Here is a 51,074-nt window from a genome sequence, read left to right as displayed (position 1 = left end):
TCTGTTTTAGAATTATAATCATCATTTGATAGTACAAGAACAGGTCTCTTTTTACTGGATGTCAAATCTGTAAATGGTATTGGAATTAGTAATATATCTCCTTGCTTATACATTATTCCATACCTCATCATCTATATCATTGTTCCAAAAGTCCATGCTACTTTTACTTGCCTCTTCTAACTCTTTAAACATATCTCTCTCATTTTTTATTTTTAAATATCCTATAAAATCTATTACTTCATGTATTTGATTTTCTGGAATTTCATCTATAAGTTTTAATAATATTTGTTTAGCAGTGTCCATTCTATCACTACCTTTCAAATAATGTAATATATATTTATTATACCATATTATTTATTACATATAATATAAAAATTATGACACAACTATATATTCAATTAATTTCTCTATTTCAGCAATATCAGCATTGTTTCTCAATGCATTATAGAATAAATAGTATGCTTCCCTATTATTGTCATAAAGCCACTGTAAAGATTTCTTGGGACCCAAATACCACATACCTTTAATATCAAAATAAATCTTCAATGAATCTGTAAGCAGCCAATGGTACCTGAAATTTCCCTCGATATCCCCCTTTCTTGCTCTTTGTAACATTTTTTTAAGCCAATCTTTAAGAAAATCTTTTTCTTGCAATGTTAATTGTTTGGGGCCAGTTATAAACTGCTTATTTATTTCATTAAGAAAAATAGTACATAAATCTCTTTCATCAAAAATTATTTTACCATCTTTAACATGAAGAAATTGAGTGCACTCTTCCATCATTTCCGTTTTATAAATCCAAGCATCTAATCTCCTATTATTAAATACTGTCGTATCATTTTCCTTTTTGGGGTTATCGCAAAAACATACTAAATCTATATCACTTTCTTCTGTATAATCCCCACTAACAAAGGAACCATATAATATTATTGAATGACAATTATATTCTTTTTTCAAATATTCCTTAGCAGAATCTATTAATTTTTCTTCCATAACCATTTCCTCCATAGCAGTTAATTCACATTTTCCTACTTATACACATTATACCATTTCCTTATGGTCCGTAGTAACCCCTAAATCCTAATTTATAATCAATAAGGCTTGTCCTACTTATGATACGGTTCACCGTATCGACTCTACTCGCAAAACTTATTTGGTGATAAATATATAAAAGAAAAATTAATTTAAGTAGAAAATATACCAAAAAACCAGTAGGTTTTCATCATAATAAGCCTACTGGTTTGTTTATTAACATCAATTTATATGGATTTAGAACCAACCTAGCATTTTTACTTCCTAGAAAAGCACTCACAAATATATTGGTATCAATTACAATTTTAATCTTTTTCATAAATATACCCTCTAACATCTTCAACTTCTTTAGTAATCTCTTCTGAACTAATAGAATCTTTTTCTGCACGCTCGTTAACTTTATCTAATATGTCTAATAGTTTAGTACTAATTTCCTGTTCCATTTCCTTATATATTATTCTTTTTTCTTCTAGGGTTAAATTGTCTATCAATTTCCATACTTCATTGATATTTGCCTTCAATGTACTCTATATTCTATAATCAATAAAGAATTATTTATACATATTATAGCATAAAATATTTCAATTGAAGTGTTTTTTTAAACCAGCTTTTTTATATAACGTTTTTCAGTTGTGGAATTTTTTCCTATCATACATGAAATAGTATCTCCATTATTGAAAAATCCCATTTTTTCATAAAACCTTATGGCCTGGCTATTGCCATCTAAAACCCAAAGCCCTACTTCTTTATATTTATTATTTACTGCATATTCCAAAACTTCCTCTATTAGTAAAGAACCTACCCCTAAATTCCAATATTCTGACAAAACATATATGGAAATTAATTCTAATTGACCTTCATATCCTTTATATCTTGAATTACCTACACATGTACAAGCTATTATGATGTCTTCAATGGTAGCAACCCATGCATTCATAGTATTATCTTCCAAACCTTTTGTTATCATGTTTATCCATTGTGTATCTTGAATTCCATTTAAATATTCATCTGGTAATAGCCCTTTATATGCTTTTCTCCAACTATTTGCATGGATAATACTCATTGAAGCAGCATCTCGAATATTTGCTTTTCTTGTTCTTATTTTTAGCATATAATCAACTCCTATACTAATAGAAATAATAGCCTTTGCTATATATACATATTATACCATTTAATGCTAGTTAATAGTAACCCCTAATTATTAACTTATGTCTCAACAGCTTGTCCTACTTATGATACGGTTCACCTCTCATAATCCTAAATCCTCTATATATTTGTTCCAATAATATAATCCTCATCAATTGATGAGGAAAGGTCATTTTTGAAAATGATAATTTATAATTAGCCTTATTTCGAACCTCCTGAGATAATCCTAGTGATCCTCCTATAATAAATGTAATATCATTTATACCACTTACCATTAGATCTTCCATTTTTTTCGACAATTCTTCTGAGGAAATTTCCTTGCCTTCTATTTCCAGGGAAATAATAAAGGAATTTTGGGGAATTTTAGATAATAGTTTCCTGCCTTCTTTATTTTTTATAATCTCTATGTCTTTTTTCGAAAGATTCTCTGGAGCTTTTTCATCTTCTACTTCTATTATTTCTAAATTACAATATTTTGATAATCTCTTTAAATACTCTTTAATACCCTCCTTCATATACTTTTCCTTGATCTTCCCAACTGCTATAATTTTTATATTCATTACTACCTCCTAGCCCTACGTTTTTACAGATTCACTTCCTATAACCATTCCTTGACTTTCTCTAATAAATTAAAGTTTGTGAGATCATAATGAAGAGGAGTTATAGTTACATATCCTTGTGACAAATAGAATCTATCTGTATCCTCTTCAAATTCAACATCATGTCTTCCCTCTAGTTTTAATACCTTTTCCCCATTTTCTCCATTTTTTTCAAGAATATAATAATCATATATTACCCCACCAATTTTACATACTTTAACTCCTTTTGGCTCTTCATTTCCAAGATAAGGAGTGTTAATACTCAATATAATATTATTTTTAATAAAGTCGGCCTTTGATTTTTCTAAAATATATCTTCCATATTTTGCTGCTAAATGATAATCAATTTTTCCATCTATCCATTCTGCCGATAAGGCTATGGCAGGAAGTTTATATATATTTGCTTCAATAGCTGCCGATACAGTCCCTGAATAGAGTACATCCATACCAGCATTTAAACCCATATTTATCCCTGATATGACAAAGTCTACAGGCTTTTCTATTATTTTATCTAGAGCTATTCTTACACAATCTGCTGGAGTGCCTGACACACTATAAGCATTTGATTTAACTCCTTCTAACTTAACTTCTTTTACTATTAAAGATTTAGATATCGTTATAGCTTGACTTTGAGCACTTTTTTGCTCTTCTGGTGCTACTATAATCACTTCATAGTCCTCTTCTAGGGTTTCAGCTAATATACGTATTCCATCTGAATATATCCCATCATCGTTAACTAATAATATTCTCATATTTTGCCTCCTATAAATATATGATATAGATAGTATTATACCAGAATCTCAAAAAAATAACATAAAAACCCTTATGGTTAAATAAGGGTTTTTATGTTAATATATTATGTTCAACATTCCATCTTCATTAACTGTAATTTGACCTTGTAATACTTGTTGGATAAAACTTATTGGCACGTAGGTTCTTCCTTTTATTAGTTGAGCTTTCTCCTCTAAATATACAAAAGATTTTAAGAAATAATATCTATCATGATTTACATAAGCACCTGCTGATACAGGACCTTTTTTCATACTTGCAACTTTATTTTTCCCATCCCAAGTTACTTCAAAATCTAAAGCTTTAGCTACTTCCGATAAAGGCATCATTACCCTTCCTTTTTCAGATTGGAACATAGGATTTTCTAGTTTTCGTTCTTCCTTATTTATGATTATCCTATCAAAACTGGTAATCTTGCTGTCTGCTGTAATTGGTTCAACCTCTTTTAATATATGAACTATATTTTCCTTTGGGATCTCAAATTCTGGATATCCAGAGCTTCTAGGAGCAATATCATACATTTGGAACACAATCACTAAATTTTTACTTTCGTTGATATAAAAAGATTGATCATCTTTTATAGACTTAAATCCTTCTTCGCCTTCGAAGTACATCTTTTCATTAGTAGTCATTTGTTTTTTAATTTGTCTATTTATCTCATCATTTAACACAGTTCTATAATTACTATTTTCCTTAAATAAATCCTCTAATTTCACAATATTATTTCCCTTAATATCAATATTATAATAATCTTTTCTTGACATGCCATTAGCTCCACCTACATATGAATAAGTGGTAACTACGAAGGACAATATATCTTCATCTGATTTTATTTCATAGTTGATTCTTATTTCTGGTGTCCATTCTATATTTAATTCTTTTAATTCTTCAGCTATCTTTTTGAATTCATTTAAATCTTTTTTAGCAGTACTTTTTATTTTATAGTTTAATTGTTCCTGATATATTTCATCCTTCAATCCCTTAACCACTGGTATTTTAACATCAACGTCAATATCTTCAGTATTTGATTTAATAGTTTCTGAAGTTATTTTAACTTTTTTCATACCTACTTCTGCGTTTATAGGTGGCTGTTTAATTAACCTATTTTTGTTAGTAGCTTCTATATACTGGTTATCTTTTGCAATGGAGGCATTTCCTAATATCAAGCTTCCAGCTAATCCTAGTAATATTATCTTATTTTTCATTTTTTATTCCTCCTTGAATCTTTATTGTAATATATGGAGTATATCACTTCTATAGAGCTACTTGGTTACATAAAGGTTACAACAAAGTTACAAGCTAGTTACTATCTATCCTTTAACTACTCCCAAAGGAGTTAGTTTAACCACAGGCTTTACTAAATCTTTCTGGTTTATTATTACTTCCTCTATATCTTTATATGCCATAGGCGCTTCCGATAAATCCCCTCGCCACCCTTTATGAACTATGCCTTCCATTGCCTTATCTGCCATCTCTTTCGTAATAAGTTTATTGGCCATTTTCCTAGACATTACTCTGCCAGCTCCATGGGAACAAGTATTAAAACTTTCTTCATTTCCTAACCCTTCTACTATATATGAAGGTGTACCCATAGATCCAGGTATAATCCCTAATTCTCCTAACTTAGCCTTAATAGCTCCCTTCCTGTGAACGATAACTTCTTCTCCAAAATGGGTTTCTATTGCTGCATAATTATGATGTATGTCTATCTTTTGTAAAATCTTATAAGAATCGGTTTCTTCTCTGAATATAGTATAGAATTGTTCTAATAATTGATTCCTATTTTCTTTAGCAAACTCAAGAGCATAGTTCATAGCAATAAAGTACTCTTCTCCTTCTTCTGAGTCTATATATAATCCTGCTAAATCCTGCTTTAGTGGAGATAATTTAATTTCTTTATTTATTTCATTAGCTATTTTATTATAATAATTGGCTATCTTATATCCAAAATTTCTACTTCCTGAATGAACCATCAACCATATATGCCCATCACTACCTTGTTCTATACTTATAAAGTGATTTCCTCCGCCTAAGGTACCAAGTTGATATCTAGACGCCTCTAGCTCTTCAAATACCACTTCTGACTTAGGTGGGTTGTCAAATTCTTTCCATTCTCTCGGCCTTTTATGATGTTTATATCCTAAAGGTATTGTATTATGAGCCTTGTCCACTATATTTTTAATTTGTTTTATATTAATATCTCTAATATCAGTTTTAGCCGCAATGATTCCACATCCAATATCAACTCCTACTGCATTTGGAATTATGACTCCCTTCGATGCCAATACACCACCTATAGGCATTCCAAATCCTACATGTACATCTGCCATTAATGCAATATGTGAATAAGCAAAAGGTAAATTGGAAAGATTGATAGCTTGTTCAAGGGCTTCATCTTCCACTTCATCAGCCCAAGATTTTATAGGTATTCTTCCTAGATTAAAAACTTTCATTGAAAGTCCTCCTTAAAAATATTAAACCACTAAATACTTTGGTAAATTATCACAGTAATTACAGCTATGGGGGCTCGCCCAATCAGTAAATGAAACCTTTTCCAATTCATATATATCTGGAGGTTGTTCATAGGTTTCCACAAAATCTTCTATTGCATTTTCTAAATGCTCATTACAGACCACATACATAAAATCAGCTCCACTCATTTAAAAATATAAAGAATCCCCTATAGTATATGCAAAAAACTTTAGTTTATAAAAGCCTGACAAGTTTGTCAAGCTTTTATAAATGCCTTATTTCAATTGGGTAAAAACAACTTCTAAAGAAAGTCGTTTCCCATTCCTAATAATAGCCAAATTTACTTTATCACCTTTTCTATATTTATATAAAATCTTCCCCAGTTGACTCATACTATCAATATCTTGATTATCCATCTTTACTATTATATCTCCTGGTCTAAGTCCCGATTTATCAGCTGGAGTATTGGGAGCTACTTCTAGTACCACAATCCCTTTATCCCCACTTAGTTCTACTCCCATCTGCCTTTCATATCTTTCTATTTCAATTCCAGTAATCCCTAAGTAAACTATTTTAAAATCTCCTTGTTTAACAATTTGTTCAATTATAGGTTTAACTACATTGATAGGAATAGCAAAGCCAAGGCCTTCAGCTGCTGAAGATTTTATCTTTACAGTATTAATACCAATTACTTCTCCTTTACTATTTAACAAGGGTCCCCCACTATTTCCAGGATTTATAGAAGCATCTGTTTGTATTAGATTCTCTATTACATTATATTGGTCTACCCTTATGGATCTATTTAAACCTGATATTATGCCTGATGTAACAGTTCTTTGAAAATCTAATCCCAAAGGGTTCCCTATTGCCACAGCCAGTTGTCCCACCTCTAAATAATCTGAATCCCCTAGGTCTGCAGCAGGAAGTCCACTAGATTCTACTTTTACTACTGCTAAATCTAAAGAAGCATCATACCACAGAACATTTCCTGGGAGAGTATCTCCATTTTCAAATAAAACATTTATCCTTTTAGCCCTACCATCTCCTACTACATGGGAATTAGTAAGTATATATCCATTAGAATTTACTATTACTCCTGAACCTAATCCCTCTACCTCTCTCTCCCAAATGAATTCTCTTTGAATTTGAACAGTAGTTATACCTACCACAGAACTCATAGCTTTTTTTGCTACAGCTTCAACGGCTGATATATTATCTGATGGAGTAATATTTATTCGTTCTACTAAATTGGAAGGCGCTTCTACATTATAAATATCCGGAATAGGAATTATCTTGCCATAAATATAAGTTGGTGCAATATAGATACTGACTATCCCTCCAATAAGAGCCCCAATCAATGCAACGATAAAATATGAAAAGATTCCCCTTCTTTTAGGTGGTCTTTCATAATACATATTGATTCCCCCCATTTCAATTATAAGGTGTATACATTAGTTGGCCTATCTCTATATGTTAAACCTAAGTCCATATCTCTATGTACATTAATTCCATAACTCTCCATACATTCACGTACTGTCTCATAGGCTATAGAAGGTGTATTGTTTTCTTTACTTAAATGAGCTAATAAAACTATTTCACCATTACCTCTTAATATTTCAGACAAAGTTTTACCTGCATCTAAATTAGATAAATGGCCATTAGTGCTCAATATTCTCTTCTTTAAATGCCAAGGATATTTTCCCTCTTTCAGCATTTTTACATCATGATTCGACTCCATAAGGTATAAAGAAGAATCTTTTATTGTATTCCTCATATTATCATTTACCCAACCAGTGTCAGTTATAATACTAATTTTGGTGTTTTTATGATAAATACAATAGCCTACAGGTTCAGCTGCATCATGAAACACTTTAAAAGAATGTACATCTAAATCTCCTAGTTGGAAATCCTTATCTGATTCAATAATTTTTATATTTTTCCCTTTTATTTCACCTATAGCTCTCTCCATGTTTAGCCATGTATTTTGGTTAGCATAAATAGGTATATCATATCTTCTAGAAAGTACACCTACTCCTCTTATATGATCAATATGTTCATGGGTCACTAATATACTGTCAATAGTTGTAGGGCAAACATCAATTGAAGATAATAACCCTTCTATTTTTTTGCCACTAAGACCCCCATCTATTAATATTCTTATCCTATCCGTTTCAATATACTGGCAATTTCCACTACTACCACTAGATAGGGAGCAAAACTTTATCCCCATTTTCATTCACTCCAATGCAATATGTTTTTTATAGTATATATTAATAGTATATAGTAAATACAAATAAAAAAGAAGAACCAATAGATTCTTCATTATAAGTACTCATCAATAAATATTTTATACCCATCATCAAATTGAATTCTCCATGCCGGAATAGCCCTTCCTTGTTTTGCATTAGTAGGCTCCCCTAAATAGTCATGCTTTTCAGGGTCAAAATAATAGCAAAGAGAAATATCTGTAATGGTTTTACCATATATTTCTTGCATTCCAAGTAAGGTCAATATGGCTTTAGGTGCAGTGCTAATATATATTTCTGCTTCTCCCAGTTCTTTTTCATTTAGCCATAACCTTTCAAATCTTTTTACTCCTCTACTATCTACTTGTAGATTTGTAAAAGTCCTTTCAACTAGTACATCCTCATGTATTTTTGAATACTCTAAGTAAAAGGTGCCTTCTTCTTCCTTTACAAAAGTAAGTTTCATATCAGATGTTTTAAACTTGCCTTTATTAATAAACTCTTCTGCCAATCGAATAGCTTCATCTTTATTTAGATCATTATAAAGCTTTATTTTATTTTTGTTTTCATAAATAATAAATCTATTATTCATTATTAAAAAAGATTCACCATCTTTTTTAATCTTCCCAAGCCCTTCAGCATTCTGTTCAATATTTCCCCTATTACTAAAATAATCCTTATTTAATTTTTGTATATTAACATTCTCATATTCTACTACCATAGTGTTTAGATGGGGTATATCTTTGGGTATCTGAGTAGAAACTTTTATGTTTTTATCTTCTAAAAGCTCTACAACATCCTCTATAAAATCATCTTTAAGAGTTGGTTCATTAACATGGTCTTCGCCAACTATCACATAGATCAATAATATATTTGTTATAATAAAAGCCACAATTAATATGGTTTTAGCTTTTGACCAATCCATCTCTTTTCACCATCCAAAACTAATTATTGTTTTTACTAAATATCAAATTTCCATCATATATATCAAAAGCATAAATTGTACTTTCAACCTTTAATAACCATACCCCAATTAACTGATCCTTTTCTTTATTGGTACAAGGATCTAGATATGCTAGGGAAATATCCTCAATAGAAGATAAAATTTTCTCTTTTAATCCCTCACTATCTATATTTTTTCCAGTCAACTCATTGTTCTGTATATATTCTTTTTGTAACAGTTGGTAGTTCATATTTATAATATCAAAAGCTGATAGGATTCGGTTATCTTCCAACATATTAAAAGGTTCTATATTCATATCCTTTCTTATAAACCTTTTATAATTCCTAATATACTTGTTGAAAACGTCTATTTGGATAAAATCCTCTGCTATATTCTTACCTAAAATTACAGGAATTCCCCTTATTCTATATTTAAAAGTAAGTCTATAACCAAAGTTTTCTTCAGATTCTATTTCCTCAATATTTGACAAATATAAATCCTTAGGGACTCCTATATGGTTTGATAAAAATTCAGAAGCTGTATTTAAACTAATATAGAGATTTCTTTCCTTTACAAGTCCCTCTAATGGACTAAAATATTCTAATAAACCATTTTGATTTATTTTTAATACTTTTTGATTATACACATATATAATAGAACCATTGTCTTCAACTATTTCTCTTATATAATCAATACCTTGTTTGAAAAAAATTTCTGCAATACTCCTAATTTCTTCAATATTATCTGTATTAAATTCATTTTGTACATAGACCGAAGGCATACCCTTTGACATCCTATAAGTAATATATGCATCACTATTTGCATTTAAAGTTTCTCTAATAGGATAATAAAAAGTATAGTCTTTTTCCTCTATAGACTTTAATTTTGATTTAATATTTTCCACATCCATATTTGGATCATAAACTTTTAAATGTTGATTTCCTTCACTAAATACAACATAAGGTTCTTCCCTGCCTAAATAAAAATATATACTATCCACATTAGGCATCTTTTCTGTAATGTTATTTGGTTTCATTACATCTAAAGATCGAGCTAATATATCAGTGCTAAATTTCTCCGGAAAATAAAAAACTATGGACTTGTTTTTATTATACGTCAAGTATTCCTCAGCAGATATAATTTCTGTATTAATACCTTTAGAATAAAAAATATCTGCCAAAGTAGAACGAGTGCTTGTCCATAGATTATTATTGTCATCATTATAAAAAATAGTATGATTTTTTTCATTAAAATTTAATAAATATTTATTAGGCTTTATCATATCTGTAAACAAATAATTCGCAGACAAGGCTTCCTCTTTTTCAAAAAGTGGAAATATCTCATAGGGCATTTGTATCCATAATCGTCTTGTCAAAAAAACACTAATAAATACCAAAGATAGGAGTATGAAAGTCTTTATCCTTTCTTTAAACACAGTTAATCATCTCCTTAAACCCATGGTATTTTATTTAGTAAAAGAACTATTATGATTTCTCTCTAATTGCCCTTTTTCATAACAATAAAAAACTTTCTCTACAGAAGGTACCCCTTGTACATCAAAAGTAATAATTATCTTATTAATCCCAAGTATTAATTCCACCTCTTCACCGAAACCAACATCTCCAGCTTTAATAGTCACACTTGAAACATAAGTGTAATCATCTTCCTTGGGTAATTTTGCCAATGAATAATTTTTTCCTGTTAAATCAATTGCCCCATATACATCTATAATAATATTAGTCCCTTCAGGAGCCTTACCAGATATTAGCACCACCTTTTTAGTAGTGGAAGAGGAGCTTTCTTCTGGTGTAATTACTTGATATTTAGTTGTATCCACTTTTGTAGCTTTAGGCTTTGTATTATTTATAGAAGCAGCAAACCCTGCTGTGGATATAGAAAAAATCATTATCATAACAACTAAAACGATCATTAATTTCCTATACATTATTTAACCTCCTTTACCATACAATAAGGGATATTAATATTATACATTAGTTATGTTACAAATATATTACAACCCAATTAAGATTGAATTACAGGCTAGTAGCTTTAGGGAGTACTATATCCACTTCAGTTCCTACATTATATTCTGATCTTAGAATAATATCACCACCATGGGCTTCTACTATTTGCTTAGCAATAGATAAACCTAGTCCAGTTCCTCCTAATGCTCTACTTCTTCCTTTATCTACTCGATAAAATCGTTCAAAAATCCTATGTTTATCTTCTTCTGGTATACCAATACCATTATCCTTTACAGTAACTATAATACTATTATCAAATTGTTTTGCAGATATATGAATCTTACCATTATTAGGAGTATATTTTATTGCATTTGATATTATATTTAGTATAACCTGTTCTATACCATCTTTATCCATTACAATATTTGGCATATTTTCTTCAATATTTAGCTTCAATTTTTGATTCTTTTCTTTAAAAGAAAAATCAAGTTTTAAGCAGGCATCCTTAATTAGTTTTTCCAAGGAATATTCCACCATTTTCCATTTTGTTTTATTATAATCAAGATTGGATAATTGGAGTAAATCTCTTACTATCCGTGCCATTCTATCACACTCATTATCTATTACAGATAAAAACTTTTTAGAAAGTTCTTCATCAATATCCTTATAGTCTATTAAAGTTTCAGTATAGGATTTAATAGTAGTTATAGGTGTTTTTAATTCATGAGACACATTGGCAACAAATTCCCTTCTCATATTATCTAGTTTATGCTGCTCAGTTATATCTTGAAACACTATTATTATCCCACCAATATTATTTCTTTCATTACGAAAAGGCGCATATTTAATTCTATAAACTATATTTTTTATCTCGACTATTTCGTCTCCCTCAAGACTATATAAATCTTCATAATCAATATTTTTTAAATTTAGCTTATCTATTGCAAAAACTTTTTTATGAGTAAATTCCTCATTTATTGTCTCTTCTAAATCTAGAATATCTATAGCAATAGGATTGGCATGGATAATATGTCCATTTATATCAATGGCTATAACCCCATCTGCCATATAGTTAAATATAGTATCTAGTTTGCTTTTTTCTAAGTCCATCTCCTGAATGGTATCTTTTAACTTTAATGTTAAGTAGTTAAACATACTAGCCAATTGTCCCATTTCATCATCAGATTTTACCTCTACAAATTGGTCAAAATCACCTTTTGCCATTCTTTCAGCCTTTTTAGTTACATCTCTAATAGGTTCGGTTATACTGCTTGCAATTAAAAAACCTAATACTACAGTTATAGCCAATGCTAACATAGTTGCACTAGTCAATATCTTTTTAGATTCATCAATAGTTTTATATACATCCTGTAAATCGCTAGTCATATATAAAACACCTTTAATTTGGCCTACTTCATTTAGCACTGGATATGCTAAATGTTGAAATTTAGTACTCTCATTTGAATCTCTTCTAATTATTTGATTTCTTTTCCCATTATAAGCATCTAAAATCAAAGTAGGATCTAAATATTTATAGACTAGAGCATTTTGCCCTTTAATTTTTTCATGATTGCTATGACAGGAGGCTATTATTCTAGGTATGTCTTCATTATAAATAACATAAAGGGTTTCAGAACTATCAAATCTCCATTCATTTAACATCTTCTGAATTTCATCACTATAATAATTCCAATCATCTTCTGATAGATAACTAAAAGTACTTATTATTGATTCAATCTGCTTTATCATATTATTCATTCTATTATTCAATTGTTGTTCTTCAAATCTTTGTACTATAAATACCCCAACTATTACCATAGCCATAAATACAAGCAAAAAATATACTATGATAAATTTCCATCTAATACTTGAAAACATGGGCTAGCTCCTCCTGAAATAATATCCTACTCCTCTTTTAGTCATAATATATTTATATTCTCCATCTTTATCCTCTATCTTTTCTCTAAGTCTTCTAATAGTCACATCAACAGTTCTTATATCCCCATAGTATTCATATCCCCATACTTCCTCTAACAATTGTTCTCTTGTAAATACTTGTTCTACACTTGATGCTAAAAATTTTAGTAGTTCAAATTCTCTAAGAGTTAGATCTATAACTTGTCCTCTTTTTTGGACCTCGTATTTATTTAAATCGATAAGTAAATCACCAATCTCTAGTATATCTCCATTATTTAAATCGTTATTTGAAAATTCGACTCTCCTTATATTTGCTTTAACTCTTGCTACTAGTTCTCTCATACTAAAAGGTTTTGTTATATAATCATCTGCTCCTAACTCTAAACCCAATACCTTATCTACTTCCTCCTCTTTTGCTGTAAGCATAAGGACTGGAGTTTTGAAATCCCTTCTAATTTCTTTAAGAACTTGAAATCCATCCTTTTTAGGAAGCATAATATCTAATACGATTAAATCTGGCAAAATTTTATAAACCTTCTTAATAGCTTCTTCACCATCAAAGGCTAGATCAACTACATATCCTTCTTTTTCTAAATTAAACTTTACAATATCAGCAATGGATTTCTCATCGTCTACTACTAATATTTTCTTATCCATAATTATCACTCCATTTATATAATAAACATACTAAAATCAAGTTTTCCTAAATTTAAATACTCCCCCAATGAAGTGTTCTTATAATCCCCTATGCCTAAATTATCTAATAATAAATAGAACTTGTCAAACTATATTAAAACTCATAACAATTTATATATAATTGCTATTGAAATTATTTCATAGATATTATATAATTAATTCTAACAAAGGGGAGTAGCTTTTTAAATAGTTAGTCGTCAATCCGGATTAATCCCGGCTAACTATCCTTCAAAATTTAGGTAGCAAGACCTTTGTTTAGCCGCTATTGGTTAAACAAAGGTCTTTTTATTTGCCTTATTATATTTTAACAACCTTACTCCAAATGTTCAACCTTTACCACAAACTAACAGATTAGTACTTAATTTTTATTGTAAGTGGTATACTAATGTCAAACAAAGAAAGGAATGACTCGTTATGGAATGGTATGAAAAAAACATTGAAAACTTGTTATCTGAATTAAATACCAATGATAAAACTGGTATTTCGAAAAATGAAGTTGATAACCGTTTAAAGAAATATGGCTCTAACGAATTAAAGGAAGAAGCAAAAAGAAGTCTATTGTCAAAAGTACTAGCACAATTTAATGATTTTCTTGTAATTATATTGATAATAGCTAGTATTGTATCCTTCATAGTTGGGGAAAAAACCGATTCTATAGTAATATTAGCTATAGTAATTATTAATGCACTTTTAGGCCTATACCAAGAAGGTAGAGCAGAAAAATCTTTAGAAGCGCTAAAAAAAATGGCTGCACCAAATGCTAAAGTAATAAGAGATGGATCTGCTACAGTAGTTCCAGCAAATACTTTAGTGCCTGGTGATATAGTCCTACTAGAATCAGGGGATATTATCCCTGCTGATTTAAGGTTAATAGAAACCTCTAATCTAAAAGTAGAAGAAGCTTCCCTAACAGGAGAATCTGTACCTGTAGAAAAAGATGCAAATGAAATATTTGATCATGAAGTATCCTTAGGTGATAGAAAAAACATGGCTTATATGAGTACCATTGTTACCTATGGTAGAGGTAAGGGAATCGTTGTAGGAACTGGGCATGACAGTGAAATTGGTAAAATTGCAACTATGATTCAAACTTTTGAAGATGATACCACTCCTTTACAGAAAAAGTTAAATGAATTAGGAAAGTACTTAGGAATTGCCTGTATTATAGTATGTGCATTAGTATTCGGTATTGGTGTAATACAAGGCAGAGATATACTGGATATGTTTATGGTAGCTATTAGTTTGGCAGTTGCAGCTATCCCAGAAGGTCTGCCTGCTATAGTGACTATAGTTTTAGCCCTAGGCATGAATAGAATGGTTAGAAGAAATGCAATTGTAAAGAAACTATTAGCTGTAGAAACCTTAGGTTGTACAACAGTAATATGTTCTGATAAAACTGGTACACTAACTCAAAACGAAATGACTGTTGTTAAAGTTTATACTGATAACAAAATATTAGATGTTACTGGAACTGGATATGAACCAAAAGGAGAGTTTAAATTAGATAGTTCTCTATTCTCCTTAGAAGAGTCCAATAATCTTATTAGATTACTATCCATTGGAGCACTATGTAACGATGCAATTTTAGATAAATCAGATGATGGATATAGAATATTAGGAGATCCTACTGAAGGAGCATTGGTTACTTTAGCAGGAAAAGGAAATATATTCAAAGAGGAAATAAACGAAAAGTTTCCAAGAGTTGAAGAGATTCCCTTTGACTCCGATAGAAAGATGATGTCTACAATCCATAAAAATATAATTCCTGATAAGCTAGTATCTTTTACCAAGGGGGCACCAGATATAATAATCAACAGAAGTGCCAATATATATATAGATGGTAAAATAATGCCCTTTACTGATGAATTAAAAGAAAAGGTATTAAGTATAAATAGCCAATTTTCAAGAAAAGCCCTAAGGGTTTTAGCTTTTGCTTTTAAAGAGTATGATACTCTTCCTGATGAAATTACCTCTGAATCTATTGAAAATAATATGGTTTTTGTTGGATTAGTTGGAATGATTGACCCACCAAGAGAAGAAGCCAAAGAAGCTATAAGAAGATGTAAAGAGGCAGGAATTAAGGCAGTTATGATTACTGGAGACTATAAAGAAACAGCCTTCGCTATTGCAAAAGATTTGGGTATGGCCGAACATGAAGATGAAGCTATTATGGGTAAAGAATTAGATTCCATTTCAGATAATGATTTAAAAGATTTAGTAAAAGAAAAAAGTGTTTATGCAAGGGTCTCACCAGAACATAAAGTGCGAATAGTAAATGCGCTAAAAGCAAACGGAGAAGTAGCTGCTATGACAGGAGATGGAGTAAATGATGCTTTAGCATTAAAAAGAGCTGATATTGGTGTGTCTATGGGTATTACAGGTACAGACGTTGCCAAAAATACAGCAGAAGTTATTTTAACGGATGATAATTTTGCCAGTATAGTAGCTGCTGTTGAAGAAGGTAGAATAATATATAGTAATATTAAGAAATTCGTTTTCTTCCTATTATCCTGTAATATAGGAGAAATTTTAATAGTATCTCTAAGTATATTACTAGGATTAGAAGTTCCTCTCATTCCAATTCAATTATTATGGCTAAATCTTGTAACAGATAGCTTCCCAGCTTTAGCCTTAGGTATGGAAAAGGGAGAACCTGAAATAATGAAGATTCCTCCTAGAAACCCAAATGAACCTATCCTAGATAAAGGAATGGTTAGAAGTATAATAATTCAAAGTATAGCTATTGCTCTGGGGGCTTTATTAGCATATAGATGGGGATTAAAAACTTATGGTGAGGAGAACTTAATTATTGCAAGGACTATAACCTTTACCACTTTGATTACAGCAGAACTATTAAGATCATACTCAAGTAGGTCAGAAAAACATACTATATTCGAAATAGGCGTATTCTCTAATAGGACATTAACTTATGCAACTTTGTTCTCCTTTGTTCTATTATTAATCGTAATCTATTTGCCATTTTTCCAACCAATCTTTGATACTTATCCTTTAAGCTTAACAGATTGGCAAATAGTCTTAATACATGCATTTTTACCTCTTGTAGTTGGTGAAGTATATAAATTATTTTCTAGAAAAAAGGCCATATAAGGCCTTTTTTCTTTGTGCACATTTCATAAAATCCATGCATAGAATAGAACAAGGAAGGTGGTTTTTATATGAGAAGACTAAACAATTCTAAAATTTGTCCTATATTAAGTGCTAAAATAATGTCTCAATCTAAAGAAGAACTGCCCGTAATTGTTCAATTAAAAGGAAAAGATGATGGCCTTAAAAATGGAATTATTGACCTATCTACTAAAGTTAAAGGCCCTCTACCTATAATTAATGGAGTTGCTTGCAATTTAAGTACTGAAATAATCTATAGATTAGCTTCCAGTCCTGAAATTGAATATATTAGCTTTGATTCTAAAGTATTCACCCAATTAGATATCGCTATACCTACAGTAGAAGGATCCTTTTCTTATGAAAGAGCATATAAAGGAAAAGGAGTAACTGTTGCAGTAATAGACACAGGGGTTGCTCCTCATGAAGACTTGGTAATTCCAAATAATAGGATTATAGGATTTAAAGATCTTGTGAATAACAGATCTGCTCCTTATGATGATAATGGACACGGGACTCATATAGCTGGAATAATAGCAGGAAATGGTTATTCTTCTAGAGGAAAGTATACTGGTATTGCTCCTGAATCTAATATATTGGCAATAAAAGCATTGGATAGTGAAGGCAGTGGCAATTCATCAAACATTATCGCCGCTATTTCTTATGCTATCGAAACTAAAGAGCAATATAATACTAAAGTATTAAACCTTTCCTTTGGAAGCCCTGCAAATAATAATTGCTCTAAAGATCCTTTATGTAAAGCTGTAGCTGAAGCGGAAAAAGCAGGATTAATTGTCGTAGTAGCTGCTGGAAATAGCGGTCCTAATGAAAAAACTATTCTTTCCCCAGGTATTAGCCCTAATGTAATTACTGTAGGTGCTGTCGATGATAAAAGAACCATAGATCCATCAGATGATGTTATTGCCTCCTTTTCAAGTAGAGGCCCTACAAATGATGGATTAATAAAGCCAGATATAGTCGCACCGGGAGTGAGTATTAACTCTTTGTCTAATAGTAGATTAGATGGTTATAAAGCTTTAAGTGGTACTTCTATGTCTACTCCTTTGGTATCTGGTGCTATAGCTCTTCTATTGAATATATATGGAGATTTAAAACCTTATGAAGTTAAAGAAAAGTTACTAAAATCTTGTATTGATCTTAAAGACTCTAAAGAGAAACAAGGTAATGGTATGCTAAACTTGAAATTATTGCTTAATGATGAAAAAGATAATTTATCTAATAGTGGACATGTAAAACCTCCTAATTCTGAGGAGGAACTATTTGAGATTATAATTATGATTTTAATTATATTATTTTTGCTTGATTCTAAAATATAGGGCCAATTATGGCCCTTTTAGTATCATACCTTGGTAATTTTAAGTAATTTTAATTTTTAAAAAAGCAGCTTAAGCTGCTTTTTACCTTACATAGTTAGCTGGATTTTGATTACGGCCATTTTTAAGGACTTCAAAATGAAGATGAGAACCTGTAGATCTTCCTGTATTACCAACAGTTGCTATAACTTGGCCTTTATAAACCCTATCACCTTTTTTAACTTTTATTGTATTACAATGAGCATATCTTGTGATATACCCATTGCCATGGTCTATCTCTACCAGATTTCCATAAGCTCCTTTTCTACCTGTATAAACCACTTTACCTCCATCAGCTGCTTTAATTGGTGTACCAGTTCTTGCTGCAATATCTAAGCCTCTATGCATTCTTCCATTTCTCATGCCATACCTTGAAGATATAGAACCTCTTGTTGGCATTAGAAATGCTCCTGTAGCTGCTGTTTTGGGAAGTTCTTTGGTCCCTTGCACAACCAATTCATCAACAGGCTTTTTAATGACCTCTTCATTTAATATTTCCTTTTCCACCACTACTCCATTATGTTTAATTATTTTAGCAATATACTTACTTTCACCTTCCGAACCTTCCACTTTTACCTTCTTTTCAGTTTTATACATATTATTGTCATATTCAACCTTTATTTCATAATCGGTTTTTTCTGTATATTGAACTTCTTCGATAGTTTCTACAGTTAGCAAAGATTTTGGTACTAATAATTTAATTTCATCCCCTATTTGTAACTTTTCTGGATTCTTATCTGTATTAGCTGCTATCAAATCATCTACCGACATATCATAGATTTTAGCAATAGTCCATAAACTTTCCCCTACTTCTACTACATGGGTTTTTATCTCTTCCTCTCCTGTTTGGATAAATTGCAATAATTCTTCTTTTTTACTTAGTTTGTTTAGAGGTATATCTTTTTTTTCAATCTTCACATCCTCAATAAAACTTACCTCTTTAACATTACTATCTTCGCCAATTTTATCTAGGTAAGGATTTTTTATAGTTTCAATAATATCTTCTAATTCCTGTTTAGTTTTAGCAAATCCTACTTCCTTGTTATCTACTAATAATGTATATCCACTTACTAAAAATGTCATCTTGGATTTAATATTGGATTTTAATTCTACTGATGAAGCTAACAAATTATCTTTAGCGTGAGTATCTTCAAAACTAATATCTTTGTTTAAAACAATATCTATATTATATGTATTAGATAACTCTCTTTTTATATCGTCTAATATATTTAAAGCTTGTTCTTGATCTCTGACTATACCTATTTGTTCCTCCCCAAAATAAACTACAAAAGCTCTAGTTCTTATTTCATTTATCTTATATGTTGCTAACATTAAACCTGCTATTACAACTAGCATAATCCCTACAAGAATTTTTTTAAAGCTATATTTTTCTGAAATTTTATTCTTTACAATTCTAAATCTCTCAAAAACCTTACTGCCTATCATGGGTAAAGCCTGTGCTTTAAACCCACTATGGTTTGGTTTATCCATGGTTTAAGTACCTCCTGCTTTTAGATTAGCTTTAATAAATGGGCTAACTTTCAAAACTTTGTAACCATTTTGTAATCTTTTTGTATTAATATGAACTAATTATAACATAGGAAAAATTTTTTTCAATACTATTAGCATGTCTAATTATATTTTATTCAATATTTTGTTAAATATACCTTTTCTTTTATTCCTTATAATTTCAATGGATATATCCCTTTAATTATCTAGTACTCAGTAGAAAAATATGGGTTGTTAAGATTTCTTAATAATTAACAATACTTCATATTTTTTAAATATAAAACATTCAGGTATTTATGTTCTTATTTATGGAAATACTTCTATTATGATTCTCATACTCATAATATTTGAAAGAGAGGTTAAAATGATTTCTATTTATATAGGAGGTAAATATGTTAAACTGTACTAACAATAATTATGTTAATTCTAATTCTACATTTGCCATCTTCCATATTTCAAATATGATTTCAAAATATCTATCAATTAGCATTGAAAGCGACCAAGACCTAATTATTCTATGTATTGGTACAGATAGATCAACTGGTGACTCCTTAGGCCCTTTAGTTGGACATAAATTAGCACCTCATATCCATTATTTTAATGATGTTTATTTATTTGGAACTTTAGATGAACCCGTACATGCTAAAAATTTAGAAGATATAATTGATAAAATTGAAAGCCAGTATCCTAAATCCCTAATATTAGCTGTAGATGCATCTTTAGGGAATATGGATAAAATTGGATATATAAATATTAAGAAAGGTCCTTTAAGACCTGGATTAGGCGTCAATAAAAATCTTCCTTCAATTGGTGATATAAGCATTACTGGAGTTGTCAATGTTGGCGGTATGATGGAATATATGGTATTACAAAATACGAGACTTAGTCTGGTTATGAATATGGCAGATATTATTTCCAAAAGTATTTATAGAACTCTTCTAAAATATTATAATACCAATCTTTATAAAGACACCGAATATCCCTAATCCAAGTCTATCTTTATCTCTTTTCATTTATCTCTTCACTGCCTTCTGTTTTTTGCTTAATGCTAAGGTTAAGTTCCGTTTCATACATTTGAATTAAATTATTTATGTCAATTCCTAACTCCATATCTATACTGATATAATTATCTTTAATCTTATCATCCATAAAAAATCCCTCCTAGTATTTAGATATTCTATTTCCTAGGCGGGTTTTTATTCATTCTTTATTTAATTAATTATTAACAAAAACTGATAATTTCCCTTTTTTTATAGTAAATAGGGTTTCTCTTTCTATATCCTTAACTTCACCATCTATATTCAAGTATGTTCTAGCTTCAGTTATAATCTTAACCTTTTTTGCTTTAAATATTTCTACATGTTTTTTAAATCTAGTATGGTTTCCTTTAATAATAGTAGGCAATAGTAAAAACAATTTTAGTTTAGACATTTTATTCACTACACATACATGAAAATATCCATCTTCTATAATAGCCATAGGTATTATCTTTAATCCACCACCATAATATTTCCCATTTCCAACTGCTACTAGAAAGACATTTTTATCTATTGTAGTATTATCTATTTCTAATTTAGTATTGATATCCTTAACCCTTATTAAGGTAATAAGTAATCCTATTACATAGGCTATCCCAGATTTCAACCTTTTCTTTATCTTCTCTGTATTTTTAACGACTTCTGAGTCAAAGCCTACGCTTGCAATGTTCAAGAATATATCTTCATTTACCATTCCTACGTCTACTTTTTTGTTAATTCCATTTATTATAATATTTATCGCTTCTTCTAAGTTGATGGGAATATTTAACGTTCTAGCTAAATCATTACCTGTTCCACTAGGAATTATTCCTAATATACCTTCTCCAAACTCTAATATGCCTAAAGCCACTTCATTTACTGTTCCATCTCCACCTACTGCAACGATTTTATTATAGCCTTTATTTAACCCTTCTTTAGATATATTTATGGCATCCTTTGGTTTTTCAGTTAATACAATATTATATTCTATTTCTAAATCCTTCATAAATTTATCTATAATTGGAACTAGTTTTTTTGTTCTTCCTCCACCTGCAACTGGATTAATTATAAAAAGTATCTTATCCATAGCTCCTCCTGATTTATATAGATTTTGTGTAATATTCTCCCTTAATTGCTCTATCCACAGCTTGCATTTCTTCAACTGATAGAGGATATATAGATTTACCATTCTTTATTGGTTTAGCATAACAAGTAGACTGTTCTCTTCCATAAATACTTGTTAGTACAAATCCATTTAAAAAATTATCCAAAAATGCAATTGAAAAGCTCAGTTCTGAGCCCATATCTGCAAAAGCATTGTATCTAATAAATCCTACTTTTTGAATAGCAAAGGTTAACTTTGTATCTAAATTATCCACTTTTTTATATAAACTCGAAAAGTCATTCCTTAATTCCTCTATCCCATATCCATTTTGTATTAATAATTCCTCAATATTGATACCATCTGCTCCACGAACTAATTCATTATACTCATTTTTAATTTTTGATATTCTTATTTGGGAAATTAAATATAATGCTAATAGAATAAAAAAAGCTACCAATATACCAATAATTATTTCTATATTATATATTTCAATAAATTGTCTAACCTGTTCCATTTAGCTTACTCCTTTCTTATATCTCTTTAGATATTTCTTTGATAGCTTTTATTCCTAATTCTATCTCTTCATGAGTATTAAAAGGCCCGAAACTAAATCTAACAACTCCCTGATCAAAGGTTCCTATAGTTTTATGTGCAATAGGAGCACAGTGGAGTCCCGGTCTTACTTCTATATCATAGTTCTGATCTAATATATAACTAATTTCAGAAGAATCCTCATCTCCAATATTAATTGAAACTACTGCTCCTTGCTCGTTAATATTTAGCGGACCATAGGCTTTTACATTTTTGATTTTCATTATTTCCTCAATAAAATGCTTTGTCAATTCTTCTTCATGTCTTCTAATATTGTCTATTCCTTCTTGAAAGATATATCTTACCCCAGCACCTAGTCCAACAATCCCTGGTCCATTTGGCGTTCCACTTTCATATCTATCGGGTGATATATCTGGTTGTTCTAACAAATGGGATATGCTGCCTGTCCCACCTTGGTTGAGTTCTCTAACTTCTATTCCTTCTCTAATGTACAACCCTCCTGTACCTTGAGGCCCTAAAAGTCCCTTATGTCCAGGAAAAGCTAGCATATCTATATTCATTTTTTCTACATCAATATGGTATACCCCTGCTGATTGGGCCGCATCTACAAGATAATAAATACTATTTTTCTTAGCTATATTTCCAATCTCTTCAATAGGCATAATAGTACCTGTCAGATTAGAAACATGAGTTGTTACTATAAGCTTAGTATTATTTTTAATACTTTTTTCAATATCTTTTGGATCTATTCTTCCAGCAAGGTCTCCTTTTACAACTGTAAGTTCTATCCCTTGTCTTTCCAATGCCTTAAGAGGCCTCAAAACAGAGTTATGCTCCATGGACGTGGTTATAACATGATCCCCTTTATTTAATATACCTTTAATTCCAATATTTAAACTTTCTGTACAATTAAAAGTAAATATTAAATTCATTGGATTTTTAATATTAAATAGATTTGCTAGTAATTCTCTCGTCTCAAATATTTCTCTCCCAAGTCTTAGGGCTAACTTATGACCTGAACGTCCTGGATTAGCTCCATACTCTTTCATAACTCTCATGATCGAATCATAAACTCCATCTGGTTTTGGAAAAGAAGTCGCTGCATTATCAAAATATACCAACAAGTACACCTCCATATTTTTATATCCTAATTATATCATATTCGCTATAAGGATAAATAGTAAAACAAAAAAAGAAAAGCTTCTATCAAAGCCTTATTAAAGAAGCTTTTCTTAAAACTCATAAGGGAAAGTTCTTTTTAATTATTATTTTATAAGTGAGAACTTTTCTACTTAATTATAAAAAAAGGAGCTCCTAAGAGCATCCTTTATCCTAACCTCTGATATACAGTTTCTAACAATTCTTCCTTAAGTGCAGTTCCTCTCTTTAAAAGATTGTCTATTTTTTCTTCCATTTTATTTCTAAATTCTTCGTCTTTTATACTAAGTAAATTGATTTTTACATTTAAGAGAGCTCCTTCAAGACCTGTAGCTGCCAATAATGCCCCTACTCCTACATCTGTAATTGCATTTACATTTCCATAGTTTGCAAATACTTTTTGAAGCTCTAGTACTTTAAAGCATTCTTCAGCACATCTTAAAGGCACTTCTAAAGCTATTTTGTATCCTTCTTGAATAGCCTGAGTTCTTTTTTTCTTTTCTTCCTCAGTCTCCTTAGGCAATTTAAAGGCTTCCATTACTTTATCAAATGCTTTCGTATCTTCATCAACAATTTCATTGAGCTTCTCTATACTCTTTTTTAATTCTTCAAAATTCTGATCCATTTCTTCTTTAATTTTTTCATCTAATTCTAAGTACATTTTTCTTCCAATTGTTAAATAGCCTACCATTGCTGTTAATGCAGAACCTAAACTACCTGCTAAAGCAGCCACACTTCCTCCCCCTGGAGTTGGCTCTTTAGATGCAACTTCATTAATATAGTTTTTTATACTTCCATCAATTAACACCAAATCACCGCCCTTTAATAGTATTGTTAAATGCCCTTCTATCTCATCAATTATATTATAGATTTACTTTATAATCAAGCTAATATCTACTTTACATCTTTTAAGAAATTTATCTCATAATCTCTCAATATAGCTATTACTTGAGGCGATAATATCAACAATCCAATAACGTTAGGTAATACCATTAATCCATTAAATAAATCAGCAATTTGCCATACTATATCTACACTAAGAATAGAGCCAAATATAATAAATAGTAAAACTATTATTCTATAAGGCCATATCCCTTTTGCTCCAAATAAATATTTTATATTAGATTCTCCAAAATAATACCACCCTATTATAGTTGAAAATGCAAAGAAAAATAGACCAATTGCAATAAATATTGTTCCAAAATTACCAAGACCTATATTGAAAGCTTTTTGTGTCATTTCAATTCCAGTTAAACCTAGGGTATGTGCACCAGTAGTAATATTTATTAATGCAGTTATAGTACAAATAACTAAAGTATCAAAGATTACACCAAATATAGCTACTAATCCTTGTTCTGCTGGATGTTCTACTTTAGCTACTGCATGAGCATGAGGTGTAGAGCCCATACCTGCTTCGTTTGAAAATAATCCTCTCGCAATACCATATCTGACAGCTTCTTTAACGGTAACACCTATAGCTCCTCCCACAGCAGCTTTTGCAGAAAATGCAGAAGTAACAATTAATTTTAGAGCTGGTATAATTTGAGAGTAATTTAATATTATTATAACAAGACTACCAGCAATATATAAAATTGCCATAAAAGGAACTACCAATTCTGTAAAAGATGCTATCCTACGCATTCCACCTGCAAATATTAAAGCTGCAAAAATAGCTGCTATTACTCCTCCTACCCAATTTGGTATACTAAAAGCTGAAGTTAAAGCCACTGCTATTGAATTTGATTGAACCATATTTCCAACAAAACCTAAAGCTATAATAATTGTAATTGCAAAAAATCCTGCTAAAAATTTGCTATTTAATCCTTTTCTTAGATAATAAGCAGGTCCTCCAGTAACCTCTCCATCAATTTTTTCCACATACTTCTGGGCTAAAACTGCTTCTCCAAATATAGTGCCCATACCAAAAAATGCACTAATCCACATCCAAAATATAGCTCCAGGACCACCAGATGCTATAGCAGTAGCTACACCTGCTAAGTTACCAGTTCCTACTTGAGCTGCTATAGATGTTGCTAATGCTTGAAAAGATGACATTCCATCTTTGTCTGCCTTTTCTCCTCTTTTAAATACATTTCCAAATACATGAGCATTAATGTCTTTAAACCTGCGGATTTGGATGAACTTCAATCTAAAGGTATAATAAACGCCTGTTCCTAATAGTAAAAATATTAAAACCTTATTCCATAGATTTTCGTTTATTACTTCCACTATTTTAACTAGATCCATAACTAATACCCTCCTCATTTGTTATAATTTTGTCAAACATTTTATATGATAACATATAGCTCAAATATATAAAAGATTTAATTTCTTAGGTTTTCGCTTTATTTTCTTATATTTTTTTGATTTTTTTAAATTTACTTATTATTATTTACTTTTTCTCGTTTTTAATACGAAAAATAGCATAATTACCTTATTTATATAATTTTGGCTATTCTTTCTTAAAATAGAATTAATAAATATATTATATAAGAAGATAATAATATAAATCCTGTTAGTCTACCTATTTTCTCTCTATATATACCCGATATTACAAAAATCAAAGCAACAAACAAAGCCATTGGTATATCCAATAACATTGTCTGTCTAGTAATAATTAATCCTTGCTCACTAACCAAAGTTGAAGCTCCTATAATTATTGAAACATTCAATATATTTGATCCTAGGATATTACCTAAAGATATATTTTGTTGTTCTTTAAATATTGCAAACAAAGATGTAACTAGTTCTGGCAACGATGTTCCAACAGCAAGTAAGGTTAAACTCACTATCTGCTTTGGAATCCTTAAAAAATTTGCTATCTTTACTCCACTATCTACTAATATATGAGCCCCAAAAACGATTAATAGTCCCCCAAATATAAATTTTATTAAATTTACAAGTACATCTTTTTTCCTAGTTGGTATCTTTCTTATTTTTTTATTTTTGTTATCTATTTTTTTATGCTCTAATATATTAATCATTATAAAAAAAGTAATTAACCCAATTAAAAAATATCCTTCTTTATATGTAATTATTCCCCCTTTAGATAAAATAAAAAAAATTAATAGATATAATATCATCATAATTCCTTTAATTCCAAAAAAGTTGGATTTAACTTTTATTGGCTTTATTAATGATGATAATCCCATTATAAAAGCTATATTGCATATATATGACCCAATTGCGTTGCCAACAGCCATTTCTGAGAAACCTTCGTTGCTTGCTACAGTAGATACGAAAAATTCAGGTAAAGTTGTAGCAATGCTGATAATAGTTGCTGCTATTATTCCAGAAGAAATTCCTGTTCTTTCAGCTATCCATATAGCTGATTCCACAAAAATATCTCCACCTTTTATTATTAATATCAACCCCAAAAAAAAGATTATTAATACCCATATGATCTCCATAGTATCCTCCTAAAGTATACCCTATTTTTGATTAACTACTATATTTATATATGGACAGAGCTATTAATATTCCACATGAGTTTCATAATTTACAAACTATCACAATTAATAATTAATATGAATATGATATAGTATTAAATTAAAAGGAGTGCTAACTTTGGAAGCATTAATGCTAGTATTGGCTTTATCTCTAGATGCATTCGTTGCTAGTTTTGCATATGGTGCAAATAAAATTGAAATACCCTTTACTTCAATAATTATTATAGACCTAGTTTGCGTATTTTTTTTAGCCATATCTGTGTTTTTTGGAGAGTTGGTAAAATGTTTTCTATCTGACTATGTAACATCGATTTTTGGTTTTTTAATTTTATTTTTTCTTGGTGTCTTTTATCTATTTGAAAGTATAATCAAAACTTATTTTAAAAATAAGATTACATCAAGGAGCAAAGTAAAAGTAAAGTTATTTGATATATGGTTAATAATAGATATATATGTAGATGAAATTAAAGCAGACTTTGATAATTCAAAAAGACTTAATTCTAGAGAGGCATTATATCTTGCAGTAGCTCTGTCTTTAGATTCATTAGCCATAGGATTTAGTTCCGGTCTTGGAAATATTAATATTTTATTAATAATATTTATGTCTTTTATTTTTCATATATTAACTATCTGGAGTGGTTTACTAATAGGGAAGAAATTTGCAGAAAAATCCAAAATCAATCTGTCCTGGATCACAGGAATTCTATTAATATGTCTAGCTTTTTTAAAATTAAAATAACCAACCTATTAGGTTGGTTAAAAATATATAAAACCTTCTAAAACTATTCTCCCTTGCCCTCCAACTTTAATATTATAGTCTCTATTATCTTTATCTGCAATACAGTAGATCTGACTTGGCCTTTTTAAAGATTCTCCTTGAATTGCTACTATCTGCCTTTTATTTATATAGCCTTCTTCTTTTAAAAAATAAACTAATCCCCCATTTGCAGTTCCTGTAGCAGATTCTTCATTTATTCCGACTAATGGAGCAAAATTTCTTACATATACTTTGTCTGAATTCTTCTCTGGTAAGTGAAAGGCATGTAATCCTATAGTGTTAGTCTTCTTTGATAAGTTAGCTAATCTTTTATAATCTACAATCAAATTATCTAGCAATTTCTTGTTTTTTATGGGCAACTGGATATCTGGTAGACCCGTAGAAATTATTCTAGGATTAATGAATTTTTCTCCTATACCTATGTCCTCTTTTTGTATATTCAAACAACTCAATAATAAATCAATTTCAGCAATTACACCTAAATCCTCAGGTTTAGACTGATCCATCATTATCTTTTCAACTTCTCCACCTTTGTAACTTATTTCTACTCCTAGTTTACCTACTCTAGTTTCTTGATATACTTTTTTTATACCTTCATAGACGGGCGGTATTATATTTTTAAATGCTAAAGTATAAAACGAGGCAATAGTAGCATGACCACAAAGATCAACTTCACTAACAGGAGTAAAAAACCTCACCTTATAATTATTTTCGTCTATAGGAATTATAAAAGCTGTTTCAGAAAGATTCATCTCTCTGGCAATATTTTGCATGTCTTTTTCAGATAACCCGTTTAAATCTAATACTACTCCAGCAGGATTTCCTTTAAAGGGTTTAGATGTAAAAGTATCAACTTGATACACTTTTATTTCCATTATTATACTCCTCCCAAAATGTTTCACGTGAAACAATGTAACTTTATCTTATCAGTAAGTCTAAAATCCGTTCTAAATCTTCATCGCCATAAAATTCAACTTGGATTATGCCTCCTTCTTTTTTAGGGCTCAATGTTACTTTTGTACCTAATGCTCTCATAAGCTTCTCTTCGATCTCCTTTACAAAAGGATCTTCTTTTATAGTGCTTTTTTTAGTTTTCCTTTTTTTGTTCTTATTAACTATTTTTTCAGTTTCCCGTACATTTATTTTATTATCCACAATAGACTGAACAGTTTTTAATCTTTCATTTTTATCTTTAATTGCCAATAGAGCCCTACCATGGCCTCTGGTGATTTTTCCATTGGCAATATAATCGATTATTTCTTCATCAAGATTTAATAGCCTTATCGCATTTGAAATATATGATCTGCTCTTTCCAACTGCAGTGGCTACTTCTTCCTGTGTTAAATTATGCTCCTCAATCAACCCTTTAAAGGCATATGCTTCTTCAATTGGATTTAAGTTGTCCCTTTGAAGGTTTTCAATTAATGCTAATTTCATGGCTTGCTTATCATCTACTTCTTTTACAATACATGGAATTTCTTTAAGCTTAGCAGCCTTAGCTGCTCTCCATCTTCTCTCACCAGCAATGATTTCATAAAAATTTTCCTTTTTTCTAACTACTATCGGCTGAATAACACCATATTGTTTAATAGAGTCAGTTAACTCAGCTAAAAGTTCCAAATCAAAATCCTTTCTTGGTTGCTCTTCATTAGGAATTATAGAAGATAGTTCGATGTTTTGTATATTATCCGAATCTAGTTCTCCATCTACTAAATCCCCTATTGGATCATTTGGTATTAAAGCAGCTAACCCTTTTCCTAAACCTCTTTTTTTTGTAACCATATCTAGTCCCCATTACTAAAAGCTAATATAATTCTATTCAAAATATTATAGGCTTTAGTAATGGTATCCACCTCCTTAACTTTTCTTTTTATTCTAGTAAGTATAGGAATTCTTCAGCCAACTCCGTATAGGCTTCAGCGCCTTTAGATTTTGGGTCATAATCTAAAGCAGATAAACCATAGCTTGGAGCCTCAGCGAGCCTTACATTACGAGGTATAATAGAAGTATATACCTTCCCTCTAAAATATTTTTTTACTTCATCAACAACTTGAATGGACAAATTAGTTCTACCATCAAACATACTTAGAACTACACCTTCTATTTCTAGTTCTGGATTAAGGCTTTTTTTGACAAGCATTATGGTATCCATTAATTGACTAACTCCTTCTAATGCATAGTATTCACATTGGATAGGTACTAATACACTATGGGATGCAGTTAATCCGTTAATACTCAATAAGCCTAGAGAGGGAGGACAATCAATAAATATAAAATCATAATTATCTTTAACTTCTTCTAGAGATTTTTTTAAAGATAATTCTCTTTCTCCCATACCTATTAATTCAATTTCTGCTCCTGCTAAATCTACACTAGAAGGTATAATATCTACATTCTCTGCAGAAGTTTTTTTTGCAATCTGTTTTAAACTAATATCATTGATTAATCCATCATATACGGATAACTCTAAGCTATTTTTATCTATACCTAATCCACTAGTTGCATTGCCTTGAGGGTCTACATCAACAATTAATATCTTTTTATTAGATTTACCTAAAGCAGCAGCTAAATTAATTACAGTTGTAGTCTTGCCAACTCCACCTTTTTGATTGAAAATGGTAATTATCCGCCCCATATAATCACCTCACATACACACATTTATTATTAAGACTTTTAATTAATTCTTTATTATATGATATCAGATTAGAAGAATAAAATGAAATGATTTTAAAAAATAAAATGTTTCACGTGAAACATTTTATATACATAATTATTTAAATTGAAAAAACCTTTCTGCTAAAGTATTTACACTCAGTATATCTACATTTTCAATATTTAATTATTATATTTTTAAGTATATTATATACTTCCGTTTAATTCACCTACTTATATCTGTTTATTAAAGATTATTCTATCACTACGACGTAAAATATAAAGAATGCGTTATATTGACATCAAAAAATAATACTAATTTGACTTTGGAATTATTCACCTGTAAACATTAATGTGACTACCTGGACTAAATCCATTCCTTCAAACTTCGCAGGCTCAAAGTAATCTTCAAGAGAATAACTTCTCATAACTGTACCACTATCATAAACTATAAGGGCAACAGGAATTTCCTTATCTATTTCTATCTCCTGATACTCTTGTAAGAATCCCTTGGCAGATGCCATTGTTTCTGTATCAAGTATAATTTCATCTGTTTTAAAAGAGGCTCTCCCACTAGAATTTATATTGAAATCAATCGCATGATTTTCCTTTAATTGCAGGTTAAAAGTTCCACTCAACTGATTAACAGGTTCCCTCTCTTTGCCTATTGAGATTCCTCCCCCCCTATGACATCCCATTTTTTATCATCTCCAAGCCTATAAATTTTTACCTCCAATGAAATCGCCTCTTTAGGTGCATTAAAAGATATAATCTGTGAATTTCCTTCCATACCAAATGATTTCAATAAATACCTTTCATTTTCAGATAAATTGTATGGCTGAATCCCTTCTTTGACTGATGCATTAGGAGGATTTCCATTGTTTGAACAAGCAACTAAAACTACCGAGATTATAAGTACCGTTATTATTAAATAAAATCTTTTACTTTTCATTGACATTCACCTCACGAATTTAATTAATCTTTGTTACGCATTTATAGACTTATACACATTATACCACTTACTTATAGTTAGTATAACCCCTACACTGTACTTTACATTCAAAAAAGCTTTTCCTATTATGATAGGGTTCATAGTATCCACTCAACTAGAAAACTTTTTATTGGTAAATATAATACCTTAGAAAAAAGGCAGTAGATTATCATGGAAAAATCTACTGCTTTAATTAAAATTACAATTAAAAATTTATGATATCTATGTATTCTAAATTATAGCTTATAACAGTGTCTAGTCATAATCTATTGTTTTTAATTTTTTGCCGATAAAGCTTCTTAATATCATTATACTAAAAATAAATAGAGCCAAAGAACCCATAAACATATCAATAATTAAAGTTTATCCTAAAGTATGTTAATACCTTAATTATAAAAAACAACACTACTGAAAATCCAATTGCATCAATTAATTTCAAAATAATTAACTTTTATACCATCATCATCTTTAGCCAAACTTATTATGCCTTTTTCCTCAGATTTAGTATTTTCCCCATCTACATGTTCATAAATAATAATTGCACTAAATAATAGTGTATATTCATTCTGATTATTAGATTCATCGAATTCAATACTTGATACAGTTGCTTTAACTATATCTGAGTTTATAGCATCAGCATTTGGGATAACTCTATTCCTGATGAGCCTCAACTTTTCATCCTCTGTTATGATATCATCAAAGTTCTGCTCAAAATATTCTTCAATTTTCTTTTCAAAAATATTGTCGTGAATTCCATAGGTTGAAGATTCAGCTTCAGCTGAAATGATATTATCATTAAATGTAAGGATTTCTTCTATTTCAATCTTTTTTTCATATTGTGAGTAGTACAAATTAATGAATTTCTCAGCCTTTTCCTCATATTCATTCCTATAGTTACAACTAGTAAAAAACAACACTATAGTTATAAAAACAAGGATTATGCATGCTTTTTTCACGCTATCCCCCCCTTTGCTTCATCATTTTTATAACACTTATTATAATTAATGCTCTATTTTTTTCTTTGTCCAACTACATTATTAGATAAAAAAGGTTTAACTTCTTATATCTCCCTTTATTTATGCTTACAAAAAATCAATTTTCCTTGAAATCTTTATAATTCACCTTGTGTTAATATTGTCATTATACATTATTTAACTAATATTCATAGCTATTATCCATATTATACAATTAATAATAACTTATTGCGAATTTTTAAATCCATTCTATAATAAAAGCCAAAATGTTTCAAATGAAACATTTTGGCTTTTATTATCTTTTAGGTATCTGAATAGACACTTCTAGATATTCACCCTTATCTTTTTCAAAATATTTAGCATCGATGCCACTATCTTTTATAGCTTTATAAGCCTTTTTGATAGTATTAAGATAAATACGGGTACTAATCAATCCTTTTATATTTTGTTTTTGTTCTACAGTTTCTTCTTTTGTCAAATCATTCAATATATCATTAACTAATTCTTCAGTTTTACTAACATTTAAATCATTTTTAATAACTTTGTCCAATACTTCTCTTCTTAAGCTATAATCAGGTAGCTTTAATAATGCTCGTCCATGTCGTTCAGTTAAGTTATTTTCTATTAAATCCCTTTTTATATCCTCTGAAAGCTTTAATATTCTAAGTTTATTTGCAATAGTAGATTGACTCTTACCAATTTTCTCAGCTAATTCCTGTTGAGTAAATCCATGGTCTACGATTAAATTATAATAACCTTCAGCCTCTTCTATAAAATTCAAATCTTCTCTCTGTAAATTTTCAATTAAAGCCAACATAGCAGATTCCTTATCCCTATATTCAACAATAATAGCAGGGATTTCTTCAAGGTCTGCTAACTCAGAAGCTCTAAGCCTTCTTTCACCAGCAATAAGTTCATAGTTTTCATTTTGTAACTTTCTTACACTAATTGGTTGGATTAATCCAAAAGCTTTTATGGATTGACTTAACTCTTCTAATGACTTCTTATTAAAATCCTTTCTCGGTTGATAAGGATTAGGTTTAATGGACTCAATTGGAATATACTTAATCTCTGGCTGTATACTTTTCATTAGACTCCCCTCTTCCCAATAGACTTATTTACCTCATAATCTATATATTCTATAAAATATAATTATTTCCTTCTAATTTCCCAAACTTTCCTTCGTCATTTTCTCCCTAATTATAAGGGTTTTTTCTTAGGTTTACCTCCTCCCCTAGGGTATTTTGTCGGAGTTTCCTTGATTTTTTCTATTATTATCAAACTATGAGTTATATCACTTAAAGGCAATTTAATAACTTTCTTCTCCTTTAGTTTTCCACCTAATATTCTAATAGATTTTTCAGCTTCTTTTAATTCCTCATCCACATCAGATCCTTTCATCGAAATAAAAAATCCTCCTACCTTTACAAAAGGCAAACAATATTCAGAAAGGGTATTCAAAGAAGCAACTGCTCTTGAAATTGCAATATCATATTTTTCTCTATAAGATTTGTCTCTACCTAATTCTTCCGCTCGACCATGAATTGAAATAATATTTTTTAAATCCAATTTATCGATTATTTCATTTAAGAAGATAATCCTTTTTTTTAAACTATCAAGTAAAACTACTTCCATATCTTCGTTAATAATTTTAAGAGGCACACCTGGAAAACCTCCTCCAGTTCCAATATCTATCATCTTTATATCTTTTCTAAATAAATCTGTAGTTAAAGGAGTAATACTATCTATAAAATGTTTAATATCTATTTCTTCATCATCAGTTATAGATGTAATATTTATTTTTTTATTCCACTCCTTTAACAATTCTTTATATAGAATAAAACTATTTATTTTATCTTCATTTATGCTAATTCCTAAAATTTTTCCACCTTTAATTAATGTATTTACATTAGTCATTTCTTTCTCCCTTCATACCTCTACGTTTTTGCTCCAAATAGATTAATAGTACATTAATATCTGCTGGAGAAACTCCTGAAATTCTAGATGCTTGGCCAACAGAGTCAGGTTTAATCTGACTTAGTTTCTGCTTAGCCTCATTACTTAAGCCCTTTATTTCATCATAATTTTGATCATGAGATAATTTTTTATTTTCAAGTTTCTTAAACTGATCAATTTGAGCCATCTGTTTTTTAATATATCCTTCATACTTAATATGGGTTTCAACTTGAAGCCTAATCTCCCTTGGTAATTCTTTTCTATCAGGATCAATTTCTACTAAAGATTCATAATTCAGTTCTGGTCTTTTAATCAAATCATATATGCTTAATGCAGTCTTTAATGGAGTACTGCCTAATTTCTTTAATAAATCATTAATTATATTAGTAGGTGTGACTATAACGCTTTTTAACCTATTTAATTCTAATTCTATTAATTCTTTTTTCTTTATAGTTTTCTTATATCTTTCCTCAGTTACTAAACCGATTTTATATCCTTTCTCAGTCAATCTCAAATCTGCATTATCCTGTCTTAAAGTTAATCTATACTCCGCTCTTGAAGTCATCATTCTATAAGGCTCATTGGTTCCTTTAGTAACCAAATCATCTATTAATACTCCAATATATGCTTCTGATCTATCCAGTATAAAAGGTTTCTCACCTTTAATATTCATTACTGCATTAATCCCAGCTACTAATCCTTGAGCAGCTGCTTCCTCATATCCTGATGAACCGTTAATTTGGCCTGCAAAAAACAAATTTTTTATTTCTTTATGTTCTAGAGTCCTTTTCAATATGGTAGGATCTATACAATCATATTCTATACCATATGCAGATCTCATGAATTGTACATTTTCTAAGCCAACTATAGTTTTATACATTTCTAACTGTACTTCCTCAGGTAAAGTAGAGCTAACTCCTTGTACATACATTTCTTTAGTCTCTAATCCTTCTGGTTCAATAAATACCTGATGTTTCTCTTTATCACTAAATCTTACCACTTTATCTTCAATAGATGGACAATATCTTGGTCCTACTCCCTCTATATCACCAGAATACATAGGAGAACGTGAAAGGTTTTTTCTAATTATTTCATGAGTTAAAGGTGTAGTATAAGTTAAATAACAAGGAACTTGATCTATTTCAAAATCTTTATCCATATTTAAAAATGAAAAAGGAATAATTTCATCGTCTCCTGGCTGTATTTCCATTTTTGAATAATCTATGGTATCACTATGAACCCTTGCGGGAGTACCAGTTTTAAATCTCCTTAACTCTATATTCAGCTTTGCCAATGAATCCGAAAGAATATTAGATGGAGAAAAACTTCCAGGGCCACTAGAATAATTAACTTCTCCAATAAAAATCCTTCCCTTTAAATATGTTCCTGTAGCTAAAATCACTACTTTACAGCTATAGATAGCGCCAGTTCTAGTGACAATACCTGTAGTTATATTGTTCTCTACAAGAATATCAACAACTTCACCTTCACGTAAAACAAGATTAGACTCTTTTTCTAATACCTTTTTCATTTCCCTATGATATTTCTTTTTATCTGCTTGAACTCTTAACGAATGGACTGCTGGACCTTTTGATGTGTTAAGCATTCTACTTTGAATAAAGGATTTATCAATATTTAGAGCCATTTCACCACCTAAAGCATCTATTTCTCTAACTAAATGCCCCTTGCCAGTTCCACCTATATTAGGATTACAAGGCATGTCAGCTATAGAATCCAGACTCATAGTAAGCATTAAAGTTTTCATCCCCATTCTACTAGTAGCTAATGCTGCTTCACATCCTGCATGGCCTGCTCCTACAACTATTACATCAAAATCTCCTGCATGGAATTTTTTAATTTCTTTCATTTTTAGCACCTCTTTAAAACTATTTACCAATACAAAACTCAGAAAATATCTTATCTAAAATATCCTCTCCTATAGTATCCCCAGAAATCTGTCCTAAATTTTCCCAACAGTCTTTAATATCTACTTCTATACAATCTAAAGGCATACTCAAAGTAATACCGTTTATTCCATCCTCTATATTTTTCTTCGCTTTAATAAGTTGATTTTTATGCCTTAAATTTGTAACTACTACATCACTTTCTACTTCTAAATCCCCTTTATAAAACATATCTTTTATAGCATGCTCTAATTTATCTATTCCAACACCACTAACTATGGAAGTAATGATAATATCTTTATTAGGTAACAATTTTTTAAGATAGTCTTCATTATACTTATTTGGAAGATCTGTTTTATTCAATAATACAATGGATTTTCTTTCCTTAATTATATCTATAATCTGATGATCTTCATCAGAAAGATTGTCAGAAGCATCAAATACAGCTATTATTAAATCTGCCTTATCAACCATTTCTCTAGCCTTATCAACACCTATTTTCTCAACTAAATCATCAGTAATTCTAATTCCAGCTGTATCAATAATCTTTAATGGTATACCATCAATATTAACATATTCTTCAATTATGTCCCTAGTAGTTCCTGGTATATTGGTCACTATAGCTCTGTTTTCCCTTAAGATAGCATTTAATAAAGATGATTTTCCTACATTAGGTTTTCCTAATATTACCGTATTTAAACCGTCTCTAAGTATCTTTCCTCTATCTGCCGTTTCTAATAGTCTATCTATACTTTCTTTTACTAACCTAGCCTTCTCTTCTAACTCATCATAAGTTATATCTTCCACATCTTCCTCAGGAAAATCAATAGAAACCTCTATATGAGCAATCATCTCTAATAGTATATCTCTAATTTTTTTCACTTCACTGGATAAGCTTCCTTCTAATTGATCTAAGGATACTTGAAAAGATCTATCTGTTTTAGCCCTTATCATATCTATAACTGCTTCTGATTGAGCTAAATCCAATCTCCCATTTAAAAAAGCCCTCTTCGTAAATTCACCAGGTTCTGCTAATCTAGATCCATTTTCTAAAGCCAATTCTAATATTTTCTTTACAGATATAATTCCTCCATGACAATATATCTCTACCATATCTTCTCTAGTATAAGTATAGGGTTTCTTCATATATGAAATCAATACTTCATCAATAATGTCTTTAGTTTTGGGATTAATAATATGACCATAAATTAACTTTCTATTTTCTCCATCCTTTAAATTTTTATATTTTTTCCCTTTAAACAATTTATTTGCAATATTAATAGATTCTTTTCCACTCATTCTTACGATTCCAATTCCAGCTTCTCCAACAGCAGTAGATATAGCCGCAATTGTATCACTCATAATTTTCACCATACCTTTCTATTAAATAACATATAGTATAACAGAAACCCAGTATATCACTGGGTTTCTTAAATATCTATTTTGCTTGAATAACTACTCTTCTATAAGGTTCTTCTCCTTCACTGTAAGTAGCTATACCATTTACATTCTGTAAAGCAGAATGTATAATTCTTCTTTCATAAGGGTTCATTGGTTCTAACTTAACAGGTCTTTTACTGTATTTAGACTTTTCAGCCATCCTATTTGCCAATCGAATTAAAGTTTCTTCTCTTTTCTTTCTATATCCTTTAATATCTACTATCACTTTAATATAATCATCTCTATTTCTATTAACAGACAAACTTAATAAATACTGTATTGCGTCTAAAGTATTGCCTCTTTTACCTATTACAATACCCATATCTGAAGAATTAATGTTTATAATTTCTACTTTTAGACAGGAATCCTCTCTTCGAACTAATGCATCACCTTTTATTTTCATAGATAGTAAAATCCTGTTTAAAAAATTTTCTGTTATTTCTACTGGATCATTAACTACTGTTACTTTAACTACTGCATCCTTAGTACCTATTATTCCAAATAAACCTTTACTTGGCTCTTCAAGCACCTCTACCTGAACATCAGTCTCACTAACACTCAATTCCTCTAAAGCAATATCAACGGCCTCACGAACAGTTTTTGCTACCTTTACAACAGACCTCATTCTATCTTGTCTCCTCCTTAATTTTACCCAAAGACCTATTAGATATCAATTGTTGAATTATCTGAAATATATTACCTACAACCCAGTATACACCTATACCAGCTGCAAAAGATCTAGCAGCCATAAAAATCATAACAGGTAGAAATATATTCATTATTTTCTGGCTAGATTCAACTTGAGGATTCGCTTCTATATTACCAGTCATAATCTTACTTTGTAAAAATGTAGTCAACGCAGCTAAAAGAGGTAATCCCCATAGATAAGGATCTGGCTGTTCTAAATTTGGAATCCATAAAAAACTTTTACTAATTGCATCATAAATATTCGGATCTTTAAATACAAACCTTACGGGATCTCTTAAAACATTAAAAAAAGCGATTATTATAGGAAATTGGATAAGCAAAGGCAAACACCCAGAAGCTGGATTATAGTTATGTTCTTTATATAATTCCATCATCTTTGCTTGTTGAGTCTGTGGGTCATTTTTATATTTATTTTGAATTTCCTTTATCTTCGGTTGCAACTCATTCATTTTTTTTGTAGATTTACTCTGATGTAAACCTATAGGTAGAAGAATAAACTTAAAAATAATTGTAGTCAACACAATAGCTATACCATAATAAGAAAGCATTTCTGATTCTGTGCCGATACTGGAAACCATATCAAATACAAATTTAAGTAAACCTCCTAATAAATTACCTAAAAACGACGTCATTTAGTAACCCCCAATCATTTTAGCGGATCATATCCTCCTTTGTTAAATGGATGGCATCTTAAAATTCTACGCATACTTAAATAAGTTCCTTTAAAAAAACCATACTTTTTATACGCTTCAATAGAATATTGAGAACAAGTTGGATAAAACCTGCAGTTTTTCCCCGTCAAAATATATTTTGAAATAAACTTTTGATAAAATTTTATTAATAAAATAGCTATTTTAGCCATTATTTTTCACCTAAATCTCTTAAAAGGCCAGATATTTTTAAAATATGAAGCATTGCACTTTCCAATTCCTTATGTCCTATATCCACCACATTCTTTTTAGGTATTATTATTATATCATATTCTCCCTTTACCTTATTGGAATTTTTTCTATATATTTCTTTCAATCTTCTTTTCACTCTATTTCTAACTACACTATTACCAATCTTCTTTGAAACAGTGAAACCAACTCTCCAATGATCTAACCCATTTTTCATAATATACAAAACTAAATTTCTGTTCCAATAATTCTTTCCCTTTGCATAAACCTTCTTAAAATCTTCATTATTCCTTAACCTATTTTTTTTATCCATCATAGTGCTCCTTGTAGAAAAAAGGCCACCATTGACGCGGCCTTATGCTGATAATCTTTTTCTGCCTTTTCTTCTTCTATTTTGAATTACTCGTCTTCCTGATTTAGTTCTCATTCTTTTTCTAAAACCATGTTCTTTACTTCTTTGTCTTTTCTTTGGTTGATAGGTTCTTTTCATCTAACTACACCCCCTCTAATCAAAACCATATATAAAAATTACTAAATTTTTGTTAAGGAAAACATAAATACTAATATTGATTATATTTATATAAAGGCTAGATGTCAAGAAATTTAAACTATTCATATCCACAGATTAAATAATTAACAAGTTCTTAATATTGTGGATAATTTTGTTGATATAATCTATATTTTTTGATATTATTAATTTGGTATGTGGATAAGTTTTTTTTATAAACATTTTTCTTTTATTCACAGATTGTGGATAATGTTGTGTATAAGTTTTCTTTTTTGTTAAAATCATTTAGTCCTAAACCTTTATTTTAACTAGTTTTTTATCCACATATATATTAATTAATAATTTGTGGATACAATATATCAAAAAGGATTGACCACAAATTATCAATAGCTTATCCACAATTATTATACCAATTTTTATATTTTTTATTTATAATTATTTTTTATTTTTTGTGGATAAATCTGTTTATATCTATTTTATATAGTAGTTTAATCCTTTACAAGTTATAAAAACATATATAATGGTTATAATTTACAATAAAATGGGAGGAATTTAAAAAATGGTTTCTACTTTAGACAATATCTGGAATGAAGTCCTCGATTTAATAAAAGTAGAACTAACGGAAGTTAGTTTCAATACATGGCTTAAAACTATTAAACCTATTACCATTACAGATGAAAGGGTAATTCTTGCTGCTCCAAATGAATTCACAAAAGGAATACTAGAGGCTAGATATTTAAATTTAATAAAAAATGCTATAACTCAAATTACAAATGAAGAATATGCCATTAAATTTATTATTCCAGGAGAAGAGGTAAATATAAATATTGGACAATCTATACAAGAGGAGACTAATGAATCCAATCAAAGATCTCAATTAAATCCTAAATATACTTTTGATACCTTCGTCATAGGGAATAGCAATAGGTTTGCCCATGCAGCTTCATTAGCGGTAGCAGAAGCACCAGCTCAAGCTTATAACCCGTTGTTCATCTATGGAGGAGTAGGATTAGGAAAAACACACTTAATGCATGCTATAGGTCATTTTATCCTAAATCAATCACCTGAATCAAAAGTAGTATATGTATCTTCTGAAAAATTTACAAATGAACTAATAAATTCTATTAGAGATGATAGAAACAACGAATTTAGAAACAAATATAGAAATGTAGATGTATTATTAGTAGATGATATCCAATTTATAGCAGGTAAAGAAAGTACCCAAGAAGAATTTTTCCATACATTCAATGCTCTACATGACGCAAATAAACAAATTATTATATCTAGCGATAGGCCTCCTAAAGAAATACCAACTTTAGAAGATAGGTTAAGATCAAGGTTTGAATGGGGATTAATATCAGATATTCAAGCACCAGATTTAGAAACAAGAATTGCTATTCTTAAAAAGAAAGCAAAAATGGAAAACATAGACGTACCTGATGATGTCATGTTATACATTGCTACAAAAATACAATCAAATATTAGAGAACTAGAAGGAGCATTAATTAGAATCGTAGCATATTCATCCTTAACTAATAAAGAAGTAACAGTAGAATTAGCCGAAGAAGCTTTAAAAGATATTATATCTAATAGTAAACCTAGAAAGATAACAGTAGAACTAATTAAAAACTCAGTAGCTAAAGAGTTCGATATTAAAATGGATGATTTTAATTCAAAGAAAAGAACTAGGGCTATAGCCTACCCTAGGCAAATAGCTATGTATCTGACACGAGAATTAACCGATTTATCTTTGCCTAAGATAGGAGACGAGTTTGGAGGCAGAGACCATACAACTGTAATACATGCTTATGACAAAATATCAGCAGATATAATTGAAAATGATGATCTTAAAAAAAGAATAGATGGATTAATTAAAAATATTAAAGGAGAATAATCAACAAAAATTGTTAATAGGTTTGTTAGTTAAATGTTAATATATACCTAAACTTAATTTTCTATTTATTATGGGGATAACTTTTATAGTTATTACTTAAATATCAACATGTTATTAATTGCTGAAAGACATAAAGGTTATACTCTATACATAGTTATTCACATACTAACAACCCCTACTACTATTACTACTATATATATTAATCTATCTATATCTAAAAGTAGAGAAAGAAAAAGGAGGATTATCAATTGAGAATACAAATTAACCAAAGTTCTTTAGCCAATCATATTAATATAGTACAAAAAGGGATTTCCAATAGAACAACATTACAAATATTAGATGGTATATTACTAGAAACAGTTAACGGTAAATTAAAGTTAACTGCTACAGATTTGGAGATTAGAATAGAAACCTATCTAGAATGTGATATAATAGAAGAAGGATCTATAGTGGTAAATTCAAGGATATTTGGAGATATAATAAAAAAATTACCTAATTCTTCAATAAATATTACAGTAAAAGATAATAATATAAATATTACTTGTGAAAGTTCAGAATTTAATATATTAGGCAATTCTTCTTATGAATATCCAGAATTACCAACTATTATAAATAATAGTTCGTTTAATATTCCTAAGGATTTGTTTAAATCTGCTATAAGGCAGACTGTATTTGCTACTACTCAAGATGAAACTAGACCAATATTAACTGGTGTATTATTAGAAATTTCCAATGGAATTGGATCTTTTGTTGCCTTAGATGGTTATAGACTTGCTTTAAGAAGTATTCCTTTAGATTCTAAAGAAGATGTAAAAATAGTTATACCAGGTAGAGTATTAGGTGAATTGAACAAAATATTAGATGATGATGAAGATTTAACTATAACTACAGCTCCTGGCCATATAATATTTAATATGGGTGATACAATTGTTTCATCAAGATTACTTGAAGGTCAATTCTTAAATTATAAAGATATCATTAGAAAAGATCATAAAACTAATGTTAAGGTAAATAGAAGAGAATTTCAAGATAGTCTTGAAAGAGCCTCTTTATTAGCTAAAGAAGAGAAAGCAAATCTAGTTAAATTAAACGTGACTGATAACCAAATTATAATAAAATCAAATTCTGAAATTGGAAATGTAAACGAACAAATTTCTTCAATACAAGATGGAGAAAATATCAATATAGCTTTTAATTCTAAATATGTTATTGATGGAATAAAAGCAATAGATTCTGAAGAAATAGAACTTCATTTTATGGGAAGTTTAAACCCATGTATAATAACTCCTGTAGAAGATGAAAATTATACTTATTTGGTACTACCTGTACGACTTGCACAAGAAGATTATTGATATAGAAGGTGGATCTATAAATATGAGAGAAATAAAAATAAAAACTGATATTATAAAATTAGATCAGTTGCTTAAGTTTGCTGGAATCACCCAAACTGGTGGAGAAAGTAAGAATATGATAAATGAAGGAATTGTATCAGTTAATGGAAATACTGTAAAAGAAAGAGGTAAAAAGATAAAAAAAGGGGATATTGTAGAAATAGAAGACATAGAAAAAATAATTGTGGTATAATAGAGTAGGTTTGTAAAATAAAGCCTCAACCCTTGTGGTTGAGGATTTATCACTTATGAAGTATTTTTGAGGGGTGCTTTTTTTGAATGTAGAAAGTCTTAGGCTCATAAATTTTAGAAATTATTTAAATTTAAGTTTAGATTTAAATAAAAATATAAATATTTTTGTTGGCAAAAACGCCCAAGGTAAGACTAATTTATTAGAAGCCATTTATATATGTGCTACGGGAAAATCTTTTAGAACTAATAGGGATAGAGAAATAATAAATTTAAACAAATATGAAGCCTATATAGGATCCAAAATAAATATTGGTAAAACTGAAAAATTAATAGAAATTAAGCTAGAAAAGGATAGACCAAAGAGAATAAAAATAAACAAAGTTGAATTAAAGAACTTTAAAGAATTATATAGTGGTTTAAATGTTGTGGTTTTTTCTCCTGATGACTTAAAACTCATAAAAGATGGACCAGGAGAAAGAAGAAACTTTTTAGACATGAGTATATCTCAAATTAGACCAGTTTATAAATATAATATCAATAAATATAATAAGGTTTTATATCAAAGAAATAATTTACTTAAAACTAATAAACCAAAATCTGATATTATAAATTTGTTAGAAATATTTGATATACAACTCGCTAGAATAGGAACTGAAATAATCAAATCTAGGATTGAATTTGTCGATAAAATGTCAAAAATATCAACAAAAATTCATAATAAATTAACTTTAGGAAAAGAAGATTTAAATTTAAATTATAATTCTAATGTAAAATTTTATAATAAAAATAATATTGAAAAAAATTTTTTAGAGCAATTAAAAAAATATATAGATAAGGATTTGATTAGAGGATTTACATCAGTAGGTCCTCATAGGGATGATATTCAAATAGAGATTAATGGAGTAGATGCTAAGATATTTGCTTCCCAAGGTCAACAAAGAACCATAGTATTATCTATAAAACTATCTGAAGTGGAAATAATTAAGATGGAAAGAGGTGTATATCCTGTTTTATTATTGGATGATGTATATTCTGAATTAGATAGAGATAGAAGAAAATATTTAACAAGATCTTTTAATAATATGCAAACAATAATAACTTCCACAGATATTATTGATTTTAATGAAATTAAGGAAATCGATAAATCAATATTCCATATAGAAAACGGAGAGATTATAAAGTAAAGGAGTAGATTTGATGTTTTTACACATTGGCAATAATATCAATATATTGTTGAAAGATATAATTGCAATTATTGATAAAGACTCTTTAGAAAAATCTAAAAATAATAATGGATATATTCAAACCTTACAAAATAATGGTTGTATAGTAGATAAAAATATGGATGATGTGAAGACTTATATAATAACTTCTCCCGGCAAAATTCCCAGAAGAAAAAGGCAATCAGAAAAAAAATATGTCTTATATACATCAAAAATATCATCTACTACTCTATTAAAAAGAAACAAAGGTATAGAAACTAGATTGGAGGTTAGATAAATGGCCAATGAAAACAATGGTAGAATATATACAGCTGAAGAAATTCAAGTATTAACGGGATTAGAACCTGTAAGAAAAAGGCCAGGTATGTATATTGGAAGCACAGGATCTACAGGATTGCATCATTTAGTATATGAAGTAGTAGACAATAGTATAGATGAAGCTTTAGCTGGAGTATGCGATACTATAAAAGTTGTAATAGAAGAAGACAATTCTATAATAGTAGAGGACAATGGATCAGGTATACCTGTAGAGATTCATCCTCAAACTGGAAAATCAACAGTAGAAACAGTTCTTACCATCCTTCATGCTGGAGGAAAGTTTAATAATTCTGCATATAAGGTATCTGGAGGTCTACATGGAGTAGGTGTATCTGTTGTTAATGCATTATCTGAATGGTTGATTGCAAGAGTAAAAAGAGACGGAAAAGAATATATGCAGAAATTTGAAAAGGGCATACCTATAACGGAACTTCAAGTAATAGGAGATGCTGAAGATACAGGTACAATCATAAATTTTAAACCAGATAAAGAAATATTTGATGAAGTTAAATATAATTTTGAAACATTAGAATATAGACTTAGAGAAATGGCTTTTTTAAATAAAGGAATTAGGATTAAATTAGAAGATAGAAGAACTAATACCGAAAGAAAGTTTCATTATGAAGGCGGTATAAAGGCCTTTGTAGAATATATAAACAAGAATAAAAATCCGATTCAAAAAGATATAATGTATTTTGAAGATGAAAAAGACAATACCGTAGTAGAATTAGCAATGCAATATACAGACGCATATTCAGAGAATATATATACTTTTGCTAATAATATAAATACTCAAGAAGGTGGAACTCATTTAAGCGGATTGAGAACTGCTTTAACCAGAGCTATAAATGACTATGGTAGAAAGTATAACTTTTTAAAAGAAAAAGATGCAAATCTTCAAGGAGATGATGTACGGGAAGGATTGTCAGCAGTATTATCCGTTAAGTTAATGGAGCCCCAATTTGAAGGACAAACAAAAACTAAATTAGGAAATAGTGAAATAAGAGGTATTGTAGAATCTATAACCTATGATTATATAACTAGTTACCTTGAAGAGAATCCAAAATCTGGGAAAATAATACTAGAAAAAGCAATAAGTGCCTCTAGAGCAAGAGAAGCAGCACGAAAAGCAAGAGAGATATCAAGAAAGAGAAGTATATTAGATAATACAACTTTACCAGGAAAACTTGCTGATTGTCAGGAAAATGATTTAGAAATAACAGAGGTATTCATAGTGGAAGGGGATTCTGCTGGTGGTAGTGCTAAACAAGGAAGAGATAGAAAATATCAGGCTATACTTCCATTAAGAGGCAAAATTATGAATGTGGAAAAGGCAAGATTAGATAAAATGCTAGAATCTGAAGAAATTAGAGCTATGATTACAGCTTTTGGAACTGGTATAGGTAGTGAATTTGATATTGAAAAATTACGATATGGAAAAATAATAATTATGACGGATGCAGATGTGGATGGTGCACATATTAGAACTTTATTATTAACATTTTTCTATAGATATATGAGAGATCTACTAGAAAATGGTCATATATATATTGCACAACCTCCTTTATATAAGGTTGCTAAGGGAAGAACTGAGCACTATGTTTATAGCGATAATGAATTAGACAAATTGTTAGAAAAAATAGGTAGGGGTAATTATTCTATTCAAAGATATAAAGGTCTTGGAGAAATGAATCCAGAGCAACTTTGGGAAACAACGATGGATCCTGAGAAAAGAGTTTTATTAAAAGTATCTATTGAGGATGGAATAGCTGCCGACGAAATATTCACAACTTTAATGGGAGATAGAGTTAAACCTAGAAGAGATTTTATACAAAAGAATGCAAAATTAGTTAAAAATTTAGATATATAGAGGAGGGATATAATGGATAAGGACAATAATAATATTGTAGAAATAAAAATAGAAGAAGAAATGAAAAAATCCTATTTAGACTATGCCATGTCCGTAATTGTAAGTAGAGCCCTTCCTGATGTTAGAGATGGTTTAAAGCCAGTCCATAGAAGGATACTCTATGCTATGAATGAACTAGGAATGACGCCAGATAAACCATATAGAAAATCAGCTAGGATAGTAGGGGACGTACTAGGTAAGTATCATCCTCATGGAGATTCATCAGTTTATTTTGCAATGGTAAGACTTGCACAAAATTTTAATACTAGATATCCCTTAGTAGATGGCCATGGAAACTTTGGTTCTGTAGACGGAGATAGTCCAGCGGCTATGCGTTATACTGAAGCCAGGATGACTAAATTAGCTTTAGAGATGTTAAGAGATATAAATAAAAATACCATAGATTATAGGCCAAATTTTGATGAAACTTTAAAAGAACCGGTTGTTCTACCTAGTAGATTTCCAAACTTATTGATAAATGGTTCATCTGGTATAGCTGTAGGAATGGCTACTAATATACCTCCTCATAATCTAAAAGAGATAATAGATGGAATCATTATGATAATAGATGAACCAGAAACTGATATAGAAGATCTAATGAAGGTCATAAAGGGTCCAGATTTTCCTACTGGAGCTATGATAATGGGAAGAGATGGTATTAAATCAGCCTTTAAAACTGGAAGAGGAAAGGTAACCATTAGAGCCGTTGCAGAAATTGAAGAAAGTAGTAGGGGAAGAAATAAAATTGTAGTCACTGAAATTCCATATCAGGTAAATAAAGCTAAACTAATAGAAAAGATTGCAGAACTTGTTAGGGATAAAAAGTTGGAAGGAATCTCAGATTTAAGAGATGAATCAGATAGAGAAGGTATGCGAATAGTAATAGAATTAAAGAGAGACGCTAATCCCAATATAGTTTTGAATAATCTATATAAACAAACTCAATTACAAACGACTTTTGGTATAATAATGTTAGCACTAGTAGATGATGAACCTAGGATATTAAATCTAAAACAGGCAATAACATATTATTTAGATCACCAAAAAGAGATAATAACTAGAAGAACTCAATTTGATTTAAATAAAGCTGAAGAAAGAGCACATATAGTAGAAGGTTTGAAAATAGCATTAGACAATATAGATGAAGTAATAAGTATTATTAGAAGTTCAAAAGAAGAATCTGTTGCAAGAGAAAGACTTATGAGCAGCTTTGATCTATCTGAGAAACAGGCTCAGGCCATATTAGATATGAGACTTAGAAGGCTTACAGGATTAGAAAGAGAAAAATTAGAAGAAGAATACGAAGCATTAATTAAAGAAATTAATAGATTAAAGGAAATATTATCTAGTGAAAGACTAATATATGAAATTATTAAAGATGAATTATTAGAGATAAAAGAGAAGTTTGGAGATAGAAGAAAAACTAAAATAATGCCTTCAGCTGATGATATAGATATAGAAGATATGATTGAGGAAGAAGATGTAATTATTACATTAACCCATTATGGATATATAAAGAGGATGCCTGAAGATACCTATAAAATACAAAGAAGAGGTGGAAAAGGAATAACGGGTATTACAACAAAAGATGAAGATTTTGTTGAGAATTTATTTATTACATCAACCCATGATACCATACTATTCTTTACAAATAAAGGTAGAGTTTATTCATTAAAAGCCTATGAAATACCAGAAGGTAAAAGACAAGCAAGAGGAACAGCTATAGTTAATTTATTAAATTTAACAGGAGATGAGACTATCTCAGCGGTTATTCCAATAGAAAAATACGATCCAAAAAGTAATTTAGTATTTATAACTAAAAAGGGTCTTATTAAGAAGACTAAATTATCAAACTTTAAAAATATAAGGAAAAATGGAATAATAGCTATTAGCCTAAAAGAAGATGATGAATTAATAGCAGTCAAAAAGACAAATGGTAATAGAGAAATAATAGTAGTAACTTCTATGGGAATGGCCATTAGATTCAATGAAAAAGATGTAAGGGAGATGGGCAGAAATGCAATGGGAGTTATAGCTATTAAATTAAGAGAAGATGATGAAGTGGTAGCAATGGATTTAATAGAAGAAGGAAAAGATTTATTGGTAGTAAGTGAATATGGATTCGGAAAAAGAACTCCTTTAGACGAGTATAGGATTCAAAATAGAGGTGGAATAGGTTTAATAACTTATAATGTAAAGGATAAAACAGGTAAGTTGGTATCAGCAAAAGTAATAGATGAAAATGATGAAATAATAATGATTTCCATGTCTGGTATAATAATTAGACTAATTTCTAAGGGTATTTCAATAATGGGAAGGAATACTCAAGGAGTAACTTTAATGAAAATAAATAATGAAAATGATAAAGTAATGGCAGTTGCAAAATATGTTGAAGAAGAATAGTAGATGAATAATTATTTCAAAAAGTATCCTTAAAAATTAAGGGTACTTTTTAATTAAACATAAAGTAAATCCTACCAATTTACTTTACATTAACCTATTTTTATTATAGAATTAAGTAAATATGAAAGTAGAGAAGAGGGGGTATTAATATGTCTTTGAATATAAATATTAATTTTGATGAAGAAAAAGATATATGGGTAGTTTTACCTGAAGGAGAAATTGACATATACACATCTCCTAAATTAAAAGAAGGATTAATGGAAGCGTTCAATAAAAGAAAAACAGATATATTAATAGATGGACAAAAATTAGAATATCTAGATAGTACGGGTTTAGGTACATTGATTAGTATACTTAAGAAAGCAAGAGAAAATGACAGTAAAATATATTTGGAAAATGTTAAACCAAATATAAGAAAACTATTTGATATAACTGAATTAGACAAGGTATTTGTCATCAAGGAGTGATAATATGAAAAATGATATTTTTAAACTCACCATTCCTAGTAAACCCGATTATATATCTGTAGCCAGATTAACTTCATCTTCCATAGCAAATAAGATAGGATTTAATATAGATGATATAGATGATATAAAAGTATCTATTGCTGAAGCTTGTATTAATGCTTTAAATAAAAGCGAACAAATAGATATAGTATTTAAAATACTAGATGATAAATTTATTATGATAGTTGATAATGTATCTATATACAATGAGGAAGAAGATAATAATAAAGAAATGGAGCTAGGTATATTAATCATTAAATCCTTAATGGATGAAGTTAACTTTTCAGAAAAAGGGGTTGAAATGATAAAATATATAGAGGATGGTAATATATGAAAGCAAATAAATACTTTGAACAAAAAGATTTAAAAGATATAGATCAAGTGGATACCAAAACTCTATTTAAAAATTTTAAAGAAACAAAAGATTTAAAAATAAGAGAAACTCTTATTGAAAGACATTTATATATAGCTGAAATACTTTCAAAAAAATATGCCAATAGGGGTATAGATTATGATGATATATATCAAGTAGCTTCCATAGGGCTTATATATGCAATAGATAGATATGATATAGATAAAGGATTTGAATTTTCTAGTTTTGCTACCCCTACTATTATTGGAGAAATAAAAAAGCATTTTAGAGATAAAGGTTGGACAATAAGAGTACCACGAAGAATACAGGAATTATCTAAAAAGATAAATAATGCCAAGATTACTTTAAGTCAAGAACTTCAAAGATCTCCAACAGTAGAAGATATAGCAGAATACTTAAATTCTACAGAAGAGGAAATACTAGAAGCTATGGAAGGTAGTAAGGTATATACTCCTCAGTCATTAGATTTAACCTATGATTCTAATGGTGATGATAAAGATGTTAATTTAGCAGACCTTATAGGAGAAGAGGATGTATACTTTAGTAAGATTGAAAATAATGATTTCTTACTAAGGGGTATGGAAAAGCTAAATGATATGGAAAGAAAAATTTTAATAGATAGATATTTTAATAATAAAACTCAAGTTTCTATTGCTGAGGAATTAAATATATCCCAAATGACTGTATCAAGAGTAGAAAAAAAGGTTATAGATAAGTTTAGAAAAGAAATGGAAAAAACTTTAGGTTGGAAATAAAATTTCATATTGACAAACTAATAAAAATGTTATAATATTAGTATCCCAAACATCAAGTAAAAATTATTTTATTTTAAAAAATATTTTTAAAAAGATGTTGACAGGGAGATCAAAATTTGTTATAGTATAAAAGTCGGCTTCAGAAGAAGCCAACAAATGAACCTAGACAACTAAACAGTGTGAAGTACTTTGAGTAAGAAATAATTAAACA

At 29.6% G+C, this 51,074-nt stretch carries 54 protein-coding genes; 14 read left to right on the top strand and 40 right to left on the bottom strand.

From position 1 onward, the window contains the following. Positions 1–105: 105 nt before the first annotated feature. From C3E89_RS08825 to C3E89_RS08750, 17 genes are all read right to left on the bottom strand, one after another. A complete protein-coding gene (locus tag C3E89_RS08825) occupies positions 106–303 on the bottom strand; it encodes a DUF2281 domain-containing protein (protein ID WP_132029213.1) in 198 nt (65 codons plus the stop codon). A 72-nt stretch (positions 304–375) separates the two neighbouring features. Further along, positions 376–993, bottom strand: coding sequence for a nucleotidyltransferase domain-containing protein (locus C3E89_RS08820; RefSeq protein WP_236912181.1), 618 nt, complete (start codon positions 991–993; stop codon positions 376–378). A gap of 229 nt (positions 994–1,222) precedes the next feature. Then, the gene (locus C3E89_RS13320) at positions 1,223–1,351 is read right to left on the bottom strand and encodes a hypothetical protein (protein WP_272876597.1); all 129 of its coding nucleotides are present in this window, start codon (positions 1,349–1,351) and stop codon (positions 1,223–1,225) included. Then, positions 1,338–1,523, bottom strand: coding sequence for a hypothetical protein (locus C3E89_RS08815; protein WP_236912179.1), 186 nt, complete (start codon positions 1,521–1,523; stop codon positions 1,338–1,340). The genes C3E89_RS13320 and C3E89_RS08815 overlap by 14 nt, the downstream gene beginning before the upstream one ends. Before the next feature lie 107 nt (positions 1,524–1,630). After that, the gene (locus C3E89_RS08810; RefSeq protein WP_236912177.1) at positions 1,631–2,143 is read right to left on the bottom strand and encodes a GNAT family N-acetyltransferase; all 513 of its coding nucleotides are present in this window, start codon (positions 2,141–2,143) and stop codon (positions 1,631–1,633) included. Between the two features lie 115 nt (positions 2,144–2,258). Next, positions 2,259–2,738, bottom strand: coding sequence for a 23S rRNA (pseudouridine(1915)-N(3))-methyltransferase RlmH (gene rlmH, locus C3E89_RS08805; RefSeq protein WP_236912175.1), 480 nt, complete (start codon positions 2,736–2,738; stop codon positions 2,259–2,261). A gap of 38 nt (positions 2,739–2,776) precedes the next feature. After that, a complete protein-coding gene (gene surE, locus C3E89_RS08800) occupies positions 2,777–3,529 on the bottom strand; it encodes a 5'/3'-nucleotidase SurE (RefSeq protein ID WP_236912173.1) in 753 nt (250 codons plus the stop codon). A 96-nt stretch (positions 3,530–3,625) separates the two neighbouring features. After that, positions 3,626–4,771, bottom strand: coding sequence for a DUF3298 domain-containing protein (locus C3E89_RS08795; RefSeq protein WP_236912171.1), 1,146 nt, complete (start codon positions 4,769–4,771; stop codon positions 3,626–3,628). Positions 4,772–4,876: 105 nt separating this feature from the next. Continuing rightward, the gene (locus C3E89_RS08790; protein WP_236912170.1) at positions 4,877–6,019 is read right to left on the bottom strand and encodes an RtcB family protein; all 1,143 of its coding nucleotides are present in this window, start codon (positions 6,017–6,019) and stop codon (positions 4,877–4,879) included. A gap of 21 nt (positions 6,020–6,040) precedes the next feature. Further along, positions 6,041–6,208, bottom strand: coding sequence for a CxxH/CxxC protein (locus C3E89_RS08785; RefSeq protein ID WP_236912167.1), 168 nt, complete (start codon positions 6,206–6,208; stop codon positions 6,041–6,043). A gap of 105 nt (positions 6,209–6,313) precedes the next feature. Further along, positions 6,314–7,453 (bottom strand): serine protease HtrA, encoded by a 1,140-nt coding sequence (gene htrA / locus C3E89_RS08780; protein WP_236912165.1) that lies wholly within the window; start codon positions 7,451–7,453, stop codon positions 6,314–6,316. A gap of 20 nt (positions 7,454–7,473) precedes the next feature. Further along, on the bottom strand, positions 7,474–8,268 hold the full coding sequence (locus C3E89_RS08775; RefSeq protein WP_236912163.1) for an MBL fold metallo-hydrolase: 795 nt from the start codon (positions 8,266–8,268) through the stop codon (positions 7,474–7,476). A gap of 92 nt (positions 8,269–8,360) precedes the next feature. After that, the gene (locus tag C3E89_RS08770; protein WP_236912162.1) at positions 8,361–9,209 is read right to left on the bottom strand and encodes a hypothetical protein; all 849 of its coding nucleotides are present in this window, start codon (positions 9,207–9,209) and stop codon (positions 8,361–8,363) included. Positions 9,210–9,228: 19 nt separating this feature from the next. Beyond that, entirely contained in the window at positions 9,229–10,662 is a 1,434-nt protein-coding gene (locus C3E89_RS08765; RefSeq protein ID WP_236912160.1) for a hypothetical protein, read from the bottom strand. 30 nt (positions 10,663–10,692) lie between these two features. Next, positions 10,693–11,172, bottom strand: coding sequence for a hypothetical protein (locus tag C3E89_RS08760; protein ID WP_236912158.1), 480 nt, complete (start codon positions 11,170–11,172; stop codon positions 10,693–10,695). A gap of 88 nt (positions 11,173–11,260) precedes the next feature. Then, positions 11,261–13,069 (bottom strand): sensor histidine kinase, encoded by a 1,809-nt coding sequence (locus tag C3E89_RS08755; RefSeq protein ID WP_236912156.1) that lies wholly within the window; start codon positions 13,067–13,069, stop codon positions 11,261–11,263. Between the two features lie 3 nt (positions 13,070–13,072). Then, a complete protein-coding gene (locus C3E89_RS08750; protein ID WP_236912154.1) occupies positions 13,073–13,765 on the bottom strand; it encodes a response regulator in 693 nt (230 codons plus the stop codon). A 453-nt stretch (positions 13,766–14,218) separates the two neighbouring features. Here C3E89_RS08750 and C3E89_RS08745 point away from each other — a divergent pair, with 453 nt between their 5' ends. Next, positions 14,219–16,912, top strand: a complete 2,694-nt coding sequence (locus tag C3E89_RS08745) for a calcium-transporting P-type ATPase, PMR1-type (RefSeq protein ID WP_236912152.1) — start codon at positions 14,219–14,221, stop codon at positions 16,910–16,912. A 68-nt stretch (positions 16,913–16,980) separates the two neighbouring features. Beyond that, the gene (locus tag C3E89_RS08740; protein ID WP_236912143.1) at positions 16,981–18,264 is read left to right on the top strand and encodes a S8 family peptidase; all 1,284 of its coding nucleotides are present in this window, start codon (positions 16,981–16,983) and stop codon (positions 18,262–18,264) included. Between the two features lie 81 nt (positions 18,265–18,345). Here C3E89_RS08740 and C3E89_RS08735 read toward each other — a convergent pair whose 3' ends face one another. Further along, complete coding sequence (locus C3E89_RS08735; protein WP_236912141.1) at positions 18,346–19,791, bottom strand: M23 family metallopeptidase; 1,446 nt, start codon at positions 19,789–19,791, stop codon at positions 18,346–18,348. Positions 19,792–20,201: 410 nt separating this feature from the next. Between C3E89_RS08735 and yyaC the strand changes: the two genes are divergently transcribed. Further along, complete coding sequence (yyaC, locus tag C3E89_RS08730; protein WP_236912139.1) at positions 20,202–20,795, top strand: spore protease YyaC; 594 nt, start codon at positions 20,202–20,204, stop codon at positions 20,793–20,795. A gap of 13 nt (positions 20,796–20,808) precedes the next feature. Here the strand turns inward: yyaC and C3E89_RS08725 are convergent, their stop codons facing one another. The 7 genes from C3E89_RS08725 to C3E89_RS08695 all read right to left on the bottom strand — a co-directional run bounded on the left by C3E89_RS08725 (position 20,809) and on the right by C3E89_RS08695 (position 27,050). Next, positions 20,809–20,958, bottom strand: coding sequence for a hypothetical protein (locus tag C3E89_RS08725; RefSeq protein ID WP_236912137.1), 150 nt, complete (start codon positions 20,956–20,958; stop codon positions 20,809–20,811). A 66-nt stretch (positions 20,959–21,024) separates the two neighbouring features. Then, positions 21,025–21,912 carry a diacylglycerol/lipid kinase family protein gene (locus C3E89_RS08720; RefSeq protein WP_236912135.1) on the bottom strand — a complete coding sequence of 296 codons (888 nt, stop codon included), beginning with the start codon at positions 21,910–21,912 and terminating at the stop codon, positions 21,025–21,027. A gap of 13 nt (positions 21,913–21,925) precedes the next feature. Then, entirely contained in the window at positions 21,926–22,444 is a 519-nt protein-coding gene (locus C3E89_RS08715; protein ID WP_236912133.1) for a DUF4446 family protein, read from the bottom strand. Between the two features lie 16 nt (positions 22,445–22,460). After that, the gene (locus tag C3E89_RS08710; RefSeq protein WP_236912132.1) at positions 22,461–23,603 is read right to left on the bottom strand and encodes an aminotransferase class V-fold PLP-dependent enzyme; all 1,143 of its coding nucleotides are present in this window, start codon (positions 23,601–23,603) and stop codon (positions 22,461–22,463) included. Between the two features lie 206 nt (positions 23,604–23,809). Next, positions 23,810–24,448, bottom strand: coding sequence for a cyclodeaminase/cyclohydrolase family protein (locus C3E89_RS08705; RefSeq protein WP_236912130.1), 639 nt, complete (start codon positions 24,446–24,448; stop codon positions 23,810–23,812). 86 nt (positions 24,449–24,534) lie between these two features. Beyond that, complete coding sequence (locus C3E89_RS08700; RefSeq protein WP_236912129.1) at positions 24,535–25,887, bottom strand: alanine/glycine:cation symporter family protein; 1,353 nt, start codon at positions 25,885–25,887, stop codon at positions 24,535–24,537. Positions 25,888–26,102: 215 nt separating this feature from the next. After that, positions 26,103–27,050 (bottom strand): calcium/sodium antiporter, encoded by a 948-nt coding sequence (locus tag C3E89_RS08695; protein WP_236912126.1) that lies wholly within the window; start codon positions 27,048–27,050, stop codon positions 26,103–26,105. 157 nt (positions 27,051–27,207) lie between these two features. Here C3E89_RS08695 and ytaF point away from each other — a divergent pair, with 157 nt between their 5' ends. Beyond that, positions 27,208–27,828, top strand: a complete 621-nt coding sequence (gene ytaF / locus C3E89_RS08690; protein WP_236912124.1) for a sporulation membrane protein YtaF — start codon at positions 27,208–27,210, stop codon at positions 27,826–27,828. A 17-nt stretch (positions 27,829–27,845) separates the two neighbouring features. On the opposite strand, the gene C3E89_RS08685 is transcribed toward ytaF, so the two are convergent. The 15 genes from C3E89_RS08685 to rpmH all read right to left on the bottom strand — a co-directional run bounded on the left by C3E89_RS08685 (position 27,846) and on the right by rpmH (position 39,881). Next, entirely contained in the window at positions 27,846–28,742 is an 897-nt protein-coding gene (locus tag C3E89_RS08685) for a PhzF family phenazine biosynthesis protein (protein WP_236912122.1), read from the bottom strand. 43 nt (positions 28,743–28,785) lie between these two features. Beyond that, entirely contained in the window at positions 28,786–29,649 is an 864-nt protein-coding gene (locus C3E89_RS08680; protein WP_236912120.1) for a ParB/RepB/Spo0J family partition protein, read from the bottom strand. 88 nt (positions 29,650–29,737) lie between these two features. Further along, positions 29,738–30,502: a ParA family protein gene (locus tag C3E89_RS08675; protein WP_236912118.1), complete on the bottom strand. Its 765-nt coding sequence runs from the start codon at positions 30,500–30,502 to the stop codon at positions 29,738–29,740. Between the two features lie 349 nt (positions 30,503–30,851). Beyond that, a complete protein-coding gene (locus C3E89_RS08670) occupies positions 30,852–31,217 on the bottom strand; it encodes a hypothetical protein (protein WP_236912116.1) in 366 nt (121 codons plus the stop codon). Continuing rightward, the gene (locus C3E89_RS08665) at positions 31,184–31,471 is read right to left on the bottom strand and encodes a hypothetical protein (RefSeq protein WP_236912114.1); all 288 of its coding nucleotides are present in this window, start codon (positions 31,469–31,471) and stop codon (positions 31,184–31,186) included. The genes C3E89_RS08670 and C3E89_RS08665 overlap by 34 nt, the downstream gene beginning before the upstream one ends. Before the next feature lie 464 nt (positions 31,472–31,935). Beyond that, positions 31,936–32,466: a hypothetical protein gene (locus C3E89_RS08660; protein ID WP_236912113.1), complete on the bottom strand. Its 531-nt coding sequence runs from the start codon at positions 32,464–32,466 to the stop codon at positions 31,936–31,938. A gap of 313 nt (positions 32,467–32,779) precedes the next feature. Next, the gene (gene noc, locus C3E89_RS08655) at positions 32,780–33,574 is read right to left on the bottom strand and encodes a nucleoid occlusion protein (RefSeq protein ID WP_236912110.1); all 795 of its coding nucleotides are present in this window, start codon (positions 33,572–33,574) and stop codon (positions 32,780–32,782) included. A 110-nt stretch (positions 33,575–33,684) separates the two neighbouring features. Next, on the bottom strand, positions 33,685–34,401 hold the full coding sequence (gene rsmG / locus C3E89_RS08650; protein ID WP_236912109.1) for a 16S rRNA (guanine(527)-N(7))-methyltransferase RsmG: 717 nt from the start codon (positions 34,399–34,401) through the stop codon (positions 33,685–33,687). Then, positions 34,394–36,307 carry a tRNA uridine-5-carboxymethylaminomethyl(34) synthesis enzyme MnmG gene (gene mnmG / locus C3E89_RS08645; RefSeq protein WP_236912107.1) on the bottom strand — a complete coding sequence of 638 codons (1,914 nt, stop codon included), beginning with the start codon at positions 36,305–36,307 and terminating at the stop codon, positions 34,394–34,396. Before mnmG ends, rsmG begins: the two co-directional genes overlap by 8 nt. Before the next feature lie 19 nt (positions 36,308–36,326). Next, the gene (mnmE, locus tag C3E89_RS08640) at positions 36,327–37,706 is read right to left on the bottom strand and encodes a tRNA uridine-5-carboxymethylaminomethyl(34) synthesis GTPase MnmE (RefSeq protein WP_272876595.1); all 1,380 of its coding nucleotides are present in this window, start codon (positions 37,704–37,706) and stop codon (positions 36,327–36,329) included. Positions 37,707–37,782: 76 nt separating this feature from the next. Beyond that, positions 37,783–38,409, bottom strand: a complete 627-nt coding sequence (gene jag, locus C3E89_RS08635; protein ID WP_236912106.1) for an RNA-binding cell elongation regulator Jag/EloR — start codon at positions 38,407–38,409, stop codon at positions 37,783–37,785. Between the two features lies 1 nt (position 38,410). After that, on the bottom strand, positions 38,411–39,124 hold the full coding sequence (locus C3E89_RS08630; protein ID WP_236912105.1) for a YidC/Oxa1 family membrane protein insertase: 714 nt from the start codon (positions 39,122–39,124) through the stop codon (positions 38,411–38,413). Between the two features lie 14 nt (positions 39,125–39,138). Next, entirely contained in the window at positions 39,139–39,354 is a 216-nt protein-coding gene (gene yidD, locus C3E89_RS08625; RefSeq protein WP_236912103.1) for a membrane protein insertion efficiency factor YidD, read from the bottom strand. Next, positions 39,354–39,704, bottom strand: coding sequence for a ribonuclease P protein component (rnpA, locus tag C3E89_RS08620; protein WP_236912101.1), 351 nt, complete (start codon positions 39,702–39,704; stop codon positions 39,354–39,356). The genes yidD and rnpA overlap by 1 nt, the downstream gene beginning before the upstream one ends. A 42-nt stretch (positions 39,705–39,746) precedes the next feature. Further along, entirely contained in the window at positions 39,747–39,881 is a 135-nt protein-coding gene (gene rpmH / locus C3E89_RS08615; RefSeq protein WP_236912099.1) for a 50S ribosomal protein L34, read from the bottom strand. A gap of 577 nt (positions 39,882–40,458) precedes the next feature. Here rpmH and dnaA point away from each other — a divergent pair. The 10 genes from dnaA to C3E89_RS08565 all read left to right on the top strand — a co-directional run bounded on the left by dnaA (position 40,459) and on the right by C3E89_RS08565 (position 50,863). Beyond that, positions 40,459–41,793 carry a chromosomal replication initiator protein DnaA gene (gene dnaA, locus C3E89_RS08610; RefSeq protein ID WP_236912098.1) on the top strand — a complete coding sequence of 445 codons (1,335 nt, stop codon included), beginning with the start codon at positions 40,459–40,461 and terminating at the stop codon, positions 41,791–41,793. Positions 41,794–42,041: 248 nt separating this feature from the next. Further along, positions 42,042–43,145 (top strand): DNA polymerase III subunit beta, encoded by a 1,104-nt coding sequence (dnaN, locus tag C3E89_RS08605; protein WP_236912096.1) that lies wholly within the window; start codon positions 42,042–42,044, stop codon positions 43,143–43,145. Between the two features lie 22 nt (positions 43,146–43,167). Continuing rightward, positions 43,168–43,377: an RNA-binding S4 domain-containing protein gene (locus tag C3E89_RS08600; RefSeq protein ID WP_236912094.1), complete on the top strand. Its 210-nt coding sequence runs from the start codon at positions 43,168–43,170 to the stop codon at positions 43,375–43,377. Between the two features lie 82 nt (positions 43,378–43,459). After that, positions 43,460–44,560 carry a DNA replication/repair protein RecF gene (gene recF / locus C3E89_RS08595; RefSeq protein WP_236912093.1) on the top strand — a complete coding sequence of 367 codons (1,101 nt, stop codon included), beginning with the start codon at positions 43,460–43,462 and terminating at the stop codon, positions 44,558–44,560. A 13-nt stretch (positions 44,561–44,573) separates the two neighbouring features. Beyond that, complete coding sequence (locus C3E89_RS08590) at positions 44,574–44,876, top strand: DUF370 domain-containing protein (RefSeq protein WP_236912091.1); 303 nt, start codon at positions 44,574–44,576, stop codon at positions 44,874–44,876. Next, positions 44,877–46,787 (top strand): DNA topoisomerase (ATP-hydrolyzing) subunit B, encoded by a 1,911-nt coding sequence (gyrB, locus tag C3E89_RS08585; protein WP_236912089.1) that lies wholly within the window; start codon positions 44,877–44,879, stop codon positions 46,785–46,787. 12 nt (positions 46,788–46,799) lie between these two features. Further along, a complete protein-coding gene (gyrA, locus tag C3E89_RS08580; protein WP_236912087.1) occupies positions 46,800–49,229 on the top strand; it encodes a DNA gyrase subunit A in 2,430 nt (809 codons plus the stop codon). 149 nt (positions 49,230–49,378) lie between these two features. Continuing rightward, positions 49,379–49,696, top strand: a complete 318-nt coding sequence (locus C3E89_RS08575) for an STAS domain-containing protein (protein WP_236912085.1) — start codon at positions 49,379–49,381, stop codon at positions 49,694–49,696. A 4-nt stretch (positions 49,697–49,700) separates the two neighbouring features. After that, positions 49,701–50,069, top strand: a complete 369-nt coding sequence (locus C3E89_RS08570) for an ATP-binding protein (RefSeq protein WP_236912083.1) — start codon at positions 49,701–49,703, stop codon at positions 50,067–50,069. Further along, entirely contained in the window at positions 50,066–50,863 is a 798-nt protein-coding gene (locus C3E89_RS08565; RefSeq protein ID WP_236912082.1) for a SigB/SigF/SigG family RNA polymerase sigma factor, read from the top strand. The genes C3E89_RS08570 and C3E89_RS08565 overlap by 4 nt, the downstream gene beginning before the upstream one ends. Positions 50,864–51,074 lie beyond the last annotated feature (211 nt).

Origin of the sequence: Clostridium sp. Cult1, from assembly GCF_021655095.1 — a bacterium.
Lineage (GTDB): Bacteria > Bacillota > Clostridia > Tissierellales > Tepidimicrobiaceae > Schnuerera.
Note: the sequence above shows the minus strand (reverse complement) of the source record. Positions and strands in the feature narration are given on the sequence as shown.

Coding starts and splice junctions, on each gene's coding strand:
- C3E89_RS08825 (WP_132029213.1), bottom strand. CDS start 303: ATGGACACTGCTAAACAAATATTATTAAAACTTATAGATGAAATTCCA.
- C3E89_RS08820 (WP_236912181.1), bottom strand. CDS start 993: ATGGAAGAAAAATTAATAGATTCTGCTAAGGAATATTTGAAAAAAGAA.
- C3E89_RS13320 (WP_272876597.1), bottom strand. CDS start 1,351: ATGAAAAAGATTAAAATTGTAATTGATACCAATATATTTGTGAGTGCT.
- C3E89_RS08810 (WP_236912177.1), bottom strand. CDS start 2,143: ATGCTAAAAATAAGAACAAGAAAAGCAAATATTCGAGATGCTGCTTCA.
- rlmH (WP_236912175.1), bottom strand. CDS start 2,738: ATGAATATAAAAATTATAGCAGTTGGGAAGATCAAGGAAAAGTATATG.
- surE (WP_236912173.1), bottom strand. CDS start 3,529: ATGAGAATATTATTAGTTAACGATGATGGGATATATTCAGATGGAATA.
- C3E89_RS08795 (WP_236912171.1), bottom strand. CDS start 4,771: ATGAAAAATAAGATAATATTACTAGGATTAGCTGGAAGCTTGATATTA.
- C3E89_RS08790 (WP_236912170.1), bottom strand. CDS start 6,019: ATGAAAGTTTTTAATCTAGGAAGAATACCTATAAAATCTTGGGCTGAT.
- C3E89_RS08785 (WP_236912167.1), bottom strand. CDS start 6,208: ATGTATGTGGTCTGTAATGAGCATTTAGAAAATGCAATAGAAGATTTT.
- htrA (WP_236912165.1), bottom strand. CDS start 7,453: ATGTATTATGAAAGACCACCTAAAAGAAGGGGAATCTTTTCATATTTT.
- C3E89_RS08775 (WP_236912163.1), bottom strand. CDS start 8,268: ATGGGGATAAAGTTTTGCTCCCTATCTAGTGGTAGTAGTGGAAATTGC.
- C3E89_RS08770 (WP_236912162.1), bottom strand. CDS start 9,209: ATGGATTGGTCAAAAGCTAAAACCATATTAATTGTGGCTTTTATTATA.
- C3E89_RS08760 (WP_236912158.1), bottom strand. CDS start 11,172: ATGTATAGGAAATTAATGATCGTTTTAGTTGTTATGATAATGATTTTT.
- C3E89_RS08755 (WP_236912156.1), bottom strand. CDS start 13,069: ATGTTTTCAAGTATTAGATGGAAATTTATCATAGTATATTTTTTGCTT.
- C3E89_RS08750 (WP_236912154.1), bottom strand. CDS start 13,765: ATGGATAAGAAAATATTAGTAGTAGACGATGAGAAATCCATTGCTGAT.
- C3E89_RS08745 (WP_236912152.1), top strand. CDS start 14,219: ATGGAATGGTATGAAAAAAACATTGAAAACTTGTTATCTGAATTAAAT.
- C3E89_RS08740 (WP_236912143.1), top strand. CDS start 16,981: ATGAGAAGACTAAACAATTCTAAAATTTGTCCTATATTAAGTGCTAAA.
- C3E89_RS08735 (WP_236912141.1), bottom strand. CDS start 19,791: ATGGATAAACCAAACCATAGTGGGTTTAAAGCACAGGCTTTACCCATG.
- yyaC (WP_236912139.1), top strand. CDS start 20,202: ATGTTAAACTGTACTAACAATAATTATGTTAATTCTAATTCTACATTT.
- C3E89_RS08725 (WP_236912137.1), bottom strand. CDS start 20,958: ATGGATGATAAGATTAAAGATAATTATATCAGTATAGATATGGAGTTA.
- C3E89_RS08720 (WP_236912135.1), bottom strand. CDS start 21,912: ATGGATAAGATACTTTTTATAATTAATCCAGTTGCAGGTGGAGGAAGA.
- C3E89_RS08715 (WP_236912133.1), bottom strand. CDS start 22,444: ATGGAACAGGTTAGACAATTTATTGAAATATATAATATAGAAATAATT.
- C3E89_RS08700 (WP_236912129.1), bottom strand. CDS start 25,887: ATGGATCTAGTTAAAATAGTGGAAGTAATAAACGAAAATCTATGGAAT.
- C3E89_RS08695 (WP_236912126.1), bottom strand. CDS start 27,050: ATGGAGATCATATGGGTATTAATAATCTTTTTTTTGGGGTTGATATTA.
- C3E89_RS08685 (WP_236912122.1), bottom strand. CDS start 28,742: ATGGAAATAAAAGTGTATCAAGTTGATACTTTTACATCTAAACCCTTT.
- C3E89_RS08680 (WP_236912120.1), bottom strand. CDS start 29,649: ATGGTTACAAAAAAAAGAGGTTTAGGAAAAGGGTTAGCTGCTTTAATA.
- C3E89_RS08675 (WP_236912118.1), bottom strand. CDS start 30,502: ATGGGGCGGATAATTACCATTTTCAATCAAAAAGGTGGAGTTGGCAAG.
- C3E89_RS08670 (WP_236912116.1), bottom strand. CDS start 31,217: ATGGGATGTCATAGGGGGGGAGGAATCTCAATAGGCAAAGAGAGGGAA.
- C3E89_RS08665 (WP_236912114.1), bottom strand. CDS start 31,471: ATGAAAAGTAAAAGATTTTATTTAATAATAACGGTACTTATAATCTCG.
- noc (WP_236912110.1), bottom strand. CDS start 33,574: ATGAAAAGTATACAGCCAGAGATTAAGTATATTCCAATTGAGTCCATT.
- rsmG (WP_236912109.1), bottom strand. CDS start 34,401: ATGACTAATGTAAATACATTAATTAAAGGTGGAAAAATTTTAGGAATT.
- mnmG (WP_236912107.1), bottom strand. CDS start 36,307: ATGAAAGAAATTAAAAAATTCCATGCAGGAGATTTTGATGTAATAGTT.
- mnmE (WP_272876595.1), bottom strand. CDS start 37,706: ATGAGTGATACAATTGCGGCTATATCTACTGCTGTTGGAGAAGCTGGA.
- jag (WP_236912106.1), bottom strand. CDS start 38,409: ATGAGGTCTGTTGTAAAGGTAGCAAAAACTGTTCGTGAGGCCGTTGAT.
- C3E89_RS08630 (WP_236912105.1), bottom strand. CDS start 39,124: ATGACGTCGTTTTTAGGTAATTTATTAGGAGGTTTACTTAAATTTGTA.
- yidD (WP_236912103.1), bottom strand. CDS start 39,354: ATGGCTAAAATAGCTATTTTATTAATAAAATTTTATCAAAAGTTTATT.
- rnpA (WP_236912101.1), bottom strand. CDS start 39,704: ATGGATAAAAAAAATAGGTTAAGGAATAATGAAGATTTTAAGAAGGTT.
- rpmH (WP_236912099.1), bottom strand. CDS start 39,881: ATGAAAAGAACCTATCAACCAAAGAAAAGACAAAGAAGTAAAGAACAT.
- dnaA (WP_236912098.1), top strand. CDS start 40,459: ATGGTTTCTACTTTAGACAATATCTGGAATGAAGTCCTCGATTTAATA.
- C3E89_RS08600 (WP_236912094.1), top strand. CDS start 43,168: ATGAGAGAAATAAAAATAAAAACTGATATTATAAAATTAGATCAGTTG.
- C3E89_RS08590 (WP_236912091.1), top strand. CDS start 44,574: ATGTTTTTACACATTGGCAATAATATCAATATATTGTTGAAAGATATA.
- gyrB (WP_236912089.1), top strand. CDS start 44,877: ATGGCCAATGAAAACAATGGTAGAATATATACAGCTGAAGAAATTCAA.
- gyrA (WP_236912087.1), top strand. CDS start 46,800: ATGGATAAGGACAATAATAATATTGTAGAAATAAAAATAGAAGAAGAA.
- C3E89_RS08575 (WP_236912085.1), top strand. CDS start 49,379: ATGTCTTTGAATATAAATATTAATTTTGATGAAGAAAAAGATATATGG.
- C3E89_RS08570 (WP_236912083.1), top strand. CDS start 49,701: ATGAAAAATGATATTTTTAAACTCACCATTCCTAGTAAACCCGATTAT.
- C3E89_RS08565 (WP_236912082.1), top strand. CDS start 50,066: ATGAAAGCAAATAAATACTTTGAACAAAAAGATTTAAAAGATATAGAT.